Here is a 55,885-nt window from a genome sequence, read left to right as displayed (position 1 = left end):
CGACGGATAGTCCGTAATGACACGCCGGCTTCGCTTGCAAGCACTTCGCCTGACACCGCACCACGATATCGACGAAGCACTTGCAGGAGGTCGAACAGTCGATGGCTACGCGACATATTTACTCCATCAGTACGAGCGCTTTTACATTGAGCTTTCGGGTGGCCTCAAGAGCAGCGATCTTTACCCGGTGTGGGCAGTTTCGAGCGGCATCAACTCCGGACTAACGTACTCATCATAATGAATTCGTTTCAAACCAAGCCATTGCTCTTGAGCGTAGCGGCGACGACGTCGACAAGGGGCGTACTGGGTCGCCCCAGTAGATCTGGCAGGTCGGTACTGTCGTTGTACCAATCACCCCGTTGGATGGCGCAACTGGTATCAGCGATGATTTCAGCAAGGGCGGTAGGTAAACCTGCACCAAGGAGCACTTGGGTGTACTGGGCCACCGGCATGTTCTGGTAGGTGAGAGCCTTACCTGTAAGAAGGGATATTGCAGCGGCGACGTCACCCATGGTGAACGCGCTGCCTCCCAGTTCATAGATGGCGTTGTCCTGGGTCGCGTTGCTCAGGACGACCGCAGCGGCCTGAGCCAAATCATCACGACTGGCTCCTGACACCTTGCCTTCACCCGCGGCCCCCAGGAGGATGCCTGTCTCAATAGCGTGACCCAGATCGCCCAGGTCACCGGCGTACATTTCAATGTAGGCTCCGTTTCGAAGGAGGACGTAGGGAAGTCCTGACTTACGGATCAATGCTTCGGTCTGCTTGTGTTCATCGCCAAGGCGAAGTGTGCTGACTTCGCCATTGATGAAGCCTGCATAAGCGATCAGGCCGACGCCCGCTTCAGCCGCAGCATTTAATGCACGTTCCATTTGTGCGTAGCGCTGGCCGATCGAAACCGAGGGAATGAGCAGGAGTTTGTCTGCTCCGGCAAATGCCTGCGTCAAGGTTTCAGGGCGATCGTAATCTGCTTCTCGGACTTGCACGCCTTTAGCGGCAAGATCGGCGGCCTTCTCGGGGCTGCGCACAGCCGCCACGATACTGGGGGCTGGCACGCCACGACGCAACAGCGCTTCGATGACAAGACGGCCGTAGCGGCCGGTGGCTGCGGTAATGGTGATCATCTGGATGCCTCGCTCGAGCGTTGTTTTAGTGGGGTTGAACCGTTGCCATATAGGCAGCGAACGGTGTGGCGTCATAGATCACATCGGTAGAAACGAGCTTGCCGTTCTGGACTTTGAGGAGTTCTGCAACGACCGAGTGCGGCACTGGATGGGTTTGGGCGTCGTAGATGACAACAGCCTGATTGTCATCGCCATAAATGGCGAGAACGGTCAGCGTCGTGATCATCTTGGAGAAACCATCGTGGAACGCCCTGAAGCCTTCAATGCCGGTGATTCGTCCGAGGGGTGACGTGCAAATAATATTTTTGGCGGAGATCGAGAGAATGGTCTCGACATTCTTGTCAGCTATTGCGTTGACATATGTGCGAGCTGTTTCCAGAGCTGTGGCATGGGGGGCAATCATTGCAGTGTTCCTCTACGGTGCGGAAAAACACAATGTAGAGCTGCGCCGTGACAGATTCTGGCACCATGCTTTCGAGTGCCACTGGCTCAAGACGACAGCTTCAATGAGCCGTGTTCGCCGAACGGATAGCCCATAAACAGATTTACATCCAGAAAATTGACTCGTCGTTTCGTAACGCGTACCGATCAGCGCAACGAAGCCCTCTCCAACGTCTTCCACAACTTGCGCATCGTCGGGTTCCGATTGGCAATCGCACAGTACGAGCGAATCTCCAACTGCGTGCTCCACGCTTCATCCCCAGCCCGGACCAACAACCCTCGCTCCAATTCATCGGCCACCGCGCTTTGCGGCAGCCAGGCCACGCCGTAGCCCTCGATTGCCATGCGCATCAGCAGCATTGCCATGTCGGCCTCATAGCAGCGCTCCAATGCTGTCGGTGCAGGGCCGTTGCGGATGACGATGTCGGCGACGCGGCCGAGGAAGGTGGTGGCGGTGTAGGCCAGGTAGGGCACCGGTTTGCCGGCGCGGCCGGGCAGGCGGAACAGCGGTTCGCCTTTGGCATTGGGGGCGCACACGGGGATGAAGGCGTCATGGCCGAGGGTCAGGCTGCCGAAGCGTTCGGCGTCCAGCAGGATAGGGGCGAGCGGGTGGTGATAGACCATCATCAAATCGCAGTTGCCTTCTTCGAGGGCGATGACGGCGTCGTGGATGTTGGCGGCGACGACCCGGGCGTTGAACTGTTCGTTGTGCTGCTGGAACTGGGAAAGCCATTTCGGCAGGAAGGTCATCGAAAGGCTGTGGGCCGCAGTGATCTGGATGGAGCGGCCCGGCATCCGTTCCACGTCGCGCAACGTCGAGCGCAGCCGCAGCAAGCCGGCGAGAGCTTCTCTGCTTTCCTCGCAAAAGGTGATGCCCGCCGCCGTCAGCTGGACCGGGTAGGTCCCGCGATCCACCAGCTTGACCCCCACCCATTCCTCGAGTGAACGGATACGGCGTGACAAGGCCGATTGCGTCACGCAACGGACTTCGGCGGCGCGGGAGAAGTTTTTCCACTCGGCGATCGCCAGAAGGTCATCCAGCCATTTGAGTTGCATACCCGATCTCCCGCTATAGAGGCGCCAGTTTACGTCGCAATCGCCCGGCCCGGCGCGGCTGTTGCGTAACTATTCCAAAAGCGCATGGAGGTAGCCGGATTACTCATCATCTCGCCAGATCCGCTCTTTAGAATCGATCCTGCCAAGTAAAAAACTCCAAGAACTACTTGAGGACAACACCGTGAAGAAGAATAAGCTCCCGCGTCGAATTGCAATGGGCATTGCCCTGGGCGTGCTGGTGGGTTGGGCGTGTCACCATTTCGCAGGGAGCGAGCAAAGCGCCAAGGAGATTGCCGGTTACTTTTCGATGGTCACCGACATTTTCCTGCGCATGATCAAGATGATTATTGCTCCCCTGGTTTTCGCGACCTTGGTCGGCGGCATTGCCAGCATGGGCAACTCCCGTTCCGTGGGGCGCATTGGTGCTCGGGCGATGGCCTGGTTCGTGACGGCGTCCATCGTTTCGCTCCTGATCGGAATGGGGCTGGTGAATCTGTTTCAACCGGGCGCCGGGCTGAACCTGGACGTTGCGCAACATGCGACAGCGGCGGTGCCGGTCAACACGGGGGATTTCAGCCTCAAGGCGTTCATCGGCCACGTGTTCCCCCGCAGCATTGCCGAAGCCATGGCGAACAACGAGATCCTGCAGATCGTGGTGTTCTCGCTGTTCTTTGGTTTCGCACTGGCCGGCGTCAAGCGGGCGGGTTACACCCGGATCACAGACGCCATCGAAGAGTTGGCGAAGGTGATGTTCAAGATCACCGACTACGTCATGGCCTTCGCGCCGATTGGCGTGTTTGCCGCCATCGCCTCGGCCATCACCACCCAGGGGCTCGGCTTGCTGGTGGACTATGGCAAGCTGATCGGCGAGTTCTACCTGGGCATCCTGATCCTCTGGGCGTTGTTGTTCGGTGCCGGCTACCTGTTCCTCGGACGCTCGGTTTTCCGCCTCGGCAAGCTCATCCGCGAGCCTATTCTCCTGGCCTTCTCCACCGCCAGCAGTGAGTCCGCCTACCCGAAAACCATCGAGGCGCTGGAGAAGTTCGGCGCGCCCAAGCGTGTGTCCAGCTTCGTGCTGCCCCTGGGTTATTCGTTCAACCTGGACGGCTCGATGATGTACCAGGCGTTCGCCATCCTGTTCATCGCCCAGGCCTACAACATTGACCTGAGTTTCACTCAGCAAATGTTGATTCTCCTGACGCTGATGATCACCAGCAAAGGCATGGCCGGCGTGGCACGGGCCTCGGTCGTGGTAGTCGCGGCCACGTTGCCGATGTTCAATCTTCCCGAGGCGGGGCTGCTGCTGATCATCGGCATCGACCAGTTCCTGGACATGGCGCGCACGGCCACCAACGTGGTGGGCAATAGCATCGCCACGGCGGTGGTCGCTCAATCCGAACCTCAGGAGGAGCCTGCTGAGCACAGCGACGCCCCTGTGCCCGTCCGGTCTCGAGCCGAACCGGTTCCGGTTGTGTAAGGAGCCGCGCCATGAAGGTTAAAGCAAAGTCGACCCAAAAAGCGTCCGCGGTTCGGAAGCTGGGCATCATCGGCGGGCTTGGCTCACTGGCCGGAGGCGATCTGTTCTACAAACTGGTCAAGTCCAGGGCGGTGCTCGAGGATCAGGGCCGCTACCATTTTTTGGTCGAGCAGCATCCGTTCAAGGACGTGCTGCTGCCCCTGGACCAGGGCGCGAGCATGACGTCGCGCAAGTTCTATGTGTTCCAGGTGTGCAAGTCGTTCGAGGAAAAGGGCTTCGATGCGGTGATGCTCCCGTGCTTCGCCAGCCACACCTTTCGCGCGGAAATCGAGGAGGAGCTGGGCATTGCGGTGCTGGACATGATGGCGGCTCTGGCCCGGTACGTCAGGCGCACCGTCCAGCCCCGGGCGACGTTGGGTGTCATTGCCTCCGACTTCGTGCGCCACTGTGGATTGTTCGAGCGCTACTTCGCGGAGGACTTCCGGATCGTCTACCCCGACGTTGAGGCTCAATCGGCGTTGATGGAAGCCATGTACGGCCTCGACGGCATCAAGGACGGTCACCTGGAGGGCGCGCCACTGGAAGCGTTGCACCAGGCGTGTCTCTCGCTACAGGCCCAGGGGGCGACCGTCATCGTGCCCGGCATGACTGAGCTTTCATTGGTCTGTGCCGAGCTGCAGCGGCGGGGCATGGCTGTGCTGGACATCAACTCGATCTACGCTGACTTCGCAACGCTGGACCGGACACCGCCAGGTCGACCGACCTTCAAGCTGGGCATCGTGGGCGGCGTCGGGCCTGCCGCCACGGTGGATTTCATGGCCAAGGTGGTGGCCCATACGCCGGCGGACAGGGACCAGGACCACATCCGGATGGTGGTGGAGCAGAACCCGCAGATACCAGACCGAACGGCCAACCTGCTGCGAGGTGAAACCGATCCGACCCTGGCGATGTATGCCACCTGCAAGCGGCTCGAAAGCGCGGGCGTCGACGCCATCGCCATTCCTTGCAACACCGCCCATGCCTTTGTCGAGCGCATCCAGACGCACCTGCGCGTGCCTATCGTGAACATGTTGAGCGAGACGGTGGAGTGGATCCTGCACAAGCATGGGCCGGGCAAGACCATCGGGCTCCTGGCGACTTCCGGTACGGTACAGAGCCAGGTCTATCATCAGGCCGCACGCCGTGCCGGGCTGCAGATCCTGACGCCGGGTGTCGATTATCAGGCCATGGTCATGGACGCCATCTACGGACCACGGGGGATCAAGGCCGGTTTCACTCAGGGGCTTTGCAAGGAGCAGTTGCTGCTGGCGGCCGAGCATCTGTGCGAACTGGGGGCTGGGGTGTTGATCCTGGGGTGCACGGAATTGCCCTTGGTGCTTGAGCACTGTGAGGCGTTTGAGATCAATGGGCACACGGTGGCGCTGGTGGACCCGACGATGATTCTGGCGTTGAAGTGTATTGCCTTGGCGAAATGAGATTATCCTCTGCAAGAGAAAGCCAGTGGTGTTTGCACCTAAGCAAACACATAGCATCTGTGGCGAGGGGATTTATCCCCGCTGGGTTGCGAAGCAGCCCTGAACACAGGCACCTCAATGTATCAGACAGATTATGTTTGACTGCCTTGGGGGCCGCTTCGCAGCCCAGCGGGGATAAATCCCCTCGCCACAGATGTTTTGCATCAGGCCTTTCCTCGCACCGCCGCAATATCCCGTTTGGGCGGCGCGCCAGACAAGCGACCGTTGAGCGCTTGCAGTTGGTGGCCTATTGATATCTTGGTAAGCTCTGCATTCGCGATCTATCGGGCCATCAGTAGTGTCTACCGAACGAATTTCCCAGTTGGAGCAAGCCCTTATGGCCGTTATCGCTGCTGCGGGGAAAATGGGTGTCGGCAGTGACGAGCTGTGTGCCCAGGCGGTGGGCGGATTGATGTCCGGTCGCTACTGGAACTGGGCGAATGCCCAATATGCACAAGGCGCGGCCGATGAGATCGACAACGCCTTGAACATTCTGGTGGGACGGCCGATGGCGCGAGTGAAGTTGCCAGAGGCTGAAATCGGCATCGGCGTGACACTCCAGTCGCCCTCTCAGGCCAGCAATTAAGCCGCGTGCATTAAAGCCCCAAACCTTTCTCTACCAGCGCAAGCAACGCCTCTTCGTCCAGCACTACGGGATCGGGTTGCGGTTGCCCGTTCGATTGGACATGCCACCGCGATTCACCATGCTCGCCGACGGTCCGCAGAAGGCAGCGCGTCTGTCCCTTCATATGGATCTCGATGCAGCCGTCTCCCTGAGAGGAGAAGCGGGCAATCGGGTCGAGCTCGATGCGCTGATGGTTACCTTCCATGATCAATTGATCGATGGCGTAGTTGTACGTCGAACCGCTGGAGTGGCTTTCGAACACGTGAGTGGGATTGCGTCGAATCGTCAGCCCGGCCTCGCAGACCGGCGCCAGCCAGGTTTCGATCTGGTGATACAACTCGTAGACCTGGGCGGGCCAATGCTCAATCGCCAGGTCGGCGTTGGTATCGGTGCCGGCATGGGTTTGCCGGGTTTGCCTCAGTTTGGCTGCCAGCTTGTCTGCCTTGCTCATGTCGATGCTCCCTGTCGTCGTGATGGGATGAGCTTAGCTGATGGAGGCTGAGGGTTATTTGCGTTGGGTCATGGCGGAATGTCGAGGGTCGGGGCGCGACGGGTTGCTCTGGCAGAGCAGTCTCCCGCTATTTTCTGTGGGAGCGAGCCTGCTCGCGATGGCATCCGGTCCTTTGCATCAATGCTGGCTGACCCACCGCTATCGCGAGCAGGCTCGCTCCCACATTATTCCAGTTGAGCCTGATCTCTGCGTCTGACCGTCGATCCCCCTGTGGGAGCAGATGAATAATTTGTTTCGTTAAACTGCCAAGGCACTGATGACATGCTCAGGGTCATTATGGATCGCCCTTAACAGAGCTCTAGCGGGGCCGGTTGGCGCACGACGTCCTTGTTCCCAGTTGCGAAGAGTACCTAGCTGAACATCGATCAGCGCTGCGAATTTTGCCTGGGTCAGGCCAGTGGCCTTGCGTATTTCTTTAACTTGCAATGCATCGACAACGAACTTTCGGGATGGCTGACGCTCGCCTCGGACGATTTCATCCATCTGCTGCACGCTTTCCATCAGCTCATCGAAAAATTTGCTCATGGCTATCTCCAGTGCTCAACGATCGTTTTCATTGCTTTACGCTGATCGACGGTCAAGTCTTGTTGTTCATTTTTCGGATATATCATCAATAACGCGATCTGCGAATCAGCGACGAAATGGTAGTAAATCACCCTGGCACCGCCTCGTTTGCCATGGCCTTTAGCAGCGATACGGATCTTTCGAATCCCACCGGTCGCTTCGATTACGTCGCCTGCCGAGGGATTGCGGACTAGTGTCGCCTGTAAGGTCGAATAATCATCGTCATTCATCAACTCATTGGCCCGACGGGTAAAAATAGGAGTCTCAATAAAAATCATCGCTAATGTACGCCAGTGGCTTACTTTTCAGCAATGCTAATGGACTTAAATGCTACGTTCACTCCATGAGTTGTAACCAGATTTGGTCGGCATCCCGGTGGGGCAGGTCGATACTAACGCCGCGCCTGATATCTCGGCGTTGCCTGCGCCGAGGTTGTTTCCTGTTCGCTGTCCCTGGCAGGTTGCATCGGCATGTGCGGCAGGGAAGCGACATGAACGGTTCGCGCCGGAATCGCGAAGCGCACGCCGATTTTCTCGAATTCTTCCATCATGCCCAGGTTGATCGCTTGCTGGATGTCCATGTAGATGTTGTAGCTGGGGTCCAGCACGATATACACCGTTTCGAATTCCAACGCGCTCTGGCCGATGCCGCGAAAGTGCGAGCGGTCGAAGCGGGTCTTTTCTTGGGCCTTGATGATGCGCTCGACGATGACCGGCACCTGCCTGAGCTGCTCCGTGGAGCAGTCGAGGGGCAGGGCGAATTCGAACACGATGCGTCGCTCCTGGAGCCGTTTGTAGTTCTGGATGGTGGTGCTGATCATCTCGGCGTTGGCCATCACGATCTGCTCGCCGCCCAGGCTGCGGATCCGCGTGGTTTTCAGGCCGACGTGTTCGACGGTGCCGGCCAGGGAGCCGACGACGATGAAGTCACCGACTTCGAAGGGTTTGTCCACGGCAATGGACAGCGAGGCAAACAGGTCGCCGAGGATATTCTGCACCGCGAGGGCCACGGCGATGCCGCCGACGCCGAGGCTGGCGATGAACGCGGTGATGTTCACGCCGAGGTTGGAAAGCATCGCCAGCAGCACCATGGCCCAGAGAAATACCTTCGCGCCCCACAGGCTCAGGGTCGCCAGGGCACTTTTCTGGTGGATTTCGGTGTGGCTGTGGCGGGCGAAATAGTGCAGCAGCGCGAGGGCGATCGCCCGGTTGGCCCACAGCCCCATCTGCAGGGCCGCCACCACGAACCAGAGGCTGCTGACCCGGCTGAGCCAGCGCTCCGGCAAGTCCAGCACGCCGATGCCGATCAGGATCGAAGCCAGCAACAACAGGGTGTTGCTGGTGCTGGAGAGCACTTCGACGGCGATGTGGCTGAGGTAGGCGTTGGGCTTCTGTGCCCGGGCCCGCACGTTCCTCAGGAGGAAACCGATGCTCGCCCTGGCGACGATAAAACTCACGGTCATCACGCCGAGGGCCAGCAGCCAGTTGGCGATGGAGATGCCGAGCAACTGGGTGTCGGTAAAGATTTCGAGGGAGCTTGAGTCCATGGATCGGTCACCTGCGCCGTTGCTTTTCGGGTTCAGGCCCTACCGATCTTTAGCGTGGGAGTCTGGACAGGGCCACGAACTTCATTAGGTGACGTCAGGTACGGGCCGTTCAATTTTGTTGCCTGTCCGCAGTTGCGGGCACCGGGGGGAGCGGCGTAGTTTCCTGTGGGAGACCCGATGACAGAGCGACAGCCATGCACATGACAGCACTGAGTAACGACGACCTGGAACCCTTGCGCGATGCGCTCATCCTGGCCGGTTTACCCGCGGATGACCTGAACCTGCCCGGCCGGCGGTTTTTCAGTTTCAGGCAACAAGACAGTGATGTGGCGTTTGGCGGGATCGAGGGGACGGGGAGCGACCGATTGCTGCGCTCGTTGGTTGTCGTGGAAGGCCGACGGGGACAGGGCACTGGCGCATTGGTACTGGCTGCCCTCGAAGCTTTTGCAAAAAACGAGGGGGTAGAGTGGGTTCACCTGCTGACGGAAAGCGCCACCGCGTTCTTTGCTGCTCATGGCTATCAGGTGCAGGAACGTTCGCTGGCGCCCGCGTCGATTTGTGCGACGGTCCAGTTCAAGCGCTTATGCCCGGCTTCGGCGGCTTACCTGAGCAAGCGACTCGCTTAGCGCAACAGATGCACCGCCAGCCCGGTCAGCCCGCACGCCAGCAATATCTGGATCACGCTACGTTTGTAGCGGAACAGCGCAATGGCCGCCGATAGGGCGATGATTGCCGATGGCCAATCCAGCGCACCGGCAAAGCCGCTGGGCCAGAGTACGTGGTAGCCGAAGAAGCAGGCCAGGTTGAGGATCACGCCGACCACGGCCGCGGTAATCGCCGTCAGCGGTGCGGTGAACTTCAGCGCGTTGTGGGTCGATTCGACCAACGGGCCGCCGGCCAGGATGAACAGGAACGAAGGCAGGAAGGTGAACCAGGTCACCAGGGTGGCCGCAACGGCGCCGGCGAGAAAGGCCTGTTCGGGGCCGAACACCTGCATCACATAGCCACCGACGAACCCGACGAACGCCACCACCATGATCAAGGGGCCGGGAGTGGTTTCGCCGAGGGCCAGGCCATCGATCATCTGTGCCGGAGTCAGCCAGCCGAAGTGTGCGACGGCACCCTGATACACGTAAGGCAAAACCGCATAGGCGCCCCCGAAAGTCAGCAACGCGGCTTTGGTGAAGAACCAGGCCATCTGCGTGAAGGTGCCTTCCCAGCCGAACATCAGGGTCAACAGGCCCATCGGCAAGACCCACAGCAGGGCACCGATGAGCGCCAACCGGATAAGTCTGAAGGTGCTGAACCGGGCATGGTCCGGGGTCGGGGTGTCATCGTCGATCAAGGCCGGGCCAAAGGATCGATGCCTGGCATCCTGGCCGCCGAGGGTGAATTTGTCCGGTGCCCAGCGACCACCGAAATAGCCGATGACGGCGGCTCCCAGCACGATCAGCGGGAAGGGGACGTTAAAGGCGAATATTGCGCCGAACGATGCGACGGCTATGGCCCACAACCCGCTGTTGCGAAGCGCACGGGAGCCTATGCGGTGTGCGGCATGGGCGACGATTGCCGTCACGGCCGGCTTGATGCCATAGAAAACGCCCGCCACCACCGGTACTTCGCCGAACGCCACGTACAGCCAGGACAACGTGACGAGGATAAACAGTGACGGCAATACGAACAGCGCGCCGGCAATGACTCCGCCACGCCCTCGGTGCATCAGCCAGCCGAGATAGGTCGCCAACTGCTGGGCTTCGGGGCCTGGCAGCAACATGCAGTAGTTCAGCGCGTGCAGGAAGCGCCGCTCGGAAATCCAGCGCCGGCGCTCCACCAACTCCTGATGCATGATCGCGATCTGTCCCGCCGGCCCGCCAAAACTGATGAAGCCCAACTTGAGCCAGAACCCGAACGCTTCGCGTAGGCTGACGACCGAGGGGGCTTCGACGGTTTGGCAGGGTTTGTCCATGGTCGGCGGGTACTTGGGAACTGAGGGCGATCTACGTTATGGGGCGTCACGCAATTTGGATAGCCCCTGCCAGGGTTTCCCTGTAAAAAACATCTCCTTTCACAGGCTTGAAACATGATCCTTGAACCGACCGAGTCGACGTCACTGTTTTTTACAGGACCGCAGTTGTGGGAAGTGCGGGTGTGCATGGACAAGGCGCTGACGTTTACCAGTTGCGGCAGTGGCGTCAAGACGCGGTGCCGGGCCGGGCAGATCCGGGCGCTGCCGCTGTGCTGGCTGGCAATAGAAAATTTTCGGATCCATCTTCCCACCCATCGGCTGCGTTGCACCGGCAAATTGCCGCCCCACAAGCGGTAGGCTAAGCTCTCGCCTATTGGGGGCTTTGAGCGATTCGCTCATGTTTTGCCCTCCCGGGAACTCGTTTGCCTATCCTCATCCATGATCCGCTTCATACCCCCGGCGGTGCTCTCAAGCGCCTGCCGTTGCTCAAGGCAGCGGTGGCGTTTATCGCGGCGGTCTGCCTGTGCCTGTGCGGCTTGCTTTACCTGCAACTGGAACAGTCCCGTCGCCACGATCTTGAGTCAGCGGGTATCGTCTCGGCCAACCTTACCCGGGCCATGGCCCAGCAGGCCCAGGATACTTTTGTGCAGACTGACCTGGTGCTGGCCAGCCTGACGGACTGGATTCAGGCCGATGGCTTCAGTCCGGCGCTGCAACCGCGCCTGCACAAAACCTTTGCCCGACGCGTGCAATCACTGGAGCAGTTGCATGGCCTGTTCCTGTTCGACAAGAGTGGGCACTGGGTTGTCACCTCCTTTGATAATTTGCAAGAAGGCGATGGGGTGGCGGATCGGGAATATTTTGCTTTCCATCAGCAGAACGCCTCGCTGATCGCCCATATCGGCCCGGCCATTCGCAGCCGGCAAAATGGCGATTGGATCATCCCCGTTTCACGGCGTGTGAATGATCAGGATGGCAATTTCCAAGGCGTCTTGCTGGCCGGGATCAAGATGTCGTACTTCGATAAGTTCTTCAAAAGCTTCAGTCTTGACGATAAAGGCGAGATGGCCCTGGCCTTGTCCGACGGAAGCCTGCTGGCCCGCCGGCCCTTTGATGAGGCGCAGATCGGCCGGGCCCTGTCCCAGGAAAGTCTCTTCCGGCATGACCCGCAGGCCAAGGATCCCGACACCGCGATGATCCGCTCGGTCGACGGCGTTGTCAGGCTATATGATCACCAGCACCTGCAGGCCTATCCCCTGATCGTCACCGTCGCGATGTCCGAGGAGGCGATCCTGGCCGACTGGTATGCAAAGGCCTTCCAGTCCTGCCTCATCGTGGCCCTGGTGGTCACGGGCATCTGCCTGTTCGGTTGGGTGTTCGTGCGCCAGGTGCGCAACAGCGAGCGAATCGAGGTTGACCTGCGCAAGGCCCAGGAAACGTTGAGGCTGATTGCCACCCATGACAGCCTGACCGGGCTGGCGAATCGCCGGCTGTTCGAGCGAGCCCTGGACATCGAATTCGGCCGGGGCGCCCGCCAGCGCACGCCTTTGAGCCTGATCCTGCTCGATATCGACTACTTCAAGCGCTACAACGATACCTACGGGCACGTGGCCGGTGACCATTGCCTGGCGGAAGTGGCGAAAGTGCTCAAGGGCTGCTGCCATCGCAAGGCCGACCTGGCGGTGCGTTATGGCGGTGAAGAGTTCGCGGTGCTGTTGCCCGATACCGACCTGCAGGGCGCCATGACGTTGGCCGGGCAGATCCGCCAGAGCCTCATCGACAAGCACATCACCCATTCCGGTTCCCCCACCGGCTATCTGACGGTGAGCCTGGGCTGTCACGCCTTCGTGCCCAGCAGCCTGGACAGCATCGAGGTCTTTATCCAGAGGGCCGATGCGGCGCTTTACCAGGCCAAGCACAGTGGTCGCAATTGCGTGGCGGTGTGGTCCACGGAGGGAGGGCTCGATACGCTGGAGCGTTCGGATCGTTGAGATCCGTTGGAATCATCGCCAACTGAGAAGGGTCCATTGCTCAGGCACCTCGCCGTCAACCGATCGGACAGGAGCAGGTAAATGGAGACCACTGCCGATATTCCTTCCAGCGTCACGCGCCACACGCCAATCACCCGACGCCTGGTGGTCGCGGTCGCCGGGTTGTTTGTCCTGGGCATCCTGGTGGCTGTTGCGGCGCTGTTCAATATCGCACGGGAGCTGGACGCGGAAGACGTGCGCAAGACGCACTTCTACACCGAGCGCGCCGTGGAAAACCGCATCATCGCCTCGAAAAACTACATCACCAGCTACACCTACTGGACCACCGCCTATGAGCACCTCAACGGTGAAGTCGACGTGCAGTGGGCCTATGCGGAACAGAACATGGGCAAGACCCTGTTCACCAACGACGGATATGAAGGGGTGTTTGTCGTCGACCGCGAGCGCACCAAATACGCCGTGGTGCGCGGGCAGAATGTCCAGGGCGAGGCGTCAGCGTATATCGACGTGCCGTTGCAGGAATTGGTTGAGCAGCTCCAGGGGCAATCCGACCTGACCATTCCGGCGGTCCGCTACACCTTGTTCGAAGGCTGGCCGGCCATCGTTACCGCTTCGGTGATCCTGCCGAACGACGAGCGTCCCCGGGTCGATGCCAAGGGCACGTCGATCCTGTTGTTTGTCGACCAACTGACCCACGTCAAACTGCGCGCGCTGGGCAAGAGCTATGGCCTCAGCGACCTGAACCTCAAGAAGGACAACGAGCTTGCGCCCGACCAGCCGGCGGTGCCGCTGGACAGCACCGGCTACAGCCTGGTGTCCCGCCTCGAACAGCCGGGCCGGCAGTTGCTCTGGTCGCTGATGCCGCCGTTGGGTGGGGCGTTGCTGATCCTGGCACTGCTCACCGCCTACTTTTTCCGCTATGCCCTGCGCACGGCACGGCATGTGGATGCCAGCTACGACAGCCTGGAGCGCTCGACCCAGGCGCTGGAAGCCAGCGAAGAACGTTTCCGGGCCGTGGCCGAGGCTGCCTCCGACTGGATCTGGGAAATCGACGGGCAACAGCACATCACCTATCTGTCGGGACGCTTCAATACGGTCACCGGATTTTCCGACCAGCAATGGCTGGGCCAGGACATCGAGCAACTGTTGTACTGCGACACTACCCCGATTGCTCTGTGGTTGGGCAACCTGACGGAAGGACAGAGCGTGAGTAACCTGCGCTGTTCCTACCGCGATGAGTCCGGACAACTGCGCTTTTGTCGGGTTTCGGCGCGGCCGATCTACGCCAGGTCCGCAGTGGTGGGGTACCGCGGCACCGCCAGCGACATCACCGATGAGGTGGCCGCCCACGCCCAGGTCCAGCATCTGTCGATGCACGATGCGCTGACCGGCCTGCCGAACCGCAACAAGCTGGCGCGGCACCTGGATGACGCGCTGATCGCCAAGGAGCATTCCGCACCCCTGACGCTGCTGATGGTGGACCTGGACAACTTCAAGCCGATCAACGATTCCCTGGGCCACGCGGCCGGCGATGCCGTGCTGCTGGAAGTCGCACAGCGCTTGCGCGACAGCACCCGCGAGCAGGATCTGGTGGCGCGGCTGGGCGGCGACGAGTTCGTCGTGGTGCTCAGTGGAATGGAGAACACCACTGAGATCGACCGGTTCTGCGCACGCTTGATCGAGAGCCTGCTACAGCCGATCCACTACGAAACCCATGCCCTGCACATCGGTGCCAGCATCGGCATTGCCGTGAGTCGTCGCCAGGGTTATGTGCCCGGCGAGTTGATTCGCTGTGCCGACATTGCCATGTATCAGGCCAAGTCCGAGGGCAAGAAGACCTGGTGTTATTTCGCCTCGCAAATGAGCGACCAGATCCAGCATCGACGCCAGCTGGAAAGCGACCTGCGCCAGGCGCTGAAAAACAACGAATTCATCCTGCACTTCCAGCCACGCTACAAAGTCGACGGCCGGGAGATCGTGGCCGTCGAGGCCTTGGTGCGCTGGCAGCATCCAACCCAGGGCCTGCTCGGTCCCGATGCTTTCATTCCGTTGGCCGAGCAGACCGACCTCATCGTTCCGCTTTCGCGCTGGGTGTTACGCGAGGCCTGCGAAACCGCGCTGACCTGGCCAGGTGACCTGATGGTTTCGGTCAATCTGTCGCCGGCGCAGTTCGAGCGCAGCGATGTGGTGGAGGACGTTCGCCAGGTGCTGATCGAAACCCGCTTCCCGGCGAGTCGCCTGGAACTCGAGATCACCGAGAATGTGATGCTCAACGATGTGGACGGCGCCCTGCAGGTCATGAACGCCCTGAAGGAACTGGGCGTGCGTTTGAACATGGACGACTTCGGGACCGGCTATTCCTCCCTGGGGTACTTGCGCACCTATCCCTTCGACGGCATCAAGATCGACAAGCGCTTTATCGCGTCCATGAGCAACAGCAGCAACGACCGCGCGGTGGTCCAGGCGATCATCAACCTGGGCAAGGCGATGGGCTTGACCGTCACGGCCGAGGGCGTGGAAACCCTGGCCCAGCTCGGCTCGCTGGGCACGGACCAATGTCACGAGGTCCAGGGTTACTTCCTCAGTCGTCCTATCGATAAGAAGGCATTCTCGAGCTTGCTTGCAAACGCTCAGCCGCTGTCGAAAACCGGCACTTGATACCCCTGACGCCCTGATACTTCGAGGTTCTGGCCCATGAAAAACCTGCGGATCGCGACCTTCAACATCAATGGCATTCGCGCCCGGTTGCCCAACCTGCTGGAATGGCTGGAGCGGGAAAAGCCCGACATCGTCTGCCTGCAGGAACTCAAGGCGGCCGACAAGGATTTCCCGGCGGCCGAACTGGAGTCGGTGGGGTATGGCTCGATCTGGCACGGCCAGGCGTCCTGGAACGGCGTTGCGATACTGGCCCGTGACGCGCAACCGCTGGAGAGCCGTCGCGGCCTGCCCGGTGATGAGGGCGACAGCCACAGCCGCTATCTGGAGGCGGCTGTGCATGGCGTGCTGGTGGGTTGCCTTTACCTGCCCAACGGTAACCCGCAGCCCGGGCCCAAGTTCGATTACAAACTGGCGTGGTTCGAACGGCTGATCGACTATGCACAGGCGTTGCAGGCCAGCGATCACCCGGTGGTGCTGGCTGGCGACTACAACGTGGTGCCTACCGACATGGATATCTACAACCCGCGCTCCTGGCTCAAGGATGCGCTGTTGCAACCCGAAAGCCGCGAGTGCTACCAACGGTTGCTGGACCAGGGCTGGACGGATTCGTTGCGCCATTTGTACCCGGACGAGCGGATTTACACCTTCTGGGATTATTTCCGTCAGCACTGGCAAAAAAACTCCGGGCTGCGCATCGATCATCTGTTGCTCAACCCGGCGGCAAGCCCCTATCTGAGCGAGGCGGGCGTGGACGCCTGGGTCAGGAACCAGCCGCACCCCAGTGATCATGCCCCTACCTGGATCCGGTTGGCTTCACGCAAGCGGCGTTGAAAGTCCGGCGCCTCTCGGTCGGTTGTTGTCTATGGCGGGGGAATGCCTTATATCTGGCGCCAACCGCAGCGTGCTCCCCATGAGCGCTGCACCGGACCAGGAAAAGGACACCCTAATGAGCCAGCCCCGACTGAGCGATTCGCGCCGTTATCTGCAACGCTTGGGCTTCGCCACACCGCCGGCCCCGACGCTCGAGACATTGCGTCAGCTTCAAAGCCGCCACACGGCCGAATTCCCCTTTGAAACCCTCTCGACGCTGTTGCGCCTGCCGGTGTCCATCGATCTGGAATCAGTGGAGCGAAAAGTCTTCGAGCAAGGGCGTGGCGGCTACTGCTACGAACTCAACCAGTTATTCCTGGTGCTGTTGCAAGAGTTGGGTTTCGACGTTCGCGGCATCACCGGCCGGGTGGTGATGAATGCCCCCGAAGGCGCCTGGACTGCCCGGACCCATCGTCTCAGCCTGGTGACGATAGACAGCGTGCGCTACATCACCGATGTCGGTTTCGGCGGCATGGTGCCCACCGGGCCGTTGCTGCTGGACAGCCGTGACGTTCAGGCCACTCCTCATGAGCCGTACCGTATCGAGGACCATCCGGACGGCTACCTGCTGCGCGCCAACGTCGCGGGCGAATGGCGGCCGATGTACCTGTTCGACCTGCAACGCCAGGAAGACATCGATTACACCCTGGGCAACTGGTACGTCTGCACCCACCCTGACTCGCCGTTCATGGGCCGGCTGATGGTGGCCCGCACCGGCGACGGTTTGCGCAAGACCCTCAACGGCAACAGCTATGCCGTGCACCGAATAGGGCAGGAGAGCGAGCGGCGGGTGATCACCGAGGCTGATGAACTGATCGATCTGCTGGAAAACGAGTTCAGCTTGCGGGTGCCGCCACGGGAATTGTTACGGCCTGCAGTGGAGGCGCTTCTCTAGCCACGTCACGCTGATTTGCTTGTGGGAAAAGTGTATACAACTCTATGGACATTTGTCCTGAGTTTTGAATACAGTGTGCCCATAACAAAAAACAGGGAACCTGCGAACCATGAAAACGCCCCATGTTTCACTCCCACGGCCCGAGGACGAAAACCTCGGTGTCGGCGCGAATATGGCTTACGGCCTACAGCATGTATTGACCATGTACGGCGGCATCGTCGCGGTGCCCCTGATCATCGGCCAGGCGGCCGGCCTGTCATCGGCGGACATCGGCCTGTTGATTGCGGCGTCATTGTTTGCGGGGGGGCTGGCCACCTTGTTGCAAACTCTCGGGCTGCCGTTTTTCGGTTGCCAACTGCCCTTGGTGCAGGGTGTTTCGTTCTCGGGCGTCGCGACCATGGTGGCGATCGTCGGGACTGGCGGGGAGGGGGGCTTCCAGGCCATCCTGGGGGCGGTGGTTGCCGCCTCCCTGATCGGTTTGCTGATCACGCCGGTGTTCTCGCGCATCACCCGCTTCTTTCCGCCGCTGGTTACCGGCATCGTGATTACCACCATTGGCCTGACGTTGATGCCGGTGGCGGCGCGCTGGGCCATGGGCGGCAACAGTCACGCGGCCGACTTCGGCAGCATGGCCAACATCGGCCTGGCCGCCGTCACGCTGGTGCTGGTGCTGCTGCTCAGCAAGATGGGCAGCGCGACCATTTCCCGCTTGTCGATTCTGCTGGCGATGGTCATCGGGACGGTGATCGCGGTGTTCCTCGGCATGGCGGATTTTTCATCCGTCAGCGAAGGCCCGATGTTCGGCTTCCCCACGCCATTCCACTTCGGCATGCCGACGTTCCACATCGCCGCGATCCTGTCGATGTGCATCGTGATCATGGTGACCCTGGTGGAAACGTCGGCCGACATCCTGGCGGTGGGCGAGATCATCGACACCAAGGTCGACTCAAGGCGCCTGGGTAACGGCCTGCGGGCCGACATGCTGTCGAGCATGATCGCGCCGATCTTCGGTTCCTTCACCCAGAGCGCCTTTGCCCAGAACGTCGGCCTGGTGGCGGTGACCGGGATCAAGAGCCGTTTCGTGGTGGCGACGGGTGGGGTGTTCCTGGTGGTGCTCGGGTTGTTGCCGTTCATGGGCCGGGTGATCGCTGCGGTACCGACTTCGGTCTTGGGCGGCGCGGGTATCGTGCTGTTCGGTACCGTGGCCGCCAGCGGCATTCGAACCCTGTCCAAAGTCGACTACCGCAACAACGTCAACCTGATCATCGTCGCCACTTCCATCGGCTTCGGCATGATTCCCATCGCCGCGCCAAACTTCTACGACCATTTCCCGAGCTGGTTCGCAACGATCTTCCATTCGGGCATCAGTTCGTCGGCGATCATGGCGATTGTCCTGAACCTGGCGTTCAACCACTTCACCGCAGGCAACTCCGACCAGCAGTCAGTGTTTGCTGCCGGGACCGAGCGGGTGCTGCGCTACCAGGACCTGGCGAAGTTGCGTGAAGGCGACTACTTCAGCGACGGCAAGCTGCATGACTGTGATGGCAATGAGATTCCGGTGCTGGCAGAGCCTGCCCATTCGACTGCGGAGCATGAGCCGGTGCGGCTGAAAAGCAGCGAGCATGTCTGACTTTGCCAACTGAGCATCAGCGGCGCCCCCTGTGGGAGCGAGCCTGCTCGCGATAGCGGTGGGTCAGTTTGCGGCGATGTCGATTGTACTGCCGCCTTCGCGAGCAGGCTCGCTCCCACAGTCAATCGGGTTGAGTCCGATCTGTGCGTCCACCACCCGCCCCCTGTAGGAGCGAGCTTGCTCGCGATTGGGCGTGTCAGTCGACATCATGGGCGGCTGACTCTCCGCTATCGCGAGCAAGCTCGCTCCCACAGGTTTTGTGGTGTTCACATAATAAAAAACAGCCTGTGACGAATCACAGGCTGTTTTTTATTCGGTTACCAACGACCGTAATGGCCATGGGGCGGGCCGTAGTAGTAGCCCCGTGGTGGCCCGTAATACACCGGTGCCGGGCGATAGTAGACAGGCCGCTCGATGTACACCGGTTGTGGCTCGTAATAGACCGGTGGAGGTTGCTGTACATAAACCGGTTGCGGCTGGACGTAGACCGGTTGTTGCACGTACACCGGCCGGTCACGGTTGATGAGCGCCGAGCCGACAATAGCCGAACCGACGATTGCACCAAACACTGCGGGCCCCTCCCAACCACCGCGACCATGGGCGGATGCCTGGCCGGTGACCGCGAGTGCCCCCACGAGCAGGGCGATGACAGGGAGTTTACGATTCATGGTGGTTCCTCGTTTTGGCCCCGTTGGTAACAGACCGGTAAAAAGGTCACGGGGTACTTGCTCTGACAACGATTTTCTCAGGATTTGCACCGCCGTTGGGTAAATATTGTGTAAGGTCGGGCGGGCGGTGACTCCGCTTGTCAGAAAGTGAATGCAAGGAATAAACATGCAAATCAATCCCAACAAAGACACCCAGTTGTGCATGTCGCTGTCGGGCCGCCCCGGGAACTTCGGCCTGCGTTTTCATAACCACCTGTACGAGCAGTTGGGGCTGAATTTCTATTACAAGGCTTTCAGCAGCCGGGACTTGCCCGGTGCGGTCGGCGGTATCCGCGCCCTGGGCATCCGAGGGTGCGGGGTGTCGATGCCGTTCAAGGAAGCCTGCATCGCCCTGGTCGATGAACTGGACGCCTCCGCCGCCGCGATCCAGTCCATCAACACCATCGTCAACACGGATGGCCATCTGAAGGCCTACAACACCGACTACATTGCCATCGCCCAGTTGCTGCAGACCCATGCGGTGCCCAAGGATTCGACCTTTGCCCTGCGCGGCAGCGGTGGCATGGCCAAGGCCGTGGCCAGCGCCCTGCGTGACGGCGGCTATAAACAGGGCCTGATCGTCGCCCGCAACGAAACCGCCGGGCGGGCCCTGGCCGAGTCCCTGGGGTATGAGTGGCAAGCCGGGTTGGGCGAGTACCGGCCCCGGATGTTGGTCAATGTCACGCCGATCGGCATGGCCGGAGGGGCGGAAGCCGATCAGCTGGCGTTCGAGCCCCACGCCATCGCGGCGGCCGAGACCGTGTTCGACGTAGTGGCGATTCCGTCGGAAACGCCGCTGATCGTGCGCGCCCGGGCTGAGGGCAAACGGGTCATCACCGGGCTGGAAGTCATTGCCATCCAGGCCCTGGAGCAGTTCGTGCTGTATACCGGCGTGCGACCGAGCCCGGAACAGTTTGAGAAAGCCGTGGCGTTTGCCCGGTCTGCGTAGGAGCTGGCGAAGGCTCGGGCCGCGTTCGGACGATCTTTGATTTTGATCTTTCGCTTTCGACTCAATTGTTGGGGGAAAGATCGCAGCCTCGTTGCACTCGACAGCTCCTACATGGCTCCTACGCAGCGGCTATAGGGCATTTATTCCAGCCGCGCGAGCCGTTCTTCCAGCGCCGCGATCCGCGCCTCGAGCTCTTCGATGCGCTCCAGCGACACGCCGCTGCCGGCACTGCGTTCCACCGGGTGCTGGCGGGCGGCGAGGATCGCTTCGATGTCCGCCGGGTCGCCCATGGCATGGACGTAGCGGTCTTCCCGCTGGCCGGCCTGGCGTGGCACCAGCAGCGCCAGCCCACGGGCAATCAGGCGTTCGAGTTGATGCAGCACCTGCTCGGTGTCTTCGAAATCATGCATGCGGCCACTGCGGGTCAACAGCTCATTGACCGTTTGCGGGCCGCGCAGGAACAGCAGGCCCATCAGGATGACCTGGGCCGGCACCAGTTCCAGGGCCTTGTCGACCCGATGCTCCCAGCGGTCGGCGCGGCTGCCCATCACCAGCTTGGTAAAACCGCGGCCTTCCAGCGCCCGCAGGCTCTGGCCGACCTGGCCCGGGGTGAGGTTCATCACCGGTTCACGGCTGGTTTTCTGGTTGCAGGCCAGTACCAGGGCGTTGAGGGTCAGCGGGTAGGTTTCCGGGTTGGCGGCCTGTTTTTCCACCAGGGCACCGAGGATGCGGATTTCCGTGCTGTTGAGCCGTGGTTCTTCGGCCTGGCCTTGTTCTTCGATGTTCATCGCGCGTCCCCTCTGCTGTGAAGCCGCCTAGCCTAATCCTTGCGCAATAAAAGACAAGGTGCGCAACAAGCCGTGGCTATAATCGCATCCGTTTGCTGTGTTCCTTTTCTCTCACCTGCATGAGATCGCCATGACTATTTCCCTGTACGCCGCTTCCATCCCGGTTTTCAAGCAGATGCTCAACGCCCTGAGTGACGTCCTGAACAAGGCCGAAGCCCACGCGACTGCGAAAAACATCGACCCGAACGCTTTCCTGCAAGCCCGCCTGTACCCGGACATGTTCCCGCTGGTGCGTCAGGTGCAGATTGCCGTGGACTTCGCCAAAGGCGTGTCCGCTCGCCTGGCCGAGATTGAAGTGCCGAAGTATGACGACAGCGAAACCACCTTCGCCGATCTGCAAGCCCTGATCACCAAGGTACTGGCCTTCATCGACGGCATCAGTGCCGAGCAGATCGATGGCAAGGAAAACATCGAGATCGTCACCCGCCCGGGCACGCCGAAGGAAAAGCGTTTCACCGGTCAGAACTACCTGCTGACCTACGGCCTGCCGCAATTCTTCTTCCACGTCACCACCACCTATGCGCTGCTGCGTCATAACGGCGTGGAAGTGGGCAAGCGCGACTACATGGGCGCGTTCTAAACCCGCTGGCATGAAAAAGCCCGGGACGGTGTGAGCCGTTCCGGGCTTTTTTGTGACTGTCTGTCATGTCCTCGGCGGATGTACCTCCGCTATCGCGAGCAGGCTCGCTCCCACAGGGTTTTGGATACACCGCAAATCCAGTGTGGGAGCGAGCCTGCTCGCGATGACGGTGGTGCATCCACCGCAACGGTTATGCCGTGCGAGCCAGCTTCTCTTCCTCACCCAAACACGCCGCCGCGGTGAACAGCACATCCGTGGACGAGTTCAGCGCCGTCTCCGCCGAGTCCTGCAGGACACCGATGATGAACCCTACGGCAACCACCTGCATGGCGATTTCGCTCGGGATCCCGAACAGGCTGCACGCCAGGGGGATCAGCAGCAGCGAACCGCCGGCCACGCCGGACGCACCGCAGGCGCAAACGGCCGCGACGACGCTCAGCAGTACCGCCGTCGGCACATCCACCACGATCCCCAGGGTGTGCACCGCAGCCAGTGTCAGCACGGTGATGGTGATGGCGGCGCCGGCCATGTTGATGGTCGCGCCCAGTGGGATCGATACCGAATAGGTGTCCTCGTGCAGGCCCAGGCGTTTGCTCAGTTCCAGGTTCACTGGGATGTTGGCCGCCGAGCTACGGGTGAAGAACGCAGTGATGCCGCTTTCGCGCAGGCAGGTGAGCACCAGCGGGTACGGGTTGCGACGCAGTTTCCAGAACACGATGAGCGGGTTGACCACCAGCGCGACGAACAGCATGCAGCCGATCAGCACAGTCAACAGTTGCAGGTAACCGAGCAGGGCGCCGAAACCGGACGTGGCCAGGGTCGAGGCGACCAGCCCGAAGATCCCCAGTGGGGCGAAGCTGATCACCAGGCGCACGATCACCGTCACGCCGTTGGACAGGTCGTCGAGCACGGTGCGGGTGGTTTCGCCGGCATGGCGCATGGCGATGCCCAGGCCGATGGCCCAGGCCAGGATGCCGATGAAATTGCCGTCGGTCAGCGCCCGGACCGGGTTGTCCACCACGCTGAGCAGCAGGCTCTGCAACACCTCGCCGATGCCGCCGGGGGCAGTGACGGCGACGTCCTGGGTAGACAGCACCAGGCTGGATGGAAACAGACTACTGGCAACGACCGCGACCACGGCCGCGGCGAAGGTGCCCAGCAGGTACAGGAACAGGATCGGCCGGATATGGGTTTCCTGGCCCTGCTTATGGTTGGCGATCGACGCCATGACCAGCACGAACACCAGGATGGGGGCCACGGCCTTGAGGGCGGACACGAAGACCTTGCCGATGAATGCGGTGGATTTCGCCGCGTCCGGCGCCAGCCAGGCCAGGGCGATACCGATGATCAGGCCGATGATGATTTGTGTCACCAGGCTGGTGCGTTTGAAGCGATGCCAAAGGGAAGGGGATAAAGCAGTCATAACGGCCATCCATGTATTTTTTGTTGTGAGCAACGGTCGACGTTCGGGGCAACAAGCGGGCAGGCCAGGTGAGCGGGACCGGAAGAAAGGTTCAACGTTTGCGGGGCGCGGACTTTAGCACAGCCCGGTAAAGAATCTGACGGACCTGTGACGATCCGTCACCCAGGTGTTTAAGCACATTTGTCTGTCGCCCACATTCTGTTAGGCTTTGCTCCTCTCACCTCTCTATCCCCCCAGCGGGCCCTTGGGCCAACGCTGGTGTTGTCGTTTTGCTGGAGTTTTGCATGTTGTTACCTATTTTCCTGTTGTCGGCCGCCGGTTTCACCGTGCTGACCACGGAATTCATCATCGTCGGCCTGCTGCCCTCCATCGCTCGCGACCTGCACGTCAGCATTCCCCAAGCCGGGTTGCTGGTGACGCTGTTCGCGTTTACGGTGGCGGCGTTCGGGCCGTTCCTGACGGCCTGGTTCGCCCGTTTCGAGCGGCGCAGGCTGTTTATCAGCGTACTGCTGATGTTCGGCCTGGCCAACACATTGGCGGCCGTTGCCCCCGATATCTGGGTCATGGCCATTGCCCGGTTGATCCCGGCCCTCGGTCTGCCGGTGTTCTGGGCGCTGGCCAGCGAAACGGCGGTGGACATCGTCGGGCCGCAGTACGCCGGGCGCGCCATCGCCCGGATCGGCTTCGGCATTGTCTGCGCCACGGTATTCGGGATCCCGGTGGGTACGCTGATTTCCGATGCGTTCGGCTGGCGCAGCGCTTTCGCCATCCTGGCGGTCATCGCCTTCGCCAAAGTGCTATTGCTGTTCATCTACCTGCCGAAAACCAACCTGCACTTGCATCAAGTCAGTTTCCGCTCGCAGTTCAAGATCCTGCGCAGTCCGTTGATGCAGGGCCATGTGCTGCTGTCGATCCTGGTGTTCAGCGGCATGTTCACCGCCTACACCTACCTGGCCGACATCCTCGAACGTCTCGCCGGGTTCGACGGCACGCTGGTGGGCTGGTGCCTGATGGGTTTCGGCGCCGTGGGACTGCTGGGCAATTCCCTGGGTGGTCGAGCGGTGGACCGGCATCCGTTGATCGCGTCGATGGTGTTCTGCCTGTTCATGATCGGCGGCATGGTGGCGTTGGTGCCGAGCATTCATTCGACCCTGTGGTTGGCTGCAGCGATGGCGATCTGGGGTGTGACCCAGGCCGCGCTGTTCCTGGTCAGCCATGTGCGACTGATGAAGGCTGCGCCCGAAGCGCCAGCCTTTGCGGCGTCGCTGAACATTGCCGGCGCCAACCTGGGAATCGGCCTTGGGGCGCTGATCGGCGGGCGGGTCATCGATACCCTGGGCCTGGGCAGCGTCGGTTTTGCGGCGGCCGGGTTCATCCTTGTATCGATCCTGCTGGCATTGCTGCTGATGACCTTCAAGCCCCGGCCCGTCTGCGCCTAGTGGAACAACTCGCGACGCGCCCCTTCGGCAATCGCGACGATCCCCGGATGACTGACCTTGCGCTCCACGGAGATGGCATAGAACGACTCGCTCACCGCGTCGGTCTGGCCAATCTCCTGCACGCCGTACTGGCGCTTCACCTCTTCGGCGATCACGCTCGGGCCGATGAAAATCCCGCTGCCTGACTGACCGAAGGCCTGCATCAACGCGCTGTCGTCGAACTCACCGACGATGCGTGGCTGGATCTGCTGCTCGGCGAACCAGCGTTGCAGACGGCTACGCACCACGGTTTCCTGGCCGGGAATCAGCAGCGGGGCGTCCTGCAGGCCCCGGGGGAAATCCTGCCCGTAGCGTTCGGCCAGTGCGGCGGTGGCGAAGAAGCTGATGCCACATTCTCCCAGTTTCTGACTGTAGCCCTTGATGTCCAGGTGGCTGGGCATCGGACTGTCGGAAATCACCAGGTCCAGGCGCTGGATCGCCAGGTCCGCCAGCAGCCGTTCGAGTTTGTCCTCGCGGCAGGTGACGCGCAGCGGTTCGCTCAATTCCATGGTCGGCGCCAGCAGTCGATAGACGATGGACTTGGGCACCACGTCCGCCACCCCGACCCGAAACAGCGTCTGCTGTTCGTTGGGCTGGGCCCGGAGCATCAGCTCCAGCTCGCCACCCAGTTGGAACATGTGCTCGGCGTAGGGCAGCGTCTGGCGGCCGGCTTCGGTCAGTTCCAGTTGCCGTCCGACGCGGCGAAACAATTTGATGTTATACGTCTGCTCGAACAGGGTGATCTGCCCGCTGATGGTTTGTGGCGTCAGGTTCAACTGCTCGCAAGCCCGCACGATGCTGCCGGTCTTGGCCACCACCCAGAAGTAATGCAACTGTCGATAATTGAGCATGGGATCACATAGCTTCGTAAAAACCGAAGTATAACCGTTGAAAATACGAATTTTCCTGAAGTATTGTCGTCTCTAGAATGCCTGGCCATTGGTGAGCCATCTTCGTGCTCCGTTTTTTCCTCAGAGGCATCTATCCATGACATACAAATCCCTGGGTCTTGCAGCCATGCTGGCACTGTCTTCAATAGCCCTGGTGGGCTGTGAGCAGGCGGAAAAAAGCGCCGAACAATTGGCTCAGCAGTTGAAGGAGCAAGCGGTTGAGACGGCGAAAAAGGCCATCGACGATACCCATAAGGCGGCCGAGCAGGCACTGAACGACGCCACCGGCGGGTTGATCAGCCCCAAGAAAGAACCGGCAGATGAGGCCGACAAACCCAAGGCTTCCACCCAAGCCATCTAACCCCGTCATAACGAGTCAGGACTGACCCATGGAATACCTTTTAGAACTCGCTGCCAGCCCCACTGCCTGGATCGCCCTGGCGACCCTGGTCGTCATGGAAATCGTGCTGGGCATCGATAACCTGATCTTCATTTCGATCCTGACCAACAAGCTGCCCGAACAGCATCGTGTCAAGGCACGGCGGATCGGTATCGGCATGGCGCTGATCCTGCGCCTGGGCTTGTTGAGCACCATCGCGTTCATTGTGCAGTTGACGGAACCGGTCATCGAAATCCTCGGCCAGGCGTTCTCCTGGAAGGACATGATCCTGATCGCCGGCGGTCTGTTCCTGCTGTGGAAGGCCACGACCGAAATCCACCACAGCATGGACCCTGCGCCGAACGATCCGAAGTCGGCCACGTCCGGCGTGACCCTCGGATTTGCCGCCGCAATCAGTCAGATCCTGATGCTCGACCTGGTGTTTTCCATCGACAGCATCATCACGGCCGTGGGCATGACCGAGCACTTGCCGATCATGATCATCGCCGTGGTGGTGTCGGTACTGGTGATGCTGCTGGCGGCCGAGCCCCTGGCCCGGTTCATCAACAACAACCCGACGGTGGTCATGTTGGCGCTGGGCTTCCTGATCATGATCGGCATGACGCTGATCGCCGAAGGCTTCGGTGCTCATGTGCCCAAGGGCTACATCTACGCTGCCATGGCGTTCTCGGCTGCGATTGAGGTGTTGAACATGATGGCCCGTCGCGCCCGGCAAAAGGCGTTGGGCAACGAAGCCTGATTGCAGGCAGGCAGGTAGCCGCCGCCCGGGTCCAGCCCGGGCGGCTTTTTTATGGCTTTTTGAAAGTAGGCGATCAGTGTGCGGCGGCGTGGTGCCGGGCGGGCTCTGCGGGTTTTTCCGTTCTCGATGGGGACGGATGATGATGGCGACGGGTGATCCGCAGCACGCCCCACAGCATGGCCGCCGCTACGCTCAGCCAGCTGAATACCAGCATCACAATTGTCGTTGTCAGGCTCATGCGGGCCTCCCTCAGCCCCAATCCGGGGCAACGCACTCAGTTCAATGGACAGTCTAGTCGATCAAGTGTTGCAGGCAGTCGGTCGCGGTCGTCGATCACCGACCGGTTGGTTCTATTGCGGCAACGAGACTGCTGTTTAAGGCTATACCCGGGTCAGTGGGCGCTTTATGATCGACGGCCCAAGCCTGGCCCGTTTATCGGGTACCTGAACTAGAGACTCATCATGTTGCCGGCCATTCCCTCTTTTCGATCACTGGTATTGGCGATCGCCTGCCTCGGGGCCCTGACGGGTTGCGCGGGCAGCCTGTCGCCGCAGATCCAGCGCCTGCCCGAACGGGTGGAACTCAACAGCGTGCCGTTCTATCGCGGCGATATGTACCAGGGTGCCCCGCAATCCCTGGCCGCGGTGCTGACCGCGCAAGGAACGGTGATCACCCCGGGATTGCTGGAGAAGCCGTTGCACCTGCCAGGTGGCGAAGCCGGTTTGCAGCAGAATATGCAAACCCTGGCGCGCGAGTATGGGTTGGTGGTGTATCCCCTCGACAGTGAGTTGCCGGCACTGTTGGAGCAGGTCGCGGCGGGCAATCCGGTGTTGCTGCGTTACACCGAGGGCGCGGCGTTATGGGGCGGGCCTCGATACGGGATTCTGGCCGGCTATAACCGGCAGAAGCGCACGGTGTTGTTGCGTTCGGGCATGAACCGGCGGCTGTTGATGAGCTTCAGTGGGTTCGAGTCGGCCTTCAAGGATGCCGGCGGCTGGGCGGTACTGCTTCAGCGACCCACGCAGCTTCCGGCCAACGTCAACCCGCAGCGCTGGTTGAAAGCGGCGGACGAGTTGGCCGGGGCAGGGCAGGAGCAAGCGGCGGCCCGCGCCACCAAGACCCTGGGGGCGGCGCATTGATTGGGTGCCCCGTTCGTCACTTGCCGGGCACGACCCGGCACGCCTGAAACTCTTATCGTCAGGGTCCGGACTGTCCGGGCCATGATTGAAGGAGGCAGGCATGGCACAGTCGAATACGCCCACGGGGCCCCATTCTTCCGAGCATTCATCCGCTGATGATGAGCTGGGATTCGATCCGGACTCTCCGGATCTCGATGATCCGCAAGTCGATCCGATAGGGCCGGCCAAGGCCCCGCGTGACGAGAAAGACAAGCAGGGCGAGCCCGGCGACAAGGCTTATGACCCGCTTGGTGGCCTTAAGCATTGAGCGAAAAAAAGCCCGACGAGTCGGGTAATGCTGCAATTACTTGGAGGCTTCGACCACGCCGCTCTGGCGGCTCTTGAGATTCTTCGCCGCCTTGTACTGCATGGCCACCGCCGGAACGTTGGTGCTCTTGCCGGTTTCCACCCAACTGCGAATCCGGCTGGCGTCGGCGAAATGGGTGTATTTGCCAAACGCATCGAGGATAACCAGGGCCATTGGGCGATTACCCATTTTCGTCACCAGTACCAGGCAGTGACCGGCTTGGTTGGTGAAGCCGGTCTTGGTCAACTGGATGTCCCAGTTGTCCTTGTGGATCAGGTGGTCGGTGTTGCGAAAGCCCAGGCTGTAGACCGGCTTGCGGAAGGTGACGGTCTTTTCCTTGGTGGTGCTCAATTCGCTGAGCAGTGGGTATTTGCGGGCAGCGATCAGCAGCTTGGTCAGGTCCCTGGCGGTGGAGACGTTATGGATCGACAGGCCGGTCGGCTCGACATAGTGGGTGCTGGTCATGCCCAGTGCCTTGGCCTTGGCGTTCATGGCGGCGATGAACGCTGCGTAACCGCCCGGGTAATGATGTGCGAGACTGGCAGCGGCACGGTTTTCCGAGGACATCAGCGCAATCAGCAGCACCTCACGACGGGACAGTTCGCTGTTGAGCTTGACCCGGGAAAACACTCCTTTCATTTCCGGGGTATTGGTGATGGTGATGGAGATGTACTCGTTCAGGTCCTGCCTGGCATCCAGCACGATCAGCCCGGTCATCAACTTGGTCACCGACGCGATGGGCACCACCACGTCCGGATTGCTGGAGTAGACGACTTTATCCGTCTGCAGGTCCAGCAACATCGCGCTGCCCGAAGCGACTTGCAGCTTTGACGTATCCCGGGGGGCTGCGATGGTTTCCTGCGCGTTGATGTTCTGCGTGATAAGCGCGCCTGAAAAAGCGAAAAACAGGCTGAAGATCGAAAGACGGATGTTCACGCGAATAGACTCGATAGAGTTGAAGAGGCCGTTCAGCAACGGCTTTTGAAAAAAGCGCTGCATTTTATGAGTATGGGCGACAACAGCGCTACATGCCTGCACCGCTGGGGCTCGAGAATAAATAAAGTTTAATGGAAGGGGGGCCAAACAATGTGGGAGCGAGCCTGGTGGGAGCGAGCCTGCTCGCGAAGGCGGTGTGTCAGTCAGCCATGAAATCGCTGACACGCCGCCTTCGCGAGCAGGCTCGCTCCCACCAGGCTCGCTCCCACAGGTTTTCGCTTTCGCCGGGAAACTCAGCTATGCAGCGTTTCAGCCGCGTACAGCGTGTTTTCCAGCAGGCAGGCACGGGTCATCGGGCCGACGCCGCCGGGTACCGGAGTGATCCAGCTGGCGCGGGGCAGGGCGGTCTCGTAGACCACATCACCCACCAGCTTGCCGTCGTCCTGGCGATTGATGCCCACATCGATGACGATGGCGCCTTCCTTGATCCACTCGCCCCTGACCAGGCCAGGTTTGCCGGCGGCCACGACCACCAGGTCGGCGCGGCCGACGTGGCCGGCCAGGTCCTTGGTGAAGCGGTGGGTCACGGTCACGGTGCAACCGGCCAACAGCAGTTCCATGGCCATCGGCCGGCCAACGATATTGGACGCGCCCACGACTACGGCATCGAGGCCATAAAGGTCCACGCCCGTGCTTTCCAGCAGCGTCATGATGCCTTTAGGGGTGCAGGGGCGCAGCAGCGGGATGCGCTGGGCCAGGCGACCGACGTTATAGGGATGGAAACCGTCGACGTCTTTATCCGGGCGGATGCGCTCCAGCAGTTTGGAGGCGTCGAGGTGTTCAGGCAGGGGCAGCTGAAGCAGAACGCCGTCGATACTCGGGTCATCGTTCAGGCGATCGATCAGATCGGCCAGTGTTTGCTGGGTGGTTTCGCAAGGCAGGTCGTAGGCCTGGGAAAGGAAGCCGACCTCTTCACAGTCTTTACGCTTGTGCGAGACATAAACCTGAGAGGCGGGATCGCTGCCGACCAGGATCACCGCAAGACCGGGCGTGCGCAGGCCTTGCTGGCGACGCTCGGTAACGCGTTGGGCGATCTGCTGGCGCAGGCTGGCGGCGATCGATTTGCCGTCGATAAGTTGTGCAGTCATTGCGCGTGGTTAACCATCGAGAGGGGAAAAAAAGAGAGCGCATTCTCGCATGCCAGGACGTGAGGGCAAAGGCGCTTGGTCTGCAAATTCCCCTAACCCCTTTAATTAAATGAATTTTTTTTAAAAAAGAGTTGACGACCTATCAGGCCGTCTATAACATTCGTCGCACTTGTCGGGCACAGCCTAGCACTGGTTAAGAAGGTGGAGCAGAGTTGGTTGTTTCAACTCGGCAAAGCTGAAAGCACTTAGTTTGTAGTCGTCAAAGAATACAGATTAAAAAGGCGCCCGTAGCTCAGCTGGATAGAGCATCCGCCTTCTAAGCGGATGGTCGCAGGTTCGAGTCCTGCCGGGTGCGCCATTAGGCAGCTTTGGCACAAGTAACGCAACAAGGCAATATGGTGGGCGTAGCTCAGTTGGTAGAGCACGGGATTGTGACTCCCGTTGTCGTGGGTTCGATCCCCATCGTCCACCCCATATTCTAGAAAGGCGCCAGATCTAACCATCTGGCGCCTTTGCTTTAAAAGCTTGAAACGCGGATGTGGTGGAATTGGTAGACACACTGGATTTAGGTTCCAGCGCCGCAAGGTGTGAGAGTTCGAGTCTCTCCGTCCGCACCATACAAGTCGCTATTTGAATAGCAGAGAACGGCGCAGTACCTGAAAAGGACTGCGCCGTTTTTGTTTTCGGCATTCAGGTGGTTTGTTGCCTGCCTTGTTTCGGGGCGGGTTTGGCGATGGGGCGTTGCGATTATGTTTCGCGATGATGCGCGGTATGCCCATTGGTCTCCTGGCGGAGTCCAGCGTCAGGGGTGTGCAGGTTCACGCTTCTATATATAGAAGCGTTGGCGCAGAGCCCCTGGAATGATCGATTGTATTTGCAATCCGGGCGAGGCATGACCGTTTGCCTTGCTCCTAATGCCGGCGCCTGTTTTCCAGCCGTTTTCAGTAGGGTGACTTCTTGAGTTTGACCTACTAGAATGCATGCCCTTGATTCTGGGGTCGGAAAACGCCCGGCCAACGTCTGTGCAACGAGGAATATCCATGCAAGTTTCTGTTGAAAATACTACTGCTCTTGAGCGCCGCATGAGCATCACCGTGCCGGCTGAGCGCATCGAGACTCAGGTCAACAAGCGTCTGCAGCAGACTGCCCAAAAGGCCAAAATCCCAGGTTTCCGTCCGGGCAAGGTGCCAATGAGCGTGATCCGTCAGCGTTACGAAGCTGATGCACGCCAGGAAGCCGTGGGCGACGTGATCCAGTCTTCGTTCTACGAAGCCGTGGTCGAGCAGAAGCTGAACCCGGCCGGCGCTCCGTCCGTCGAGCCTAAAGTGCTGGAAAAAGGCAAGGACCTGGAATTCGTCGCCACCTTCGAAGTATTCCCTGAGTTCACCGTCGCCGGTTTCGAATCCATCGCCGTCGAGCGCCTGAGCGCTGACGTGTCGGATGCCGACCTGGACAAGATGCTGGACATCCTGCGCAAGCAGAACACCCGTTTCGAAGTGGCCGATCGCGCTGCCCAGAACGAAGATCAACTGAACATCGATTTCGTCGGCAAGGTCGACGGTGAAGTGTTCGCTGGCGGTTCCGCCAAGGCCACCCAACTGGTGCTGGGCTCCGGTCGCATGATCCCGGGCTTCGAAGATGGCCTGGTCGGCGCGAAAGCCGGCGAAGAGCGCGTTCTGAACGTGACCTTCCCAGAGGACTACCAGAACCTGGACCTGGCCGGTAAAGCCGCCGAGTTCACCGTGACCGTCAACAGCGTTTCCGAGCCGAAGTTGCCTGAGCTGAACGAAGAGTTCTTCGCCCAGTTCGGTATCAAGGAAACCGGTCTGGAAGGTTTCCGCACCGAAGTTCGCAAGAACATGGAGCGTGAGCTGCGTCAGGCCATCAAGTCCAAGGTCAAGAACCAGGTCATGGACGGTCTGCTGGCCTCCAACCCGATCGAAGTGCCAAAGGCCCTGCTGGAAAACGAAGTCAACCGTCTGCGCGTGCAGGCTGTTCAGCAGTTCGGCGGCAACATCAAGCCTGATCAACTGCCGGCCGAGCTGTTCGAAGAACAAGCCAAGCGTCGCGTCGTACTGGGCCTGATCGTTGCAGAAGTGGTCAAGCAATTTGAACTCAAGCCTGACGAAGCCCGCGTTCGCGAGCTGATCCAGGAAATGGCGTCGGCTTACCAGGAACCTGAGCAAGTCGTGTCCTGGTACTACAAGAATGACCAGCAACTGAACGAAGTCCGTTCGGTTGTGCTCGAAGAACAAGTTGTGGATACTGTTCTGCAGAAAGCTAGCGTGACCGATAAAGCGGTCTCTTACGAAGAAGCGGTCAAGCCGGTGGAAGCTCCACAAGCCGATTGATCGTTCTGCGGTAAGAAATACACACCATAAGCCAGCCTTCGTGCTGGCTTATGCGTATTCAAGACATAACTATTTGGGAGTGACTGCGAGACATGTCCCGCAATTCTTTTTATCAGCAGAGCTCTGACATCCAGGCCGCAGGCGGCCTGGTCCCGATGGTTATCGAGCAGTCCGCCCGTGGCGAACGTGCCTATGACATCTACTCCCGTCTGCTCAAGGAACGCGTCATCTTCCTGATCGGACCCGTTGAAGACTACATGGCTAACCTGGTTGCGGCGCAACTGCTCTTCCTTGAAGCGGAAAACCCGGACAAGGATATCCATCTTTATATCAACTCACCTGGCGGTTCGGTGACTGCAGGCATGTCGATCTACGACACCATGCAATTCATCAAGCCGGACGTTTCCACCATCTGCATCGGCCAGGCCTGCAGCATGGGTGCTTTCCTGCTCGCCGGCGGCGCAGCGGGCAAGCGTCATTGCCTGCCTAACTCGCGCATGATGATTCACCAGCCATTGGGCGGCTTCCAGGGCCAGGCGTCGGACATCGACATCCATGCCAAGGAAATCCTCCACATTCGTTCGCGTTTGAACTCGCTGTTGGCTCATCACACCGGTCAAAGCCTCGAAACCATTGAGCGAGACACCGAGCGTGACAACTTCATGAGCGCCGAGCGTGCAGCCGAATACGGCCTGATCGACTCCGTGATCAACAAGCGTCAAATGCCTGCCTAAGCCACTCAAAATGCAGGTGGTTGGGATGACCGGCCGCCTGCGGGCTTGAAAAAGCCCGCAATTGCCTTCATCTTGTGTTGCAAGCCTATCGGATTTGGATCGATCGAATGACTGACACCCGCAACGGCGAGGACAACGGCAAACTGCTTTATTGCTCTTTCTGTGGCAAAAGCCAACATGAAGTACGCAAGTTGATTGCCGGCCCCTCGGTCTTCATTTGCGACGAGTGCGTCGACCTGTGCAATGACATCATCCGCGAGGAGGTGCAGGAAGCCCAGGCCGAAAGCAGCGCGCATAAGTTGCCTTCGCCTAAAGAAATCAGCGGCATCCTTGATCAATATGTAATTGGTCAGGAGCGTGCGAAAAAGGTATTGGCCGTAGCGGTTTATAACCACTACAAACGCCTCAACCAGCGTGACAAAAAGAATGATGAGGTCGAACTCGGCAAGAGCAACATCCTGCTGATCGGCCCGACAGGCTCGGGTAAGACCCTGCTTGCCGAAACCCTGGCTCGCTTGCTGAACGTTCCGTTCACCATCGCCGACGCAACCACCCTCACCGAGGCGGGTTACGTGGGTGAGGATGTCGAGAACATTATTCAGAAGTTGTTGCAGAAGTGCGACTACGATGTCGAAAAGGCCCAGATGGGCATTGTCTACATCGATGAAATCGACAAGATTTCCCGCAAGTCCGACAACCCGTCCATCACCCGGGATGTTTCCGGTGAGGGCGTGCAGCAGGCCTTGCTCAAGTTGATCGAAGGCACGGTCGCTTCCGTTCCGCCCCAGGGTGGTCGCAAGCATCCGCAGCAGGAGTTCCTGCAGGTCGACACCCGTAACATCCTGTTCATCTGTGGTGGTGCCTTCTCGGGTCTGGAAAAGGTCATTCAGAACCGTTCCACTCGCGGCGGCATCGGTTTCAACGCCGAAGTGCGCAGCAAGGAAGAAGGCAAGAAGGTCGGTGAGTCCCTGCGTGAAGTCGAGCCTGACGACCTGGTCAAGTTCGGTCTGATCCCGGAGTTCGTCGGTCGCCTGCCGGTCCTGGCAACACTGGACGAGCTGGATGAAGCGGCGTTGATGCAGATCCTGACCGAGCCGAAGAACGCGCTGACCAAGCAGTATGCCAAGCTGTTCGAAATGGAAGGTGTAGACCTGGAGTTCCGTTCCGACGCGCTGAAGTCGGTAGCCAAGCGTGCCCTGGAGCGTAAGACCGGTGCCCGTGGGTTGCGCTCGATTCTCGAAGGCGTATTGCTCGACACGATGTATGAAATCCCCTCGCAGTCCGAGGTGAGTAAAGTCGTGATCGACGAAAGTGTCATCGAAGGTAAGTCCAAGCCACTGTATATCTACGAAAACAGTGAGCCGGCTGCCAAGGCCGCACCGGACGCTTAAGCGTCCTGCTGCTGGAACAAAGAGGGGGCCTTCGGGCCCCTTTGCTTTTGGGCCACAACAGTTGTGTGCAGCTTTTATTTCTTTTAACCGTCTGGCATTTGCCTTAGCGCTTGTTTTTTTTCAAGGCTGCCCCCATCTTGGTTTCAAGCTTACTTCCATCTGTTTCCGGCCTTGTGGCCGCCGTTGAGGCGAAATCATGAAGACAACCATCGAATTGCCTCTCTTGCCATTGCGCGATGTCGTGGTATATCCGCACATGGTTATCCCGCTGTTCGTGGGGCGCGAGAAGTCCATCGAAGCCCTCGAGGCCGCGATGACGGGTGACAAGCAGATTCTGCTGGTGGCTCAGAGAAATCCTGCTGACGATGATCCTGGTGAAGACGCACTTTATCGCGTCGGTACCATTGCAACGGTTCTGCAACTGCTCAAGCTGCCCGACGGCACCGTCAAGGTCCTGGTCGAAGGCGAGCAGCGCGGGGCGGTCGAGCGCTTCAGTGAAGCGAACGGCCATTGCCGCGCTGAAGTGTCATTGATCGACGAAGCCGACGTGCCCGAGCGTGAGTCGGAGGTGTTCGTCCGCAGCCTGTTGTCCCAGTTCGAACAATACGTGCAGTTGGGCAAGAAAGTGCCGGCCGAAGTGCTGTCGTCGCTCAACAGCATCGACGAGCCCGGTCGTCTGGTCGATACGATGGCCGCCCACATGGCGCTCAAGATCGAGCAGAAGCAGGAAATCCTCGAGATCATCGATCTGTCTGCCCGTGTCGAGCACGTGCTGGCGTTGCTCGATGGCGAGATCGATCTGCTGCAGGTCGAAAAACGCATTCGTGGTCGCGTCAAGAAACAAATGGAACGCAGCCAGCGCGAGTACTACCTGAATGAGCAGATGAAGGCCATTCAGAAAGAGTTGGGCGATGGTGACGAAGGCCATAACGAAATCGAAGAGCTGAAAAAACGCATCGATGCCGCGGGCTTGCCCAAGGATGCGCTTGCCAAGGCCCAGGCCGAGCTGAACAAGCTCAAGCAAATGTCGCCGATGTCTGCTGAAGCCACCGTGGTGCGCTCCTACATCGACTGGCTGGTGCAGGTGCCGTGGAAGGCCCAGAGCAAGGTGCGTCTGGACCTGGCTCGCGCCGAGGACATCCTCGACGCCGACCATTACGGCCTGGAGGAGGTCAAGGAGCGCATCCTCGAATACCTCGCCGTGCAGAAACGCGTGAAGAAAATCCGTGGTCCGGTGTTGTGCCTGGTCGGTCCTCCGGGGGTCGGTAAAACCTCCCTGGCAGAGTCGATTGCCCATGCCACCAATCGTAAATTCGTGCGCATGGCCCTCGGTGGGGTGCGCGACGAAGCGGAAATCCGTGGTCATCGCCGGACTTATATCGGTTCGATGCCAGGAAGATTGATTCAAAAGATGACAAAGGTCGGCGTGCGCAATCCGCTGTTCCTTCTGGACGAAATCGACAAGATGGGCAGCGACATGCGCGGCGATCCAGCCTCTGCGTTGCTCGAAGTGCTCGATCCGGAGCAGAACCACAACTTCAACGATCATTATCTGGAGGTCGACTACGACCTGTCGGATGTGATGTTCCTGTGCACCTCCAACTCTATGAACATCCCACCGGCGCTGCTGGACCGGATGGAAGTGATTCGTCTGCCGGGCTACACCGAGGACGAGAAGATCAACATCGCCGTCAAATACCTTTCGCCCAAGCAGATCCAGGCCAACGGCCTGAAAAAAGGCGAGCTGGAATTCGATGAGGAAGCCATCCGCGACATCATCCGTTACTACACCCGCGAAGCCGGTGTACGGGGCCTGGAGCGGCAGATTGCCAAGGTCTGCCGCAAGGCGGTCAAGGAGCATGCGCTGGAAAAACGCTTTGCGGTCAAGGTCACTGCGGACCTGCTGGAGCATTTCCTGGGCGTGCGCAAATTCCGCTACGGCCTGGCCGAACAGCAGGATCAGATCGGTCAGGTGACCGGCCTGGCGTGGACTCAGGTCGGTGGCGAATTGCTGACCATCGAAGCCGCCGTGGTGCCGGGCAAAGGCCAACTGATCAAGACCGGTTCCCTGGGCGATGTGATGGTCGAGTCGATCACTGCAGCGCAAACGGTCGTCCGCAGTCGTGCCCGCAGCCTGGGCATTCCCCTGGACTTCCATGAGAAGCGCGACACGCATATCCACATGCCTGAGGGGGCTACGCCCAAAGACGGCCCCAGCGCCGGCGTAGGCATGTGCACGGCCCTGGTATCGGCATTGACCGGTATTCCGGTGCGCGCCGACGTTGCCATGACCGGTGAAATCACCCTGCGCGGTCAAGTGCTGGCCATTGGTGGTTTGAAGGAAAAACTGCTGGCGGCACACCGTGGCGGGATCAAGATCGTGATCATTCCAGAGGAAAATGTGCGTGATCTGAAAGAAATTCCTGACAATATCAAGCAGGATCTTCAGATCAAACCGGTTAAATGGATTGACGAAGTCCTGCAAATTGCGCTGCAATACGCGCCGGAGCCCTTGCCGGATGTGGCTCCGGAGATTGTCGCGAAAGATGAGAAGCGAGAGTCTGACTCTAAGGAAAGAATTAGCACGCATTAATACGCATTTGCCTGGGGGGCTTCCTTGACAGTTTTTTAGAGCCCTTGTTATAAAGCGGCTCTTAAGTGTCTGTAGGCCATTCAGCACTCGTTTTTGCTTTCACCAAAAAAACTTAGAATCATCTCAAATAGATATAAGGGGACTTAGAGTGAACAAGTCGGAACTGATTGATGCTGTCGCTGCATCCGCTGATATCCCGAAAGCTGCTGCTGGCCGCGCGCTGGACGCTGTAATCGAATCCGTCACTGGCGCTCTCAAGGCTGGCGACTCCGTTGTTCTGGTTGGTTTCGGTACCTTCTCCGTTACCGATCGTCCAGCTCGTACCGGGCGCAACCCGCAGACTGGTCAGGCACTGCAGATCGCTGCTGCCCGCAAGCCTAGCTTCAAGGCTGGTAAAGCACTGAAAGACGCCGTTAACTAAGTTTCATTGAGTTTATCCGGGTCGGGGTCATGCCTGGCTTGGCAGCGGAGCGGTAGTGCGATCGGTTCCAACCGGTCTGTCGTACCAGGGCTCGCGGGTTCGAGCCCGGTCCGCTCCGCCAGTTACGAGAAGGCGCATCCTCGGATGCGCCTTTCTTCTATCCGGATTCTACCCACGCTCCACGGTTGCCTAATTTGAAGTTCAACCGTTTCTGGGGGACGCATGCTGCAGAATATCAGGGACAATTCACAAGGCTGGATTGCCAAGACCATCATCGGGGTCATCGTCGCATTGATGGCGTTGACCGGTTTCGATGCCATTTTTCAAGCCACCACCCACCGCAATGACGCGGCCAAGGTCAACGGCGAGAACATCAGCCAGAACGAGCTGAGTCAGGCCGTCGACATGCAACGCCGCCAGCTCATGCAACAGTTGGGCAAGGACTTCGACGCCTCCCTGCTGGATGAAAAGATGCTTCGCGATTCTGCGCTCAAGGGCCTGATCGATCGCAAGCTGCTGCTGCAGGGCGCTCACGACGCGAAATTCGCTTTTTCCGAAGCCGCGCTGGACCAGGTGATCCTGCAGACGCCTGAATTCCAGGTCGATGGCAAGTTCAGCCCGGAACGCTTCGACCAGGTGATTCGTCAGCTGGGTTACAGCCGTATGCAGTTCCGCCAGATGCTGGCCCAGGAAATGCTGATCGGCCAACTGCGCGCCGGCCTGGCCGGCAGCGGTTTCGTGACCGATGCCCAGGTGCTGGCGTTCGCCCGTCTGGAAAAACAGACCCGTGATTTCGCCACCCTGACCCTCAAGGCTGATCCGTCGGCAGTGAAGCTGACCGATGAAGAGGTCAAGGCTTACTACGATAAGCACGCCAAGGAATTCATGAGCCCCGACCAGGTGGTGATCGATTACCTGGAGCTGAAGAAAGCCGCATTCTTCGATCAGGTCAGCGTCAAGGACGAAGACCTGCAAGCGGCGTATCAGAAGGAAATCGCCAATCTGTCCGAACAGCGTCGGGCGGCCCACATCCTGATCGAGGTGAACGACAAGGTCACCGAGGCCCAGGCCAAGGCGAAGATCGAGGAAATCCAGGCGCGCCTGGCCAAGGGCGAATCGTTTGAAGCCCTGGCGAAGGAGTTTTCCCAGGATCCGGGTTCGGCGAACAATGGCGGTGACCTCGGTTACGCCGGTCCAGGTGTCTACGATCCGGCGTTCGAAAAGGCGCTGTACGCGCTGAACAAGGATCAGGTTTCGGCACCGGTGCGCACCGATTTCGGTTTGCACCTGATCAAGCTGCTGGGGGTCGAAGCGCCTGAAGTGCCGACTTTCGCCAGCCTCAAGGGCAAGCTGACCCGCGATCTGAAAGCCCAGCAGGTCGAGCAGCGTTTCGTCGAGGCCACCAAGCAACTGGAAGATGCTTCGTTCGAAGCTTCCGATCTGGCCCAGCCGGCCCAGGACCTGAAGCTGACCGTCCACACGTCGGCGCCGTTCGGTCGCGAAGGTGGGGAAGGGATCGCGGCCAACCGCGCTGTCCTCGCTGCCGCGTTCAGCCCGGAAGTGCTGGATGAAGGTGCCAACAGCACCGCCATCGAGCTGGATCCGGAAACTGTCGTGGTGCTGCGTGCCAAGGAGCATCGCAAGCCCGAGCAACTGCCGCTGGAAAGCGTGGCAGCGCCCATCCGTGCCCAGTTGGCGAAGGAGCACGCCAGCGAGGCCGCCAAGACCCGCGCCGAAGAGCTGATCGCCAGCCTGCGCGAAGGCAAGACGCCGCTGGCCAAGCCTGTCGATGGTCAAGGCTGGAAGGTCATCGAGGCGGCGACTCGCAGCCAGGAAGGGATCGACCCGGCGGTGTTGCAGGCATTATTCCGCATGCCCAAGCCCGAGTCCAAGGACAAGCCGACGTTTGCCAGCGTAACCTTGCCCGACGGTAACCTGGTGCTGGTGCAACTGCGCGGCGTGAACGAAGCCGCAGCGCCAACCGACGCGGAGAAAGCCGAATATCGCCGCTATCTCGCGTCCCGTGTTGGCCAGCAGGACTTTGCGGCGTATCGCAAGCAGCTGGAAAGCGAGGCGGACATCAAGCGATTCTGATGCACTGATGGCTTGCCACAAAAAGACCCCGGCCGAAAAACTGGGGTCTTTTTGTGTCCGCCTGTTGCCAAATGACAGGATGTTCATCGGCCCACCGGATTTACGTCTTTTTCCCGCAAACAACCCCCAGTAGACTTGTAACCCCTTTGAGACACGAATACCCACGATGTCCGGGGGCGTTCTGTTGCACAATACGCCCCCGGACCGTTTTCCTCAGGATGTTCAATGTTCAGATCATTTCACATGCGCACCGTCGGACTGGCACTGATGCTGGTCGCCGCAGCCGGTTGCTCGTCGAAGAAAGCCGCCATTTACGAGCATGAAAACTTCGATGACTCCGGTACGTTCTCCCGCACCTATCCGGTGAGCGACACGGTGACCTGCGAGGCCGGGCGCCGGGCCTTGCTCAGCCAGGGCTACATCATTACCAGCAGCGACCCCAAGCTGGTCAGTGGTCACAAGAGTTTCCAGCAGACCGGCGATACCCACATGGAGATCAGTTTCAATCTGGTCTGTGCCGAAGACGGTGGTGCCGGACATCATGCAACCATGTTTGCCAACGCCTTGCAGGATCGTTATGCGCTGAAGAAAATCAACAACTCAGCCAGCCTCGGCGTTGGTGTATTGGGGTCGGTGTCGATGCCGATCGGTTCGTCGGATGACTCGATGGTCAAGGTAGCCAGCGAAACCGTATCGGCGACCAAGTTCTACGAGCGTTTCTTTGCCCTGGTGGAAATGTTCCTGCCGGCGGAAGCGAAGAAAGGCGCGCCGGCTGTCGAAAAGCCAAACACCGAGCTGGGGGTTCCGGAGCCCAAGGTAGAACCGGCTGCGTTGGCACCTGCGCCTGCTGCGCCGGTTGAGCAACAAGCCGCCCCAGCCCCGGTCGAAACCGCGCCTGCGGCGTCGGAGCCTGTCGCGCCGCCAGCGGAACCTGCGCCGATTGCACCCAGCGAGCTCGCACCATACGTAGGTCCGGAATCGACGCTTGAAGTGGTCACGCCACCCCCTCCCAGTGATCTGCCACCGCCGACCGAGGCGATTCAGCCGCTTCCTTCGTCCTGATTATCCGTGGCAAGGAAGTCATTCCTTGTCACACCTTCCTAGGTTGATCTCCCATCGCTGTGCTACGTTTTATTCATGAAGCTTTTGCTTCATGTTTTATTCATAAAGCAGCTTTATTCTGACACCAAGGCCATCAGGCATCGGTTCAACGATATGGGAAGGATTCAAAATGGATGATTATCAGGAAGAGCTGCTGGAATATCAGGCTTACGAGCTGGATCCGCTGGAACCCGCCGAGGATGCAACCGAGCTTTAAGAGCAGTTGCAAGCGGTAAGCGGCTTCCAGCTCAATGTCCCCTTTGGCTTCGGCGAAACTCTCCCGGCGTCTGGCCATTCCAGCGCTTGAAAGCGCGCTGGAATGCCTCGGCCGAGGCGAAGCCCAGCAGGTAGGCGATTTCGCCGAACGCCAGTTCGGTATCGCGGATATAGGTCATGGCCAGGTCACGGCGGGTGTCATTGAGGATTGCCCGAAATTGCGTGCCTTCCTCGGCCAGTTTCCGGCGCAGCGTCCAGGTCGGCAGCTTCAGGCGCGCCGCCACCTCTTCCAGGTCGGGTTCCCGGCCACCGTTGAGCAACGGCCCCAGCAGTTGAATGATGCGTTCGCGCAAGCTGCGGGTGCGGGTCAGTTGTTCCAGTTCCTGTTCACACAATTGAACCAGATGCCGCCAGGTGCTGGGGCAATGCTCTGGGTTGCGTCGGGCAAGGTCTTCGAGGCCCAGGCGCAACTGGTTCTGGTCGGCACCGAACAGGATCGGGCAATCACCGAGTGCACGGTAGGCCTCCTGATAAGCCGGAGCCTCGAATTCGATCTCGATGCGCTCGGCCCGTAACGGGGTGCCGCTTACGCTGGACAACTGCTGCAGCCAGCCGGCGATGATCGAGTCCACGACGAAGCGGTTATAGGCGTTGTAGGGACTGATGGAATAGAACCGCAGCCAGGCGCCCCGGGCGTCTTCGTGAAAACTCGATTGGCCGCGATAGTTGGAACCGTACAGCGGCTCGAAGCGGATCATGCAGCGTGCCGCTTCGCGTACGGTCGGTGCCTGGGTCGCAGTGACGCCAGCGAGGCCGGCCTGGCTTAAGCGGCTGAGCTGGCCCATGCGCAGGCCCAGGGCCGCATCCTGGGTCTGCTGGATCGCCGCGTGGCCGAGGCGCATATAGCGCGGAATCGATAAGCGGGCCCCGGGCTCGGCCAGGCGTGCGGCGTCGAGGCCGTACTGTTCGAGCAGGGGCTGGGGATCCTGGCCATGGCTGGCAACCGCATCGGCCAGGCTATGGACGAAGCCCACGGATAGGTCGCCCAGGCGCATCGGCTGCGGTTTCATGTTCACAACCACAGGTTCAACAGGCGGGCGCCACGGGCTGGGCCGTCAGGGAAATGCTGGCCGTCGTGGCTGATGAAACTCTGGCCGGCGCTGCCGTTGTCCCAGAATTGGCCGCGCAGAAACACGCTGACCCCGCCCTTGGCCAGGCTGATGGGCCGTTGGCTGGTCAGCGTCAGGCGGTGCCAGGCCTGGCCTTCGCTCATCTCACCGGGCCTGAGGCTCACCTCGCTCGGTGTGGACAGGCCTTTATAGCCGTTCCAGGGTTTGTTCCAGGTGTCACGCCCACTGACGAAGGCGGGCACTGCGATCAGTTGTGCGCCCTGATCGTTGAGTTGCCGATAATAGAGCGGGTACCAACTGTCGCTGCCGATCAGCACGCCCAGGCGCCCGGCGGGAGTGTCGACGACGCGGAGGGCGTCCTGGCGGTCGGCGGCCAGCACATCCCGCTGCTCGAATACCGGATGCTGTTGACGCTGGGGTTGCCCGAGTGGCCGACCGTCGCTGCCAAACACCAGGCTGCTGTTGTACAGCGCGCCCCGGCCGATCTTCAGTTCACCTTCGCTGACGCTGGGCTCGGGCAACACGATGGAGCCGGCCACCAGGGTGACGCCGAACTCCCGGGCCAGCCCGCCGAACATGGCCTGGTAGTCACGAGCCATGCTGTCGGCTTTCATGCGCAGGTACGCATCGTCCAGGCGGTTATCGCCTTGGGCACCGATCAAGCCCTGGATGAACGCCAGCGGGTTGCTGATCGCCAGCCAGTTCATGGCGTCCTTCAACGTGGCGGCCTGGTACAGCTCGTCCTTTTCTCCGCTGATCATCAACCAGGTGCCGATGTGCTCGGGCAGGACCACGATGGTCTTGTCGCTGAGCAAACCCAGGTCGCGAGCGGTCTGCAGATAGGCCGCCAGCTTGCGGTGCAAATGCCCGGGGTTCTGGTAGTCGGTGGGGAACAGCTCAGGCTGGATGCCCAGCAAGTTGCCTCGATCGGCGGGAACACCCTGGTCAACTGCCAGGTTGATGCGCAGGTCCGAAAGGTAGTGCCCCGCCGGACGATCCGTCGTCCACAGCGCATAGCTCATCAGGGCGGCGATCAGGGCCAGTGAAGACAGCAGGTACAGAAGTTTACGCATGGGGAACAATCAGCGGCCGTGTGCGGTTCTTACGGGGCAGGGTACGGTAAAACCTGGCATTAGCAAAAGAGAAGTCCTTGTGTGGGAGCGAGCCTGCTCGCGATGACGCCGGATCAGCAAGCTCAATGGCGGCTGACACACCGCTATCGCGAGCAGGCTCGATCTTGATCTTCCACTCTGGAGTCAATTGGCAATGGAAAGATCGCAGCCTCGTTGCACTCGACAGCTCCTACGGGGTGCAAATGGATAGCCTCTACACTGATCGGCTGTTCAGTGGTTTTTGGCCTTTCTGATCCGCAGCATGATCAGCAACATGATCAACAGCACCGGCGGCGCCATTCCCAGCAGTGCTTCGCGCGCCGACAGATCCGCACCCAGCGTATGCAGCCCGCTATAGACCAGTTTGAACAAGTTGATCAGGTAGTAGGTGATGGCGATGATCGACAGCCCTTCCACCGCACGCTGGATCTTGATCTGGGCATCGGCGCGCGCATTGAGGCTGCGCAGGATCTCGGCGTTCTGGTCTTCCATCTCCACTTGCACCCGGGCCTGGAGCAGATCGCCCAGGTTGGCGACGCTCATGGCCAATTGTTCCAGGCGCTGCTCGGTTGCCGCGCAAAAGCGCACCGTCGGCTTGAAACGTCGCTCGATAAACACGCCCAGCCGTTGGCAGTCGCCCAGATGGCTTTCACGCAACTCACCCAGGCGCTCGAATACCAGTTGTGCGTAGGCTCGGGTCGCGCTGAAACGGTGGCGGTTCTTCACCGAGCTGGCGACGATCTGGCGGGACAATTGCGCGATGTCCTCCAGCAGGACTTTGGCATGCACGCCGCTGGCATTGGCGTTGCGTTCGGAGAGTGTCACCAGGCTGCGGTCGAATTCGTTCAACTGCGGGTCCAGCGTCTTGGCGACACTCAGGGACAAGGACGCCATCATGCGATAGGTTTCGATTTCAAGCAGGCGCCGGATCATGCGTCCCTGGCGATAGGCGTTGAGCCGCCGATTGATGAACAGGAAACGGTTGGTGCCGTCCTCGGTGAGGCGAAAATCGCTCCAGACCACAGCATCCCCGCCGCCCACGCTGGAGCCGCAGGGGTCCTTGAAGCCGTAGCTGGACAGGTCGAGGCCATCCTCCGAACGCACCACCACCTGGACCGAATTGATGATCTGCCGAGCATGGCCTTCGATACCTCGCGCCAGGCTCTCAGGCAACGTGGTCCACTGCAGCTCGTGGCTGCCGGCGGGCACCACCAGGGTCAGGGTGAAGAACTCGGCGTGACGCTCCCACTTGAGCGGATGTCCGTCCATCCGGGTGATGCCCTGGGCTGCATGATCCAGCACGCTGTCAGGGCATAGCCGCTCGAGCAGGGCCGTGCATTGGGCGTTATCACCCAGGAACGCCAGGTGGAAAACGTGAGCCGGTTCGTCGAAGTACAGCGACGGGCGGGCGTGCAGTTCATTGTGCAGGGTTTTTCGTTGGGGATGCATGCCAGTCGGAACCCTATTATTTGAATGGTCTTCTGTTCAGGCGCTTGGGCCACCGACCATAGGACTGGCCCATCTCACCGGGAGTCACGTGAATTTGCTTGTCCATGGGTACTGGGGCGCTGCACATTTGGATCAATAAGTTGTCAGTTTCGGTCATTGAGCGCGGGTGTCCCGGCTTCTAGGCTGTGGGCATGCCTGATGGGAGCCGCAGAGCTTCCGCTTTTTCCGTGATCGCCCGTTGTGGAGTTACCGATGACCGCCCCTCATTACCCGCATCTGCTGGCCCCGTTGGACCTGGGTTTTACCACGTTGCGCAACCGGACCCTGATGGGCTCGATGCACACCGGTCTTGAGGAAAAGCCCGGCGGTTTCGAACGCATGGCGGCGTATTTTGCCGAGCGTGCCCGTGGTGGCGTAGGCCTGATGGTGACCGGCGGGATCGGGCCGAACGACGAGGGCGGTGTGTACTCCGGCGCCGCCAAGCTGACCACCGAGGAAGAAGCGCTCAAGCACCAGATCGTCACCCGGGCCGTCCATGAGGCCGGTGGCAAGATCTGCATGCAGATTCTCCATGCCGGACGCTACGCCTACAGCCCGAAGCAAGTGGCACCGAGCGCGATCCAGGCGCCGATCAACCCGTTCAAGCCCAAGGAGCTGGACGAGGAGGGGATCGAGAAACAGATCAGCGACTTCGTCACCTGTTCGCTGCTGGCCCAACAGGCTGAGTACGACGGTGTCGAGATCATGGGCTCGGAAGGTTATTTCATTAACCAGTTCCTGGCGGCTCATACCAACCACCGTACCGACCGCTGGGGCGGCAGCTATGAAAACCGCATGCGCCTGCCGGTGGAAATCGTGCGTCGGGTGCGCGAGGCGGTCGGCCCGAATTTCATCATCATCTTTCGCCTGTCGATGCTCGACCTGGTTGAAGGCGGCAGCACCTGGGAGGAAATCGTCCAGTTGGCCAAAGCCATCGAACAGGCCGGCGCGACGATTATCAACACCGGTATCGGCTGGCATGAAGCCCGCATTCCCACTATCGCCACCAAGGTTCCGCGGGCGGCGTTCAGCAAGGTCACGGCCAAGCTGCGCGGTTCGGTGAGTATTCCGCTGATCACCACCAACCGCATCAATACCCCGGAAGTGGCCGAGCAGATCCTCGCCGAAGGTGACGCCGACATGGTTTCCATGGCGCGGCCGTTCCTGGCGGATCCGGACTTCGTCAACAAGGCTGCCGCTGGCCGGGCAGATGAAATCAACACCTGCATCGGCTGCAACCAGGCGTGCCTCGACCACACCTTCGGCGGCAAACTCACCAGTTGCCTGGTGAACCCGCGGGCGTGCCATGAAACCGAGCTCAACTACCTGCCGGTCACCCAGGTGAAGAAAATCGCCGTGGTCGGCGCCGGGCCGGCCGGGTTGTCCGCGGCCACGGTGGCGGCCGAGCGTGGTCATCAAGTGACGCTGTTCGATTCGGCCAGCGAGATCGGCGGGCAGTTCAACGTCGCCAAGCGCGTGCCGGGCAAGGAGGAGTTCTTCGAGACCCTGCGCTACTTCAAGCGCAAGCTGCAGACCACCCATGTCGAGCTGTGCCTCGACACCCGTGTGGATGTGGAGCAACTGGTGGCGGGCGGTTATGACGAGATCATTCTCGCCACGGGGATCGCGCCGCGGGTGCCGGCAATTCCCGGCGTGGAACATGCCAAGGTGCTCAGCTACCTGGACGTGATTCTGCAGCGCAAGCCGGTGGGCCGCAGCGTGGCGGTGATTGGTGCCGGCGGTATCGGTTTTGACGTGTCGGAATTCCTGGTGCACCAGGGCGTCGCCACCAGCCAGGACCGCGAGGCGTTCTGGAAGGAGTGGGGCATCGACACTGGGCTCCAGGCTCGCGGTGGCGTGGCCGGAATCAAGGCTGAGCCTCATGCGCCGGCGCGGCAGGTGTTCCTGTTGCAGCGCAAGAACTCCAAGGTCGGTGACGGCCTGGGCAAGACCACCGGCTGGATTCACCGCACGGGGTTGAAGAACAAGCAGGTGCAGATGCTCAACAGTGTCCAGTACCTGAAGATCGATGATGAAGGCCTGCACATCCGCATCGGCGACAGCGGCGAGCCGCAGGTGCTGGCGGTGGACAACATCGTGATCTGCGCCGGCCAGGATCCGCTGCGTGAACTGCAGCAAGGCCTGGAAGCGGCGGGGCAGACCGTCCACCTCATCGGCGGTGCCGACGTGGCGGCGGAGCTGGACGCCAAGCGGGCGATCAACCAGGGTTCGCGGTTGGCGGCGCAGTTGTAAGGGGGCGCAGATCCCCTGTGGGAGCGAGCCTGCTCGCGATAGCGTCGGTACAGCCAGCGTCTCCATCGACTGACCCACCGCTATCGCGAGCAGGCTCGCTCCCACAAGGGAATGTGATGAGTTCTGAATCTGCGGTCATCCGTGAGCGCCTGTTAAGATGTCGGCATCTTCGCGCCAGGCCTGCCTGCAATGCTTCTTTCTGCCCTCGACTGGCACCCCAACCCCCGACTTGAACCCCTGCATCTGGACTGGCTCACCCGCGCCGGTGTCGAAGTGGCGGTGTTGCGCCTGGACCGGATCGATCCGCTGATCAGTGGCAACAAGTGGTTCAAGCTGGTTCATCATTTGCGTGCGGCACATGAGGCCGGTGCCGAGGGGCTGATGAGCCTGGGCGGTGCCTATTCCAACCATCTGCATGCATTGGCTGCCGCCGGTAAGCGCTTTGGCTTTCCAACGGTCGGGCTGCTGCGTGGTCATCCCCGGCAAACGCCGACGGTGCTCGATCTGCAAGCATTCGGCATGGATCTGCACTGGTTGGGGTACGGTGGCTATCGGGAGCGGCATGCTGCGGATTTCTGGGCGCCCTGGCTGGCGCAATATCCCCATCTGTATCCGGTGCCCGAGGGTGGCTCAGGCTTGCCGGGCGCGCAAGGTTGCATGGCTTGGATGACCAATGCCCGTGAACAACTGGCGGCATTGGGTTGGATGGACTATCACGGCTGGTGGCTGGCCTGCGGCACCGGAACGTCGCTGGCGGGGCTGGTGTTGGCCGAAGCGGGGGAGCATCCGGTCCATGGTGTGCTCGCGGTGCCCGAGGATCACGGCGTGGCGCAGCAGGTTGAAGGCATCATGCGAGCGGCAGGCATTGCCAACCCGCGTTATGAATTGCTCGACGGCAGCCGTGGTGGTTTCGCTCGGGTCGACGCGCCACTGAGCGCCTTCATCGACGCCACTGGCGCAATCGAACTGGAGCCGCTCTACACCGGCAAGGCGCTGATGATGCTCAAGTCGCAAGTGGAGGCTGGCCGGTTTGCGCACGGGACTCGCTTGATTTTCGTCCACACCGGCGGCCTTCAAGGCCGCCGGGGATTTGAATGATCGATCGTCAGCCGCGCTTCGGCATCATCCGCAGCAACGTGTTATCGCGCACGATGTAGTGGTGATACAGCCCCGCCAGGGCATGCAGGCCGATCAACCAATAGCCGATGGTCCCGCCCAGCACATGCCAGCCCTCCAGCCGCTTGGCGAAATCCTTGTCCTGATCGACCAGCAGCGGCAGGTCGAAACCGTAGAACATCACCTGATGCCCTTCGGCGCTGGTGATCAGCCAGCCCAGCAGCGGCATGGCGATCATGAACAGGTACAGTGCCCAGTGCATCAGGCGCGCAAGGACGGTTTGCCAGATCGGCGAAGCCGGGAAGATGGCTGGCGCCTTGCCCACGCTGCGGGCGAACAGGCGCAGCCAGACCAGCAGGAACACCGTCAGGCCGAGCATGAAATGCGCTTCCTTGATCAAGGTTCGACCGCCGCTGCCCTTGGGGAAAATCCCGCGCAATTCAATGCAGGCGTAAACCACGGCCAGCAGCACCAGCATCAACCAGTGCAAGGTGATCGTGACGGTACTGTAGCGGTTTTCGGAATTTTTCCAGGGCATGCGGGTATCTCCAACCATCAGGGTAAAGCGCCGTCTTGTGCGGCGTTGTGATGCTACTGTAAGCCCGTTTCGCTGGGTTTGCATGAGTCAGATCAGGTTTTGTCCAAACGCACCCGGTTTGCGGTCGCAGGCCAACCGGGTCGCTAATCACGACCTCAGGGTGTTGTGTCGGGAGGGTTCAGGAGCCAGTCGAACAGCAACCTCACGTCCTGGTTGCCCGGCGCCGGTTTTGGCGACGCAGCGACCGGTCCGCCGCCTCTATCGATACCCCCCGGGCACAGCACCGGCCGGTCGGGATCACCGTCGAGAAAACTCACCAGCACCTCGCTGCCGGCCATCAGGCGCGGACTGTCGTGGAGGCTCAAGCGCGACATGGGCAAAGGGATGCCTTCGTCATCCGGGCTCCACAAGCTGACACGGACCTGACCCTGCTCGTCGAGCGCCGCCGGTTGCCCGGCAGGACCGAGTACATGGGCCACGTGATAGCCGGGGATGCTGGGCCTGGGATGCTTGAGGGCGGGCCTGAACACGGTGGACCAGGGGATGGCCGAGAACCTGTTTCGATAGTCCCGGGCCGACGACGCGGGCGGCTGATTCGTTTCGAGGATGGAAAACTGTCGCCCGCGATGTTGGACCTCGGTGACCAGCCACTGATCGTTGAACGTCGAGACCGGGTGTTCGCCGATCTGCACGATGTGGCCGCTGCGCAGGGCCGGTTGAGTGCTGTGGCCGTGGATTTCCCGTTGCCGGCAGCGCAAGCGTTCCAGGTTCCGGCGCCCGACCTGATAGGCGTGGGCCAATGCTGGACTGCTGCGCATCGCCTCGTGATCGGCGCTATTGAACCCATGATTCGCCGCGCCGGCCTCGGCGGGTATCATTGCCCGGTCGGCGAAGCGAGCAGACAAGGGAGGCGTCGTCGGATGGTGACGCTGATACAGCCGCTCGATGGCCGGTTGTTCGCCGGTGTCCGTACGCAGCGTCAGCTCGACCGCCCGCGCCGGGAAGCTCTTCGGATCCTCCGCGAACACCAGGACATGGTCGGATGGGGTGTGTTCGAAGTGGTAATGAATGCCCTCCTGCTCGCATAACCGCTGCAACAGCTCCAGGTCGCTTTCTTCGTACTGGATGCAGAACGGGCGGCACGGGTACTGGCCGTGGGGCAGTTCGAAGCGGTAGCTATGGACGGGCACCGTGTTGTCTTCCAGCAGGCGTTGCAGCACCTGCACGACGCTGAGCTGATGGAAAACCCGTCGTTTCGGGCCATGTTCCAGGCGCTGGAGATGGGGGACCAGCGTCAGGCGATAGCCGATACGGTGCGGTGCGTGGGCGCTCAGGCTGACGCTGTGGACGATGCCATGCACACCGGACTCACCGTCCAGGCGCAGGAACGCCGGTTGCCCGAGCAGCGTGTCGGGATTGATCGGCGGCGCGAGGCCGATCAGTTCGAGGTCGAAGCGGTAGGGCTGGTTGAGGGCCTCCCTGCCGCTGAACCGCAGCACTTGCAGGCGCAAGTCGCTTTGCGTGAGTGTCAGGCTGAAGGGGCTTTCCGTGTCGTTGCGCATCGCGGTGCTTACTTGAAGGGAAGAAGGCGCGAGGGTACGAAACCGCGGGACGAAACGGTGCTCCCGAATCGCTATTTCGGAAACTGCCTACAGCATGTTGTGAAAATGTCGATTCGCCGGGGCGCATTTTTTGGTCGATCAGCCGGTTTAGGCCGTATAAACTTGCGCCACAGCGCCGGCCGGCAGATGTCTTGGCGCGTCAGACAAGAGAGTGAGTGATGGGCGCACAGTGGAAGGTTAAACACAAAGAGGCGGCTGCCAACGCCAAGGGCAAGATCTTCGGCAAGCTGGTGAAGGAAATCACCATTGCCGCGCGCAACGGCGCCGATGTGGCGACCAATGCGCATCTGCGGCTGGTGGTCGAGCAGGCGAAGAAAGCCTCGATGCCCCGTGAGACCCTGGAACGCGCGATCAAGAAAGGTTCGGGCCAGCTCGGCGAAACCGTGCAGTACCACCGTGTGACCTACGAAGGGTTCGCGCCGCACCAGGTGCCGCTGATCGTTGAGTGTGTCACCGACAACATCAACCGTACCGTGGCCGAAATCCGCGTCGCGTTCCGCAAGGGCCAGTTGGGCGCTTCGGGGTCGGTGGCGTGGGACTTCAACCATGTCGGCATGATCGAGGCCGCCCCGGACAGCCCGGACGCCGATCCGGAAATGGCCGCCATCGAGGCCGGTGCCCAGGATTTCGAACCGGGCGAAGAGGGTGCGACGCTGTTCATCACCGATGCGGCCGACCTCGATGCCGTGCAGAAAGCGTTGCCGGCGCAGGGTTTTACGGTGTTGTCCGCCAAGCTGGGCTACCAGCCGAAAAACCCGGTCAGCGGCCTGACTGACGAGCAGATGGCCGAAGTCGAAGCATTCCTTGAAGGCCTCGATAACCACGATGATGTGCAGGATATGTTTGTCGGGTTGGCGGGTTAAAGGGATTCCCTAAAGAGCGAGATTGTCCTTTGTGGCGAGGGGATTTATCCCCGTTGGGTGTAGGAGCTGTCGAGCGAAGCGAGGCTGCGATCTTTTGATCTTTCGCTTGAGATTCAAGCGCCTGGGAAAAGATCGCAGCCTCGCTTTGCTCGACAGCTCCTACACCCAACGGGGATAGATCCTCTCGCCACAAGGGCAATCTGCGTTCGATCAACCGGTGGTCAATCTGCCGGCCAATACCCCTTCAATCTCCTCAAACCCCGGCCGTGCCAGCACGTCTGGCTGGCAGCAACGGGCCTGCAACGCCTGTAGCGTCGCAAGCTCCACTTCATCGCCCCTTGGCTCGATCCGCGCCAGCAACTCCCCCAGCAGAATCCCGAAGGCCCGCACTTCGATGCGTTGCAGTGCGCGGGTTTGTGGGGTGTCTGCGAGGGTGTGGAAAGATGCCGCGCCAAAATCCCCCAGCAGGCAATGACCCTGGTCGTTGTAGAGGATGTTGTGTCCGTACAGATCCCCGTGGGTAATGCCCTGGCGGTGCAGGTGTGCCGCCACCGAGGCGATGCCCCGGGCGATACGCAAGGCCACGGCGGCGCTCAAGCGCAGCGTGTCGGCATACACGTCGCGGGTGCAGGAGGCCAGGCTCGGCAGGCCAGCCAGGTTCCGATAACTGGGCTCGATCAGCGCCATGACCAGCCCGGCCTGCGCTTCGGGATGCCCGGCGATCTGGCCCAACACTTCAATCAGGTTCGGATGTCGGCCAGCAGTGATACAGGCATGCATTTCATGCAAGGGAGAGCCGTCGCTGGTCATCTCGCCCTTGTACATCTTCACCGCGACGTTTCGTGCCGGTTGGCCTGCCGGTTGCCACAGCGCCTGGTGAATCACCCCCGAAGCCCCTTCGCCCAATGGTTGTTGCAGGGTCAGTTCCGACCAGTCGATGGGGGTTGTGCTGTGCAGCGCGGCGGCGTCGGCCTGGGTTTCCGGTGGATTGCCGGCGTAGGCGAGCCAACTGAGGCTGGGCAGTTCCAGCAGCCATTGCGGCAGATCGACCAATTGATTGGCGGCGATGCGCAGCAGCTCGAGTCGGTGACACCGGGCCAGGCTGGCGGGTAATTGCTGCAAACGGTTGCCGGCCAGCATCAGTTTTTGCAGATGTGGACGTTGCCCCAGTTCCTCCGGCAACTGGCTGATGCGGTTGTCCGTCAGGATCAGCCAGCGCAGCAGCGGCGGCAGGGCCGCGGCGGGGACACGCTCGATGCGGTTGGCCTTGAAACCGACCATGGTCAACGCGGCGCAACGGCCCAGGCATGCGGGCAGTTCAGTGAAGCGATTGTCCGAGCAGAACAGCACCCGCAGCCGGGTCAGCCGATGCAAGTCATCGGGCAGGGTTTCCAACTGGTTGCCGCTGAGGTTGAGGACCTCGAGGGAGTCCGCCAGGTCGAAGATTTCCCGGGGAAACTGCGTCAGGTCGCAGGCCAGGTCCAACCGGCTGATGCCCGACAGTTGGCCGGCGCGGAGTTGGGCGAGGATGTTCATGGGAGGGTGGCACCGTTTATCAAGAAAAGTTCGATGCCACCTAGTTTGTTACAAAACCCTGTGGCGAGGGGATTTAGCGAAACGTCGCACCGCCCCGCTGGGCTGCGCAGCAGCCCCAACGCAGTCGCCCCCAACTGCCTGACTCACCGGCTTGCATGGTTTAGGGCTGCTACGCAGCCCAACGGGGCGGTGCGACGTTTCGCTAAATCCCCTCGCCACAAAAGCTGGTTCGGCTAGCGCTCGATATTGCGGCTCCAACGCGCATTCCACGCCGGACGCTGTTCATTGACCTGGTCCCAGTCCACTGCAATCGCCGTTGCCAGGTATTGCTTCATGGCTTCCACCTGGCCGCGGGTCTTGTCGGTGGTCGGGGTGTTGGGGTTGGACGGGATCTGGTCGCCTTCCTCCAGGGCAATGGCCTGGGCTTCAGGCGTCAGCAGGAAAGCGGCGAGCTTCTGCGCCAGCTCAGGTTGGGTGTTGTGGGCGATGGCGCACTCCGCGACGTTGAGCACCACGGCGCCTTCCTTCGGTTGCGCATATTCAACAGGCATGCCCTTGAGTTTCAGCGCGGTCACCTGGGTCGGCGTCAGCGGGAACAGCGCGGCTTCGTCGGTCTGCAGCATTTCGGAAATCTTCGCCGAGCTGGGGATGTATTCCAGCACGTTGCGCCCGACGGTGTTCGGCCAGGCCTTGAAGCCCGGCTCGACGTTGGTCTCGCTGCCACCCTGGATCCGGTTGAACATCAGGAAACCGTGCAGGCCGAAGGTGGACGAGGCCACCGACTGGAACACCAGTTTGTCCTTGAAGCGCGGATCGGCCATGTCCATCCATGACGTCGGCGCGCTCCAGCCTTTTTCCTTGAACAGGCGCGTGTTGTAGGCGAGCCCCGTCACACCCAGGCTGACGGCCACGGCCTGATCCTTGATACGGCCCTTGGCGGGGATTTGCGCCAGGGTCGGGCTGTCTTCGAGCTTGTCGCAAAGCCCCATGGAAATGGCGCGGTACATGATGCCGTCATCCAGGAACATGACGTGCATCTGTGGGTTGTCTTTGCTGGCCTGTACTTTCGCCAGGATGTCCGCCGAGGTCCCGGGTACGATCACCACTTTGACGTTGTTGGCTTTCTCGAAGGCCGGCAAGACCTTGTCGGCATAGAGCCGCTCCATGGTGCCGCCGTTCATGCCCAGGTAAAGCGTCGGCTCGGCGTGTGCCTGGCCGGCGGCGAGCAATGCGCTCAAGCAGGAAAAACCCAGCAATGCAGTGCGTTTGACGTGATTCATGGCGCGACCTTCCTCTATCAAGAAACGGAGATGGAGTGAAACCGGGTGATGGAAAACGCATCCAGCGGCGTTTTCGATTCGCCGCAACAGATGATTTCGGTGAGCGCCTGGCCCACCGCCGGGCCGATCTGAAAGCCCGCTCCGGCAAAGCCGAACGCATGCAACAGGCCGGGTTGGGTGCTGCTGTGCCCGATCACCGGCTGGCGATCGGGCAGGTAACCTTCGGTGCCGCTCCAGGTACGAATCGCCTGGGCGCCCTCCAGGAACGGGTAGAGCTCGACCGCCTGGCGCAGGATTTCGACCACGGCATTCTGGCCGGGCCGGGCGCGAGCGTCGTCGAGGGCGAAACCCTGGCCGCCGCCCAGCACGCAGTTGCCGCGGGCAACCTGGCGCGCATAGATCCCGCCGCCTTCCACGCCGGTGCTGGCATCCATCACCAACGGCAACGGCTCGGTGACCAGCATCGCCGGGTGCCCGGCGTGCATGGGCACGGCTTCGTCGAACTGTGCGGCGAAATGGCTGGCCCAGGCGCCGGCGCAGTTCAGCAGCCAGGGGGCGCGGAGCACCAGGCCCGTTTCGCTACGCACGGTAAAGCGCTGGCCGTCGTGCTCCACAAGGCTGACAGGGCATTGTTCATGAACCTGAGCGCCATGCCGGCGCGCGGCTTGGGCAAAGGCCGGGGACACCAGTCGTGGATTGGCGTGGCCGTCATCCGGGCAAAGAGAGGCGCCGACTGCGACCGCGCCGACCCAGGGGAAACGTACGTGCAGCGCGTCGCGATCCAGCAGTTGCAGGTCGAGGCCGAAGCCCTGGCTGCTGGCGGCGTAGTCCTGCAATGCGCGCATGTCCTCGGCGCTGCGGGCCAGTTTCAGATGGCCGCTGCGCTGGTACTCACCGTCGATGCCGATCAGCTGGGGCAACTGGCTCCAGATTTCATGGGCGCGCTGCGACAGGGGCAGTTGGGACAATGGCCGCCCCTGGCGTCGCACACCGCCGTAGTTCACGCCGCTTGCGTGCGAGCCGCAGAAGTCCCGTTCCAGCAGGGCCACCCGACGCCCGGCCTTGCTCAGGAACAGCGCGGCCGACGAACCGACGATGCCACCACCGATGATCACCACATCGACTTCGATCATGGTTCGACCTCCAGGCCAAACGGTACCGGTTTGACCGGCGCCTGGGCGCGCAGGCGGCCGATGCCGCAAATGGGCCGTCCACTTTCGCTGGCGATGATTTCCGCCGCCGCGGCGCCACACATTCTTCCCTGGCAACGCCCCATGCCGACCCGGCAATGGGCCTTGACCCGGTTGATTTCCCAATGGCCTTCGCCGATCACCCGACGGATGTCGCCGACGCTGACTTCTTCGCAACGGCAAATCATCAGCTCGTCAGCCGCATCGGCGGCCCAGCTTTGCGGGAAGGCAAAGGCACGTTCCAGGCCTTGGCGGAAATGGCCGATGTGTTCGAGTTCTTTCTCCAATTGGGTGCAACGCTGCGGGTCGACCCGGTAACCGCTGTCCGCGAGCAAGGCCAGGGCGGCGCGTTCGCCGGCTTTTTCGGCGGCGTCGGCACCCATGATTCCTGCGCCGTCACCCGCG

At 60.7% G+C, this 55,885-nt stretch carries 51 protein-coding genes, 3 tRNA genes and 1 pseudogene (2 of these 55 running past the window's edge); 30 read left to right on the top strand and 25 right to left on the bottom strand.

The features are described from left to right. From LOY67_RS18260 to LOY67_RS18245, 4 genes are all read right to left on the bottom strand, one after another. Window positions 1–116 carry the beginning of a helix-turn-helix transcriptional regulator gene (locus LOY67_RS18260; protein ID WP_265063825.1) on the bottom strand. The gene continues 568 nt to the left of window position 1, outside the view, so only the first 116 of its 684 coding nucleotides appear in the window; its start codon is at window positions 114–116; the stop codon falls past the left edge of the window. 132 nt (window positions 117–248) lie between these two features. Next, on the bottom strand, window positions 249–1,124 hold the full coding sequence (locus LOY67_RS18255) for an SDR family oxidoreductase (RefSeq protein WP_265063824.1): 876 nt from the start codon (window positions 1,122–1,124) through the stop codon (window positions 249–251). Between the two features lie 25 nt (window positions 1,125–1,149). Beyond that, window positions 1,150–1,527: a nuclear transport factor 2 family protein gene (locus LOY67_RS18250; protein WP_265063823.1), complete on the bottom strand. Its 378-nt coding sequence runs from the start codon at window positions 1,525–1,527 to the stop codon at window positions 1,150–1,152. A gap of 185 nt (window positions 1,528–1,712) precedes the next feature. Further along, window positions 1,713–2,621 (bottom strand): LysR substrate-binding domain-containing protein, encoded by a 909-nt coding sequence (locus tag LOY67_RS18245; RefSeq protein ID WP_265063822.1) that lies wholly within the window; start codon window positions 2,619–2,621, stop codon window positions 1,713–1,715. 181 nt (window positions 2,622–2,802) lie between these two features. Between LOY67_RS18245 and LOY67_RS18240 the strand changes: the two genes are divergently transcribed. The 3 genes from LOY67_RS18240 to LOY67_RS18230 all read left to right on the top strand — a co-directional run bounded on the left by LOY67_RS18240 (window position 2,803) and on the right by LOY67_RS18230 (window position 6,198). Further along, window positions 2,803–4,098, top strand: a complete 1,296-nt coding sequence (locus LOY67_RS18240) for a dicarboxylate/amino acid:cation symporter (protein WP_265063821.1) — start codon at window positions 2,803–2,805, stop codon at window positions 4,096–4,098. A gap of 11 nt (window positions 4,099–4,109) precedes the next feature. Further along, entirely contained in the window at window positions 4,110–5,573 is a 1,464-nt protein-coding gene (locus LOY67_RS18235) for an aspartate/glutamate racemase family protein (protein WP_265063820.1), read from the top strand. A gap of 376 nt (window positions 5,574–5,949) precedes the next feature. Continuing rightward, on the top strand, window positions 5,950–6,198 hold the full coding sequence (locus LOY67_RS18230) for a hypothetical protein (protein ID WP_265063819.1): 249 nt from the start codon (window positions 5,950–5,952) through the stop codon (window positions 6,196–6,198). 10 nt (window positions 6,199–6,208) lie between these two features. On the opposite strand, the gene LOY67_RS18225 is transcribed toward LOY67_RS18230, so the two are convergent. The 4 genes from LOY67_RS18225 to LOY67_RS18210 all read right to left on the bottom strand — a co-directional run bounded on the left by LOY67_RS18225 (window position 6,209) and on the right by LOY67_RS18210 (window position 8,858). Beyond that, on the bottom strand, window positions 6,209–6,688 hold the full coding sequence (locus LOY67_RS18225) for a hypothetical protein (RefSeq protein ID WP_265063818.1): 480 nt from the start codon (window positions 6,686–6,688) through the stop codon (window positions 6,209–6,211). Window positions 6,689–6,985: 297 nt separating this feature from the next. After that, window positions 6,986–7,273 (bottom strand): helix-turn-helix domain-containing protein, encoded by a 288-nt coding sequence (locus LOY67_RS18220; protein WP_265063817.1) that lies wholly within the window; start codon window positions 7,271–7,273, stop codon window positions 6,986–6,988. 2 nt (window positions 7,274–7,275) lie between these two features. Beyond that, window positions 7,276–7,590 (bottom strand): type II toxin-antitoxin system RelE/ParE family toxin, encoded by a 315-nt coding sequence (locus LOY67_RS18215; RefSeq protein ID WP_265063816.1) that lies wholly within the window; start codon window positions 7,588–7,590, stop codon window positions 7,276–7,278. 113 nt (window positions 7,591–7,703) lie between these two features. Next, window positions 7,704–8,858 carry a mechanosensitive ion channel family protein gene (locus LOY67_RS18210; RefSeq protein WP_265063815.1) on the bottom strand — a complete coding sequence of 385 codons (1,155 nt, stop codon included), beginning with the start codon at window positions 8,856–8,858 and terminating at the stop codon, window positions 7,704–7,706. 194 nt (window positions 8,859–9,052) lie between these two features. On the opposite strand from LOY67_RS18210, the gene arsN2 reads away from it, so the two are divergent. Beyond that, window positions 9,053–9,484, top strand: coding sequence for an arsenic resistance N-acetyltransferase ArsN2 (gene arsN2 / locus LOY67_RS18205; protein WP_265063814.1), 432 nt, complete (start codon window positions 9,053–9,055; stop codon window positions 9,482–9,484). Here arsN2 and chrA read toward each other — a convergent pair. Continuing rightward, on the bottom strand, window positions 9,481–10,824 hold the full coding sequence (gene chrA / locus LOY67_RS18200) for a chromate efflux transporter (RefSeq protein WP_265063813.1): 1,344 nt from the start codon (window positions 10,822–10,824) through the stop codon (window positions 9,481–9,483). The two genes, arsN2 and chrA, sit on opposite strands and share 4 nt — an antisense overlap. A gap of 156 nt (window positions 10,825–10,980) precedes the next feature. Between chrA and LOY67_RS28350 the strand changes: the two are divergent. The 6 genes and pseudogenes from LOY67_RS28350 to LOY67_RS18170 form a co-directional block, all read left to right on the top strand. Beyond that, window positions 10,981–11,094, top strand: a pseudogene (locus LOY67_RS28350) (ribonuclease); the annotation flags it as partial. 152 nt (window positions 11,095–11,246) lie between these two features. Then, complete coding sequence (locus tag LOY67_RS18190; protein ID WP_265063811.1) at window positions 11,247–12,815, top strand: diguanylate cyclase; 1,569 nt, start codon at window positions 11,247–11,249, stop codon at window positions 12,813–12,815. Window positions 12,816–12,896: 81 nt separating this feature from the next. Beyond that, the gene (locus LOY67_RS18185; RefSeq protein ID WP_265063810.1) at window positions 12,897–15,473 is read left to right on the top strand and encodes an EAL domain-containing protein; all 2,577 of its coding nucleotides are present in this window, start codon (window positions 12,897–12,899) and stop codon (window positions 15,471–15,473) included. Between the two features lie 36 nt (window positions 15,474–15,509). After that, on the top strand, window positions 15,510–16,304 hold the full coding sequence (gene xth, locus LOY67_RS18180; RefSeq protein ID WP_265063809.1) for an exodeoxyribonuclease III: 795 nt from the start codon (window positions 15,510–15,512) through the stop codon (window positions 16,302–16,304). A 115-nt stretch (window positions 16,305–16,419) separates the two neighbouring features. Beyond that, window positions 16,420–17,238 (top strand): arylamine N-acetyltransferase family protein, encoded by an 819-nt coding sequence (locus LOY67_RS18175; RefSeq protein ID WP_265063808.1) that lies wholly within the window; start codon window positions 16,420–16,422, stop codon window positions 17,236–17,238. Window positions 17,239–17,347: 109 nt separating this feature from the next. Beyond that, complete coding sequence (locus LOY67_RS18170) at window positions 17,348–18,868, top strand: nucleobase:cation symporter-2 family protein (RefSeq protein WP_265063807.1); 1,521 nt, start codon at window positions 17,348–17,350, stop codon at window positions 18,866–18,868. A 317-nt stretch (window positions 18,869–19,185) separates the two neighbouring features. Here LOY67_RS18170 and LOY67_RS18165 read toward each other — a convergent pair whose 3' ends face one another. Further along, window positions 19,186–19,536 carry a hypothetical protein gene (locus tag LOY67_RS18165; protein ID WP_041021191.1) on the bottom strand — a complete coding sequence of 117 codons (351 nt, stop codon included), beginning with the start codon at window positions 19,534–19,536 and terminating at the stop codon, window positions 19,186–19,188. A gap of 166 nt (window positions 19,537–19,702) precedes the next feature. Between LOY67_RS18165 and LOY67_RS18160 the strand changes: the two genes are divergently transcribed. After that, window positions 19,703–20,524 (top strand): shikimate 5-dehydrogenase, encoded by an 822-nt coding sequence (locus LOY67_RS18160; protein ID WP_265063806.1) that lies wholly within the window; start codon window positions 19,703–19,705, stop codon window positions 20,522–20,524. A 140-nt stretch (window positions 20,525–20,664) separates the two neighbouring features. Here LOY67_RS18160 and LOY67_RS18155 read toward each other — a convergent pair whose 3' ends face one another. Further along, window positions 20,665–21,312, bottom strand: coding sequence for a YceH family protein (locus LOY67_RS18155; protein WP_265063805.1), 648 nt, complete (start codon window positions 21,310–21,312; stop codon window positions 20,665–20,667). 130 nt (window positions 21,313–21,442) lie between these two features. Between LOY67_RS18155 and LOY67_RS18150 the strand changes: the two genes are divergently transcribed. Continuing rightward, entirely contained in the window at window positions 21,443–21,952 is a 510-nt protein-coding gene (locus tag LOY67_RS18150) for a DUF1993 family protein (protein WP_265063804.1), read from the top strand. A 190-nt stretch (window positions 21,953–22,142) separates the two neighbouring features. On the opposite strand, the gene sstT is transcribed toward LOY67_RS18150, so the two are convergent. Beyond that, window positions 22,143–23,375 carry a serine/threonine transporter SstT gene (gene sstT / locus LOY67_RS18145; protein ID WP_265063803.1) on the bottom strand — a complete coding sequence of 411 codons (1,233 nt, stop codon included), beginning with the start codon at window positions 23,373–23,375 and terminating at the stop codon, window positions 22,143–22,145. Window positions 23,376–23,659: 284 nt separating this feature from the next. On the opposite strand from sstT, the gene LOY67_RS18140 reads away from it, so the two are divergent. After that, entirely contained in the window at window positions 23,660–24,814 is a 1,155-nt protein-coding gene (locus LOY67_RS18140; protein ID WP_265063802.1) for an MFS transporter, read from the top strand. Here LOY67_RS18140 and nhaR read toward each other — a convergent pair. Next, a complete protein-coding gene (gene nhaR / locus LOY67_RS18135; RefSeq protein WP_265063801.1) occupies window positions 24,811–25,704 on the bottom strand; it encodes a transcriptional activator NhaR in 894 nt (297 codons plus the stop codon). The two genes, LOY67_RS18140 and nhaR, sit on opposite strands and share 4 nt — an antisense overlap. Window positions 25,705–25,840: 136 nt before the next feature. Between nhaR and LOY67_RS18130 the strand changes: the two genes are divergently transcribed. Continuing rightward, the gene (locus LOY67_RS18130; RefSeq protein WP_265063800.1) at window positions 25,841–26,104 is read left to right on the top strand and encodes a hypothetical protein; all 264 of its coding nucleotides are present in this window, start codon (window positions 25,841–25,843) and stop codon (window positions 26,102–26,104) included. Between the two features lie 28 nt (window positions 26,105–26,132). After that, on the top strand, window positions 26,133–26,882 hold the full coding sequence (locus tag LOY67_RS18125) for a TerC family protein (RefSeq protein WP_265063799.1): 750 nt from the start codon (window positions 26,133–26,135) through the stop codon (window positions 26,880–26,882). A gap of 73 nt (window positions 26,883–26,955) precedes the next feature. On the opposite strand, the gene LOY67_RS18120 is transcribed toward LOY67_RS18125, so the two are convergent. Continuing rightward, a complete protein-coding gene (locus tag LOY67_RS18120; protein ID WP_265063798.1) occupies window positions 26,956–27,120 on the bottom strand; it encodes a hypothetical protein in 165 nt (54 codons plus the stop codon). A 223-nt stretch (window positions 27,121–27,343) separates the two neighbouring features. On the opposite strand from LOY67_RS18120, the gene LOY67_RS18115 reads away from it, so the two are divergent. Together LOY67_RS18115 and LOY67_RS18110 are read left to right on the top strand one after the other, a co-directional pair. Further along, window positions 27,344–28,021, top strand: coding sequence for a peptidase C39 family protein (locus tag LOY67_RS18115; RefSeq protein WP_265063797.1), 678 nt, complete (start codon window positions 27,344–27,346; stop codon window positions 28,019–28,021). 100 nt (window positions 28,022–28,121) lie between these two features. Beyond that, window positions 28,122–28,328 (top strand): DUF6021 family protein, encoded by a 207-nt coding sequence (locus LOY67_RS18110; protein ID WP_265063796.1) that lies wholly within the window; start codon window positions 28,122–28,124, stop codon window positions 28,326–28,328. 36 nt (window positions 28,329–28,364) lie between these two features. Here the strand turns inward: LOY67_RS18110 and pbpG are convergent, their stop codons facing one another. Together pbpG and folD are read right to left on the bottom strand one after the other, a co-directional pair. After that, the gene (gene pbpG / locus LOY67_RS18105) at window positions 28,365–29,303 is read right to left on the bottom strand and encodes a D-alanyl-D-alanine endopeptidase (protein WP_265063795.1); all 939 of its coding nucleotides are present in this window, start codon (window positions 29,301–29,303) and stop codon (window positions 28,365–28,367) included. 293 nt (window positions 29,304–29,596) lie between these two features. Then, on the bottom strand, window positions 29,597–30,451 hold the full coding sequence (gene folD / locus LOY67_RS18100) for a bifunctional methylenetetrahydrofolate dehydrogenase/methenyltetrahydrofolate cyclohydrolase FolD (RefSeq protein WP_265063794.1): 855 nt from the start codon (window positions 30,449–30,451) through the stop codon (window positions 29,597–29,599). Window positions 30,452–30,732: 281 nt separating this feature from the next. Here folD and LOY67_RS18095 point away from each other — a divergent pair. The 10 genes from LOY67_RS18095 to LOY67_RS18050 all read left to right on the top strand — a co-directional run bounded on the left by LOY67_RS18095 (window position 30,733) and on the right by LOY67_RS18050 (window position 41,097). Next, window positions 30,733–30,809, top strand: a tRNA-Arg gene (locus LOY67_RS18095). Between the two features lie 40 nt (window positions 30,810–30,849). After that, window positions 30,850–30,925: transfer RNA gene (locus LOY67_RS18090), tRNA-His, on the top strand. Between the two features lie 58 nt (window positions 30,926–30,983). Further along, window positions 30,984–31,068: transfer RNA gene (locus tag LOY67_RS18085), tRNA-Leu, on the top strand. Window positions 31,069–31,491: 423 nt separating this feature from the next. After that, entirely contained in the window at window positions 31,492–32,802 is a 1,311-nt protein-coding gene (tig, locus tag LOY67_RS18080; RefSeq protein ID WP_265063793.1) for a trigger factor, read from the top strand. A gap of 92 nt (window positions 32,803–32,894) precedes the next feature. Beyond that, entirely contained in the window at window positions 32,895–33,536 is a 642-nt protein-coding gene (gene clpP, locus LOY67_RS18075) for an ATP-dependent Clp endopeptidase proteolytic subunit ClpP (RefSeq protein ID WP_003183177.1), read from the top strand. A 107-nt stretch (window positions 33,537–33,643) separates the two neighbouring features. Then, the gene (gene clpX / locus LOY67_RS18070; RefSeq protein WP_024778305.1) at window positions 33,644–34,927 is read left to right on the top strand and encodes an ATP-dependent Clp protease ATP-binding subunit ClpX; all 1,284 of its coding nucleotides are present in this window, start codon (window positions 33,644–33,646) and stop codon (window positions 34,925–34,927) included. Between the two features lie 196 nt (window positions 34,928–35,123). Beyond that, window positions 35,124–37,520, top strand: a complete 2,397-nt coding sequence (gene lon, locus LOY67_RS18065) for an endopeptidase La (RefSeq protein ID WP_265063792.1) — start codon at window positions 35,124–35,126, stop codon at window positions 37,518–37,520. Between the two features lie 148 nt (window positions 37,521–37,668). Further along, entirely contained in the window at window positions 37,669–37,941 is a 273-nt protein-coding gene (locus LOY67_RS18060; RefSeq protein ID WP_265063791.1) for an HU family DNA-binding protein, read from the top strand. 222 nt (window positions 37,942–38,163) lie between these two features. Then, entirely contained in the window at window positions 38,164–40,035 is a 1,872-nt protein-coding gene (locus LOY67_RS18055; RefSeq protein WP_265063790.1) for a SurA N-terminal domain-containing protein, read from the top strand. A gap of 225 nt (window positions 40,036–40,260) precedes the next feature. After that, entirely contained in the window at window positions 40,261–41,097 is an 837-nt protein-coding gene (locus LOY67_RS18050) for a DUF2242 domain-containing protein (RefSeq protein ID WP_265063789.1), read from the top strand. Between the two features lie 287 nt (window positions 41,098–41,384). Here the strand turns inward: LOY67_RS18050 and LOY67_RS18045 are convergent, their stop codons facing one another. The 3 genes from LOY67_RS18045 to LOY67_RS18035 all read right to left on the bottom strand — a co-directional run bounded on the left by LOY67_RS18045 (window position 41,385) and on the right by LOY67_RS18035 (window position 45,043). Further along, window positions 41,385–42,422: an AraC family transcriptional regulator gene (locus LOY67_RS18045; protein WP_265063788.1), complete on the bottom strand. Its 1,038-nt coding sequence runs from the start codon at window positions 42,420–42,422 to the stop codon at window positions 41,385–41,387. A gap of 2 nt (window positions 42,423–42,424) precedes the next feature. Next, window positions 42,425–43,555 (bottom strand): carbon-nitrogen hydrolase family protein, encoded by a 1,131-nt coding sequence (locus tag LOY67_RS18040; RefSeq protein WP_265063787.1) that lies wholly within the window; start codon window positions 43,553–43,555, stop codon window positions 42,425–42,427. A 270-nt stretch (window positions 43,556–43,825) separates the two neighbouring features. Then, the gene (locus LOY67_RS18035) at window positions 43,826–45,043 is read right to left on the bottom strand and encodes a DUF3422 domain-containing protein (RefSeq protein ID WP_265063786.1); all 1,218 of its coding nucleotides are present in this window, start codon (window positions 45,041–45,043) and stop codon (window positions 43,826–43,828) included. A 252-nt stretch (window positions 45,044–45,295) separates the two neighbouring features. On the opposite strand from LOY67_RS18035, the gene LOY67_RS18030 reads away from it, so the two are divergent. Further along, the gene (locus LOY67_RS18030; RefSeq protein ID WP_265063785.1) at window positions 45,296–47,335 is read left to right on the top strand and encodes an FAD-dependent oxidoreductase; all 2,040 of its coding nucleotides are present in this window, start codon (window positions 45,296–45,298) and stop codon (window positions 47,333–47,335) included. A gap of 189 nt (window positions 47,336–47,524) precedes the next feature. Then, the gene (locus LOY67_RS18025; RefSeq protein ID WP_265063784.1) at window positions 47,525–48,433 is read left to right on the top strand and encodes a 1-aminocyclopropane-1-carboxylate deaminase/D-cysteine desulfhydrase; all 909 of its coding nucleotides are present in this window, start codon (window positions 47,525–47,527) and stop codon (window positions 48,431–48,433) included. A 7-nt stretch (window positions 48,434–48,440) separates the two neighbouring features. Here LOY67_RS18025 and LOY67_RS18020 read toward each other — a convergent pair whose 3' ends face one another. Beyond that, window positions 48,441–48,989 (bottom strand): cytochrome b, encoded by a 549-nt coding sequence (locus LOY67_RS18020; RefSeq protein WP_265063783.1) that lies wholly within the window; start codon window positions 48,987–48,989, stop codon window positions 48,441–48,443. Window positions 48,990–49,144: 155 nt separating this feature from the next. Continuing rightward, a complete protein-coding gene (locus tag LOY67_RS18015) occupies window positions 49,145–50,551 on the bottom strand; it encodes a type VI secretion system Vgr family protein (RefSeq protein WP_265063782.1) in 1,407 nt (468 codons plus the stop codon). A gap of 218 nt (window positions 50,552–50,769) precedes the next feature. Here LOY67_RS18015 and LOY67_RS18010 point away from each other — a divergent pair, with 218 nt between their 5' ends. After that, window positions 50,770–51,474, top strand: coding sequence for a YebC/PmpR family DNA-binding transcriptional regulator (locus LOY67_RS18010; protein WP_047703746.1), 705 nt, complete (start codon window positions 50,770–50,772; stop codon window positions 51,472–51,474). 210 nt (window positions 51,475–51,684) lie between these two features. Here LOY67_RS18010 and LOY67_RS18005 read toward each other — a convergent pair whose 3' ends face one another. The 4 genes from LOY67_RS18005 to LOY67_RS17990 form a co-directional block, all read right to left on the bottom strand. After that, the gene (locus LOY67_RS18005) at window positions 51,685–53,010 is read right to left on the bottom strand and encodes a leucine-rich repeat-containing protein kinase family protein (protein WP_265063781.1); all 1,326 of its coding nucleotides are present in this window, start codon (window positions 53,008–53,010) and stop codon (window positions 51,685–51,687) included. Between the two features lie 233 nt (window positions 53,011–53,243). Beyond that, a complete protein-coding gene (locus tag LOY67_RS18000; RefSeq protein WP_265063780.1) occupies window positions 53,244–54,290 on the bottom strand; it encodes an ABC transporter substrate-binding protein in 1,047 nt (348 codons plus the stop codon). 17 nt (window positions 54,291–54,307) lie between these two features. After that, window positions 54,308–55,423: an NAD(P)/FAD-dependent oxidoreductase gene (locus LOY67_RS17995; protein WP_265063779.1), complete on the bottom strand. Its 1,116-nt coding sequence runs from the start codon at window positions 55,421–55,423 to the stop codon at window positions 54,308–54,310. Next, window positions 55,420–55,885 carry the final stretch of an NAD(P)/FAD-dependent oxidoreductase gene (locus LOY67_RS17990; RefSeq protein WP_265063778.1) on the bottom strand. 890 nt of this gene lie beyond the right edge of the window, so 466 of the gene's 1,356 nt are visible here — the last part of the coding sequence; its start codon lies off the right edge, out of view — the gene reads right to left on this strand; it ends in the stop codon at window positions 55,420–55,422. The genes LOY67_RS17995 and LOY67_RS17990 overlap by 4 nt, the downstream gene beginning before the upstream one ends.

The sequence above is a fragment of the Pseudomonas sp. B21-056 genome (assembly GCF_026016325.1).
Classification (GTDB): Bacteria; Pseudomonadota; Gammaproteobacteria; order Pseudomonadales; family Pseudomonadaceae; genus Aquipseudomonas.
The sequence above is the reverse complement of the archived record's forward strand: the minus strand, read 5'-3'. Positions and strand labels throughout refer to the sequence as shown.

What these genes read in the sequence shown, in the direction of transcription:
- LOY67_RS18125 (WP_265063799.1), top strand. Translation starts at nt 26,133, where the DNA reads ATGGAATACCTTTTAGAACTCGCTGCCAGCCCCACTGCCTGGATCGCC.
- tig (WP_265063793.1), top strand. Translation starts at nt 31,492, where the DNA reads ATGCAAGTTTCTGTTGAAAATACTACTGCTCTTGAGCGCCGCATGAGC.
- LOY67_RS18220 (WP_265063817.1), bottom strand. Translation starts at nt 7,273, where the DNA reads ATGAGCAAATTTTTCGATGAGCTGATGGAAAGCGTGCAGCAGATGGAT.
- LOY67_RS18160 (WP_265063806.1), top strand. Translation starts at nt 19,703, where the DNA reads ATGCAAATCAATCCCAACAAAGACACCCAGTTGTGCATGTCGCTGTCG.
- LOY67_RS18235 (WP_265063820.1), top strand. Translation starts at nt 4,110, where the DNA reads ATGAAGGTTAAAGCAAAGTCGACCCAAAAAGCGTCCGCGGTTCGGAAG.
- LOY67_RS18165 (WP_041021191.1), bottom strand. Translation starts at nt 19,536, where the DNA reads ATGAATCGTAAACTCCCTGTCATCGCCCTGCTCGTGGGGGCACTCGCG.
- LOY67_RS18010 (WP_047703746.1), top strand. Translation starts at nt 50,770, where the DNA reads ATGGGCGCACAGTGGAAGGTTAAACACAAAGAGGCGGCTGCCAACGCC.
- LOY67_RS18020 (WP_265063783.1), bottom strand. Translation starts at nt 48,989, where the DNA reads ATGCCCTGGAAAAATTCCGAAAACCGCTACAGTACCGTCACGATCACC.
- lon (WP_265063792.1), top strand. Translation starts at nt 35,124, where the DNA reads ATGAAGACAACCATCGAATTGCCTCTCTTGCCATTGCGCGATGTCGTG.
- LOY67_RS18040 (WP_265063787.1), bottom strand. Translation starts at nt 43,555, where the DNA reads ATGCGTAAACTTCTGTACCTGCTGTCTTCACTGGCCCTGATCGCCGCC.
- LOY67_RS18115 (WP_265063797.1), top strand. Translation starts at nt 27,344, where the DNA reads ATGTTGCCGGCCATTCCCTCTTTTCGATCACTGGTATTGGCGATCGCC.
- LOY67_RS18230 (WP_265063819.1), top strand. Translation starts at nt 5,950, where the DNA reads ATGGCCGTTATCGCTGCTGCGGGGAAAATGGGTGTCGGCAGTGACGAG.
- LOY67_RS18215 (WP_265063816.1), bottom strand. Translation starts at nt 7,590, where the DNA reads ATGATTTTTATTGAGACTCCTATTTTTACCCGTCGGGCCAATGAGTTG.
- LOY67_RS18055 (WP_265063790.1), top strand. Translation starts at nt 38,164, where the DNA reads ATGCTGCAGAATATCAGGGACAATTCACAAGGCTGGATTGCCAAGACC.
- LOY67_RS18245 (WP_265063822.1), bottom strand. Translation starts at nt 2,621, where the DNA reads ATGCAACTCAAATGGCTGGATGACCTTCTGGCGATCGCCGAGTGGAAA.
- LOY67_RS18120 (WP_265063798.1), bottom strand. Translation starts at nt 27,120, where the DNA reads ATGAGCCTGACAACGACAATTGTGATGCTGGTATTCAGCTGGCTGAGC.
- LOY67_RS18015 (WP_265063782.1), bottom strand. Translation starts at nt 50,551, where the DNA reads ATGCGCAACGACACGGAAAGCCCCTTCAGCCTGACACTCACGCAAAGC.
- LOY67_RS17995 (WP_265063779.1), bottom strand. Translation starts at nt 55,423, where the DNA reads ATGATCGAAGTCGATGTGGTGATCATCGGTGGTGGCATCGTCGGTTCG.
- LOY67_RS18170 (WP_265063807.1), top strand. Translation starts at nt 17,348, where the DNA reads ATGAAAACGCCCCATGTTTCACTCCCACGGCCCGAGGACGAAAACCTC.
- LOY67_RS18255 (WP_265063824.1), bottom strand. Translation starts at nt 1,124, where the DNA reads ATGATCACCATTACCGCAGCCACCGGCCGCTACGGCCGTCTTGTCATC.
- LOY67_RS18140 (WP_265063802.1), top strand. Translation starts at nt 23,660, where the DNA reads ATGTTGTTACCTATTTTCCTGTTGTCGGCCGCCGGTTTCACCGTGCTG.
- clpP (WP_003183177.1), top strand. Translation starts at nt 32,895, where the DNA reads ATGTCCCGCAATTCTTTTTATCAGCAGAGCTCTGACATCCAGGCCGCA.
- LOY67_RS18030 (WP_265063785.1), top strand. Translation starts at nt 45,296, where the DNA reads ATGACCGCCCCTCATTACCCGCATCTGCTGGCCCCGTTGGACCTGGGT.
- LOY67_RS18005 (WP_265063781.1), bottom strand. Translation starts at nt 53,010, where the DNA reads ATGAACATCCTCGCCCAACTCCGCGCCGGCCAACTGTCGGGCATCAGC.
- LOY67_RS18155 (WP_265063805.1), bottom strand. Translation starts at nt 21,312, where the DNA reads ATGAACATCGAAGAACAAGGCCAGGCCGAAGAACCACGGCTCAACAGC.
- LOY67_RS18000 (WP_265063780.1), bottom strand. Translation starts at nt 54,290, where the DNA reads ATGAATCACGTCAAACGCACTGCATTGCTGGGTTTTTCCTGCTTGAGC.
- LOY67_RS18185 (WP_265063810.1), top strand. Translation starts at nt 12,897, where the DNA reads ATGGAGACCACTGCCGATATTCCTTCCAGCGTCACGCGCCACACGCCA.
- arsN2 (WP_265063814.1), top strand. Translation starts at nt 9,053, where the DNA reads ATGCACATGACAGCACTGAGTAACGACGACCTGGAACCCTTGCGCGAT.
- LOY67_RS18110 (WP_265063796.1), top strand. Translation starts at nt 28,122, where the DNA reads ATGGCACAGTCGAATACGCCCACGGGGCCCCATTCTTCCGAGCATTCA.
- sstT (WP_265063803.1), bottom strand. Translation starts at nt 23,375, where the DNA reads ATGACTGCTTTATCCCCTTCCCTTTGGCATCGCTTCAAACGCACCAGC.
- LOY67_RS18130 (WP_265063800.1), top strand. Translation starts at nt 25,841, where the DNA reads ATGACATACAAATCCCTGGGTCTTGCAGCCATGCTGGCACTGTCTTCA.
- LOY67_RS18025 (WP_265063784.1), top strand. Translation starts at nt 47,525, where the DNA reads ATGCTTCTTTCTGCCCTCGACTGGCACCCCAACCCCCGACTTGAACCC.
- folD (WP_265063794.1), bottom strand. Translation starts at nt 30,451, where the DNA reads ATGACTGCACAACTTATCGACGGCAAATCGATCGCCGCCAGCCTGCGC.
- LOY67_RS18250 (WP_265063823.1), bottom strand. Translation starts at nt 1,527, where the DNA reads ATGATTGCCCCCCATGCCACAGCTCTGGAAACAGCTCGCACATATGTC.
- LOY67_RS18045 (WP_265063788.1), bottom strand. Translation starts at nt 42,422, where the DNA reads ATGAAACCGCAGCCGATGCGCCTGGGCGACCTATCCGTGGGCTTCGTC.
- nhaR (WP_265063801.1), bottom strand. Translation starts at nt 25,704, where the DNA reads ATGCTCAATTATCGACAGTTGCATTACTTCTGGGTGGTGGCCAAGACC.
- LOY67_RS18050 (WP_265063789.1), top strand. Translation starts at nt 40,261, where the DNA reads ATGTTCAGATCATTTCACATGCGCACCGTCGGACTGGCACTGATGCTG.
- LOY67_RS18225 (WP_265063818.1), bottom strand. Translation starts at nt 6,688, where the DNA reads ATGAGCAAGGCAGACAAGCTGGCAGCCAAACTGAGGCAAACCCGGCAA.
- LOY67_RS18175 (WP_265063808.1), top strand. Translation starts at nt 16,420, where the DNA reads ATGAGCCAGCCCCGACTGAGCGATTCGCGCCGTTATCTGCAACGCTTG.
- clpX (WP_024778305.1), top strand. Translation starts at nt 33,644, where the DNA reads ATGACTGACACCCGCAACGGCGAGGACAACGGCAAACTGCTTTATTGC.
- LOY67_RS18035 (WP_265063786.1), bottom strand. Translation starts at nt 45,043, where the DNA reads ATGCATCCCCAACGAAAAACCCTGCACAATGAACTGCACGCCCGCCCG.
- xth (WP_265063809.1), top strand. Translation starts at nt 15,510, where the DNA reads ATGAAAAACCTGCGGATCGCGACCTTCAACATCAATGGCATTCGCGCC.
- chrA (WP_265063813.1), bottom strand. Translation starts at nt 10,824, where the DNA reads ATGGACAAACCCTGCCAAACCGTCGAAGCCCCCTCGGTCGTCAGCCTA.
- LOY67_RS18150 (WP_265063804.1), top strand. Translation starts at nt 21,443, where the DNA reads ATGACTATTTCCCTGTACGCCGCTTCCATCCCGGTTTTCAAGCAGATG.
- LOY67_RS18210 (WP_265063815.1), bottom strand. Translation starts at nt 8,858, where the DNA reads ATGGACTCAAGCTCCCTCGAAATCTTTACCGACACCCAGTTGCTCGGC.